52 protein-coding genes and 1 pseudogene (2 of these 53 cut by a window edge) are annotated in these 57,671 nt (G+C 52.8%); 30 read left to right on the top strand and 23 right to left on the bottom strand.

What is annotated here, in order from left to right:
- The 3 genes from ACFK9X_RS04620 to rpsT form a co-directional block, all read right to left on the bottom strand.
- A protein-coding gene (locus ACFK9X_RS04620) for a TIM-barrel domain-containing protein (RefSeq protein ID WP_151115693.1) crosses the window boundary here: on the bottom strand, positions 1–1,513 show its 5' portion. The gene continues 527 nt to the left of window position 1, outside the view; the window shows 1,513 of its 2,040 coding nt (coding positions 1–1,513); it begins with the start codon at positions 1,511–1,513; the stop codon falls past the left edge of the window.
- A gap of 39 nt (positions 1,514–1,552) precedes the next feature.
- Positions 1,553–2,926, bottom strand: a complete 1,374-nt coding sequence (locus ACFK9X_RS04625) for an MFS transporter (protein ID WP_151115696.1) — start codon at positions 2,924–2,926, stop codon at positions 1,553–1,555.
- Between the two features lie 455 nt (positions 2,927–3,381).
- A complete protein-coding gene (rpsT, locus tag ACFK9X_RS04630) occupies positions 3,382–3,645 on the bottom strand; it encodes a 30S ribosomal protein S20 (protein ID WP_001518655.1) in 264 nt (87 codons plus the stop codon).
- A gap of 105 nt (positions 3,646–3,750) precedes the next feature.
- Here rpsT and ACFK9X_RS04635 point away from each other — a divergent pair, with 105 nt between their 5' ends.
- The 8 genes from ACFK9X_RS04635 (at position 3,751) to rihC (ending at position 12,186) form a co-directional block, all read left to right on the top strand.
- Positions 3,751–3,966 carry a DUF2575 family protein gene (locus ACFK9X_RS04635; RefSeq protein ID WP_023209321.1) on the top strand — a complete coding sequence of 72 codons (216 nt, stop codon included), beginning with the start codon at positions 3,751–3,753 and terminating at the stop codon, positions 3,964–3,966.
- A 7-nt stretch (positions 3,967–3,973) separates the two neighbouring features.
- A complete protein-coding gene (gene ribF, locus ACFK9X_RS04640) occupies positions 3,974–4,912 on the top strand; it encodes a bifunctional riboflavin kinase/FAD synthetase (RefSeq protein ID WP_151115698.1) in 939 nt (312 codons plus the stop codon).
- 44 nt (positions 4,913–4,956) lie between these two features.
- A complete protein-coding gene (ileS, locus tag ACFK9X_RS04645; protein ID WP_151115700.1) occupies positions 4,957–7,791 on the top strand; it encodes an isoleucine--tRNA ligase in 2,835 nt (944 codons plus the stop codon).
- Positions 7,791–8,291, top strand: a complete 501-nt coding sequence (gene lspA, locus ACFK9X_RS04650) for a signal peptidase II (protein WP_000042736.1) — start codon at positions 7,791–7,793, stop codon at positions 8,289–8,291. The genes ileS and lspA overlap by 1 nt, the downstream gene beginning before the upstream one ends.
- 154 nt (positions 8,292–8,445) lie before the next feature.
- Positions 8,446–8,895, top strand: coding sequence for an FKBP-type peptidyl-prolyl cis-trans isomerase (gene fkpB / locus ACFK9X_RS04655; protein ID WP_061380420.1), 450 nt, complete (start codon positions 8,446–8,448; stop codon positions 8,893–8,895).
- A gap of 2 nt (positions 8,896–8,897) precedes the next feature.
- Positions 8,898–9,848, top strand: a complete 951-nt coding sequence (gene ispH, locus ACFK9X_RS04660; protein ID WP_001166422.1) for a 4-hydroxy-3-methylbut-2-enyl diphosphate reductase — start codon at positions 8,898–8,900, stop codon at positions 9,846–9,848.
- A 199-nt stretch (positions 9,849–10,047) separates the two neighbouring features.
- Positions 10,048–11,250, top strand: a complete 1,203-nt coding sequence (locus ACFK9X_RS04665; RefSeq protein WP_151115702.1) for an XAC2610-related protein — start codon at positions 10,048–10,050, stop codon at positions 11,248–11,250.
- A gap of 15 nt (positions 11,251–11,265) precedes the next feature.
- Positions 11,266–12,186: a ribonucleoside hydrolase RihC gene (gene rihC / locus ACFK9X_RS04670; RefSeq protein WP_151115704.1), complete on the top strand. Its 921-nt coding sequence runs from the start codon at positions 11,266–11,268 to the stop codon at positions 12,184–12,186.
- 21 nt (positions 12,187–12,207) lie between these two features.
- On the opposite strand, the gene ACFK9X_RS04675 is transcribed toward rihC, so the two are convergent.
- The 6 genes from ACFK9X_RS04675 to citS all read right to left on the bottom strand — a co-directional run bounded on the left by ACFK9X_RS04675 (position 12,208) and on the right by citS (position 19,497).
- Positions 12,208–12,894, bottom strand: a complete 687-nt coding sequence (locus ACFK9X_RS04675; protein ID WP_000377415.1) for a response regulator — start codon at positions 12,892–12,894, stop codon at positions 12,208–12,210.
- 1 nt (position 12,895) lies between these two features.
- Positions 12,896–14,515 (bottom strand): sensor histidine kinase, encoded by a 1,620-nt coding sequence (locus tag ACFK9X_RS04680; protein ID WP_151117897.1) that lies wholly within the window; start codon positions 14,513–14,515, stop codon positions 12,896–12,898.
- A gap of 134 nt (positions 14,516–14,649) precedes the next feature.
- Positions 14,650–15,951 (bottom strand): oxalacetate decarboxylase subunit beta, encoded by a 1,302-nt coding sequence (locus ACFK9X_RS04685; protein ID WP_000444885.1) that lies wholly within the window; start codon positions 15,949–15,951, stop codon positions 14,650–14,652.
- Between the two features lie 15 nt (positions 15,952–15,966).
- Positions 15,967–17,742 carry a sodium-extruding oxaloacetate decarboxylase subunit alpha gene (gene oadA / locus ACFK9X_RS04690; RefSeq protein ID WP_151115706.1) on the bottom strand — a complete coding sequence of 592 codons (1,776 nt, stop codon included), beginning with the start codon at positions 17,740–17,742 and terminating at the stop codon, positions 15,967–15,969.
- Positions 17,743–17,758: 16 nt separating this feature from the next.
- Positions 17,759–17,998 carry an oxaloacetate decarboxylase subunit gamma gene (locus ACFK9X_RS04695; protein WP_001001154.1) on the bottom strand — a complete coding sequence of 80 codons (240 nt, stop codon included), beginning with the start codon at positions 17,996–17,998 and terminating at the stop codon, positions 17,759–17,761.
- 158 nt (positions 17,999–18,156) lie between these two features.
- Entirely contained in the window at positions 18,157–19,497 is a 1,341-nt protein-coding gene (citS, locus tag ACFK9X_RS04700; RefSeq protein ID WP_000183602.1) for a citrate/sodium symporter CitS, read from the bottom strand.
- 244 nt (positions 19,498–19,741) lie between these two features.
- Between citS and citC the strand changes: the two genes are divergently transcribed.
- The 11 genes from citC to caiF all read left to right on the top strand — a co-directional run bounded on the left by citC (position 19,742) and on the right by caiF (position 32,579).
- The gene (citC, locus tag ACFK9X_RS04705) at positions 19,742–20,785 is read left to right on the top strand and encodes a [citrate (pro-3S)-lyase] ligase (RefSeq protein WP_072095630.1); all 1,044 of its coding nucleotides are present in this window, start codon (positions 19,742–19,744) and stop codon (positions 20,783–20,785) included.
- 29 nt (positions 20,786–20,814) lie between these two features.
- Positions 20,815–21,108, top strand: coding sequence for a citrate lyase acyl carrier protein (gene citD, locus ACFK9X_RS04710; RefSeq protein ID WP_000691461.1), 294 nt, complete (start codon positions 20,815–20,817; stop codon positions 21,106–21,108).
- Entirely contained in the window at positions 21,105–21,974 is an 870-nt protein-coding gene (citE, locus tag ACFK9X_RS04715) for a citrate (pro-3S)-lyase subunit beta (RefSeq protein ID WP_001247801.1), read from the top strand. Before citD ends, citE begins: the two co-directional genes overlap by 4 nt.
- Positions 21,975–21,984: 10 nt before the next feature.
- Complete coding sequence (citF, locus tag ACFK9X_RS04720; RefSeq protein WP_151115708.1) at positions 21,985–23,505, top strand: citrate lyase subunit alpha; 1,521 nt, start codon at positions 21,985–21,987, stop codon at positions 23,503–23,505.
- Complete coding sequence (gene citX, locus ACFK9X_RS04725; protein ID WP_000679050.1) at positions 23,505–24,056, top strand: citrate lyase holo-[acyl-carrier protein] synthase; 552 nt, start codon at positions 23,505–23,507, stop codon at positions 24,054–24,056. The genes citF and citX overlap by 1 nt, the downstream gene beginning before the upstream one ends.
- Positions 24,034–24,942 (top strand): triphosphoribosyl-dephospho-CoA synthase CitG, encoded by a 909-nt coding sequence (gene citG / locus ACFK9X_RS04730; RefSeq protein ID WP_151115710.1) that lies wholly within the window; start codon positions 24,034–24,036, stop codon positions 24,940–24,942. The genes citX and citG overlap by 23 nt, the downstream gene beginning before the upstream one ends.
- Before the next feature lie 179 nt (positions 24,943–25,121).
- Positions 25,122–25,943 carry a 4-hydroxy-tetrahydrodipicolinate reductase gene (gene dapB / locus ACFK9X_RS04735; protein ID WP_024157993.1) on the top strand — a complete coding sequence of 274 codons (822 nt, stop codon included), beginning with the start codon at positions 25,122–25,124 and terminating at the stop codon, positions 25,941–25,943.
- A gap of 223 nt (positions 25,944–26,166) precedes the next feature.
- Complete coding sequence (gene tnpA / locus ACFK9X_RS04740) at positions 26,167–26,625, top strand: IS200/IS605-like element IS200F family transposase (RefSeq protein ID WP_000502121.1); 459 nt, start codon at positions 26,167–26,169, stop codon at positions 26,623–26,625.
- A gap of 890 nt (positions 26,626–27,515) precedes the next feature.
- Positions 27,516–28,664 (top strand): glutamine-hydrolyzing carbamoyl-phosphate synthase small subunit, encoded by a 1,149-nt coding sequence (gene carA / locus ACFK9X_RS04745; protein ID WP_151115712.1) that lies wholly within the window; start codon positions 27,516–27,518, stop codon positions 28,662–28,664.
- 18 nt (positions 28,665–28,682) lie between these two features.
- Entirely contained in the window at positions 28,683–31,910 is a 3,228-nt protein-coding gene (carB, locus tag ACFK9X_RS04750) for a carbamoyl-phosphate synthase large subunit (RefSeq protein ID WP_151115714.1), read from the top strand.
- A 273-nt stretch (positions 31,911–32,183) separates the two neighbouring features.
- The gene (gene caiF / locus ACFK9X_RS04755; protein ID WP_000333324.1) at positions 32,184–32,579 is read left to right on the top strand and encodes a carnitine metabolism transcriptional regulator CaiF; all 396 of its coding nucleotides are present in this window, start codon (positions 32,184–32,186) and stop codon (positions 32,577–32,579) included.
- Positions 32,580–32,656: 77 nt separating this feature from the next.
- Here caiF and caiE read toward each other — a convergent pair whose 3' ends face one another.
- The 6 genes from caiE to caiT all read right to left on the bottom strand — a co-directional run bounded on the left by caiE (position 32,657) and on the right by caiT (position 39,840).
- Positions 32,657–33,253 (bottom strand): carnitine operon protein CaiE, encoded by a 597-nt coding sequence (caiE, locus tag ACFK9X_RS04760; protein ID WP_000122863.1) that lies wholly within the window; start codon positions 33,251–33,253, stop codon positions 32,657–32,659.
- Positions 33,254–33,361: 108 nt separating this feature from the next.
- Complete coding sequence (caiD, locus tag ACFK9X_RS04765; RefSeq protein WP_000004383.1) at positions 33,362–34,147, bottom strand: crotonobetainyl-CoA hydratase; 786 nt, start codon at positions 34,145–34,147, stop codon at positions 33,362–33,364.
- Positions 34,148–34,200: 53 nt separating this feature from the next.
- Positions 34,201–35,754, bottom strand: coding sequence for a crotonobetaine/carnitine-CoA ligase (gene caiC, locus ACFK9X_RS04770; RefSeq protein ID WP_151115717.1), 1,554 nt, complete (start codon positions 35,752–35,754; stop codon positions 34,201–34,203).
- A gap of 62 nt (positions 35,755–35,816) precedes the next feature.
- Entirely contained in the window at positions 35,817–37,034 is a 1,218-nt protein-coding gene (gene caiB, locus ACFK9X_RS04775) for an L-carnitine CoA-transferase (RefSeq protein WP_001016212.1), read from the bottom strand.
- 111 nt (positions 37,035–37,145) lie between these two features.
- Positions 37,146–38,288: a crotonobetainyl-CoA dehydrogenase gene (gene caiA / locus ACFK9X_RS04780; RefSeq protein ID WP_151115719.1), complete on the bottom strand. Its 1,143-nt coding sequence runs from the start codon at positions 38,286–38,288 to the stop codon at positions 37,146–37,148.
- Positions 38,289–38,322: 34 nt separating this feature from the next.
- Positions 38,323–39,840 carry an L-carnitine/gamma-butyrobetaine antiporter gene (caiT, locus tag ACFK9X_RS04785; RefSeq protein ID WP_151115721.1) on the bottom strand — a complete coding sequence of 506 codons (1,518 nt, stop codon included), beginning with the start codon at positions 39,838–39,840 and terminating at the stop codon, positions 38,323–38,325.
- 480 nt (positions 39,841–40,320) lie between these two features.
- On the opposite strand from caiT, the gene ACFK9X_RS04790 reads away from it, so the two are divergent.
- The 7 genes from ACFK9X_RS04790 (at position 40,321) to ACFK9X_RS04820 (ending at position 46,184) form a co-directional block, all read left to right on the top strand.
- On the top strand, positions 40,321–41,091 hold the full coding sequence (locus ACFK9X_RS04790) for an electron transfer flavoprotein FixA (protein WP_000692185.1): 771 nt from the start codon (positions 40,321–40,323) through the stop codon (positions 41,089–41,091).
- A gap of 15 nt (positions 41,092–41,106) precedes the next feature.
- Positions 41,107–42,048, top strand: coding sequence for an electron transfer flavoprotein subunit alpha/FixB family protein (locus ACFK9X_RS04795; protein ID WP_151115724.1), 942 nt, complete (start codon positions 41,107–41,109; stop codon positions 42,046–42,048).
- A 49-nt stretch (positions 42,049–42,097) separates the two neighbouring features.
- A complete protein-coding gene (locus ACFK9X_RS04800; RefSeq protein ID WP_151115726.1) occupies positions 42,098–43,384 on the top strand; it encodes an FAD-dependent oxidoreductase in 1,287 nt (428 codons plus the stop codon).
- On the top strand, positions 43,381–43,668 hold the full coding sequence (gene fixX, locus ACFK9X_RS04805; protein ID WP_151115729.1) for a ferredoxin-like protein FixX: 288 nt from the start codon (positions 43,381–43,383) through the stop codon (positions 43,666–43,668). Before ACFK9X_RS04800 ends, fixX begins: the two co-directional genes overlap by 4 nt.
- 146 nt (positions 43,669–43,814) lie before the next feature.
- Positions 43,815–45,155, top strand: a complete 1,341-nt coding sequence (locus ACFK9X_RS04810) for an MFS transporter (RefSeq protein ID WP_043985222.1) — start codon at positions 43,815–43,817, stop codon at positions 45,153–45,155.
- 88 nt (positions 45,156–45,243) lie between these two features.
- Positions 45,244–45,474 carry a YgdI/YgdR family lipoprotein gene (locus tag ACFK9X_RS04815; protein ID WP_001172089.1) on the top strand — a complete coding sequence of 77 codons (231 nt, stop codon included), beginning with the start codon at positions 45,244–45,246 and terminating at the stop codon, positions 45,472–45,474.
- Positions 45,475–45,767: 293 nt separating this feature from the next.
- Complete coding sequence (locus ACFK9X_RS04820; RefSeq protein ID WP_000802643.1) at positions 45,768–46,184, top strand: hypothetical protein; 417 nt, start codon at positions 45,768–45,770, stop codon at positions 46,182–46,184.
- 223 nt (positions 46,185–46,407) lie between these two features.
- Here ACFK9X_RS04820 and srfN read toward each other — a convergent pair whose 3' ends face one another.
- Positions 46,408–46,698: a DUF1471 family virulence protein SrfN gene (gene srfN, locus ACFK9X_RS04825; protein WP_000745961.1), complete on the bottom strand. Its 291-nt coding sequence runs from the start codon at positions 46,696–46,698 to the stop codon at positions 46,408–46,410.
- Positions 46,699–47,594: 896 nt separating this feature from the next.
- Here srfN and ACFK9X_RS04830 point away from each other — a divergent pair.
- Complete coding sequence (locus ACFK9X_RS04830) at positions 47,595–49,484, top strand: sulfatase-like hydrolase/transferase (RefSeq protein WP_151115731.1); 1,890 nt, start codon at positions 47,595–47,597, stop codon at positions 49,482–49,484.
- A gap of 351 nt (positions 49,485–49,835) precedes the next feature.
- Here the strand turns inward: ACFK9X_RS04830 and ACFK9X_RS04835 are convergent.
- Positions 49,836–49,916, bottom strand: a pseudogene (locus ACFK9X_RS04835) (hypothetical protein); the annotation flags it as partial.
- 123 nt (positions 49,917–50,039) lie between these two features.
- Between ACFK9X_RS04835 and kefF the strand changes: the two are divergent.
- The 3 genes from kefF (at position 50,040) to folA (ending at position 53,103) form a co-directional block, all read left to right on the top strand.
- Complete coding sequence (kefF, locus tag ACFK9X_RS04840; protein ID WP_000600709.1) at positions 50,040–50,570, top strand: glutathione-regulated potassium-efflux system oxidoreductase KefF; 531 nt, start codon at positions 50,040–50,042, stop codon at positions 50,568–50,570.
- The gene (kefC, locus tag ACFK9X_RS04845) at positions 50,563–52,425 is read left to right on the top strand and encodes a glutathione-regulated potassium-efflux system protein KefC (RefSeq protein WP_000377163.1); all 1,863 of its coding nucleotides are present in this window, start codon (positions 50,563–50,565) and stop codon (positions 52,423–52,425) included. The genes kefF and kefC overlap by 8 nt, the downstream gene beginning before the upstream one ends.
- Before the next feature lie 198 nt (positions 52,426–52,623).
- Entirely contained in the window at positions 52,624–53,103 is a 480-nt protein-coding gene (gene folA, locus ACFK9X_RS04850; RefSeq protein WP_000624379.1) for a type 3 dihydrofolate reductase, read from the top strand.
- Between the two features lie 158 nt (positions 53,104–53,261).
- Here folA and apaH read toward each other — a convergent pair whose 3' ends face one another.
- The 6 genes in view from apaH to lptD are tightly spaced (at most 53 nt apart) and all read right to left on the bottom strand, a layout consistent with a single transcriptional unit that may run on beyond the window.
- Complete coding sequence (gene apaH / locus ACFK9X_RS04855) at positions 53,262–54,110, bottom strand: bis(5'-nucleosyl)-tetraphosphatase (symmetrical) ApaH (protein WP_000257211.1); 849 nt, start codon at positions 54,108–54,110, stop codon at positions 53,262–53,264.
- Between the two features lie 10 nt (positions 54,111–54,120).
- On the bottom strand, positions 54,121–54,498 hold the full coding sequence (apaG, locus tag ACFK9X_RS04860) for a Co2+/Mg2+ efflux protein ApaG (protein WP_000610894.1): 378 nt from the start codon (positions 54,496–54,498) through the stop codon (positions 54,121–54,123).
- A gap of 2 nt (positions 54,499–54,500) precedes the next feature.
- On the bottom strand, positions 54,501–55,322 hold the full coding sequence (gene rsmA, locus ACFK9X_RS04865; protein WP_151115735.1) for a 16S rRNA (adenine(1518)-N(6)/adenine(1519)-N(6))-dimethyltransferase RsmA: 822 nt from the start codon (positions 55,320–55,322) through the stop codon (positions 54,501–54,503).
- Positions 55,319–56,308 (bottom strand): 4-hydroxythreonine-4-phosphate dehydrogenase PdxA, encoded by a 990-nt coding sequence (gene pdxA / locus ACFK9X_RS04870; RefSeq protein ID WP_023244099.1) that lies wholly within the window; start codon positions 56,306–56,308, stop codon positions 55,319–55,321. Before pdxA ends, rsmA begins: the two co-directional genes overlap by 4 nt.
- Entirely contained in the window at positions 56,308–57,594 is a 1,287-nt protein-coding gene (gene surA / locus ACFK9X_RS04875) for a peptidylprolyl isomerase SurA (RefSeq protein ID WP_000800482.1), read from the bottom strand. The genes pdxA and surA overlap by 1 nt, the downstream gene beginning before the upstream one ends.
- 53 nt (positions 57,595–57,647) lie before the next feature.
- Positions 57,648–57,671, bottom strand: partial view of an LPS assembly protein LptD gene (lptD, locus tag ACFK9X_RS04880; RefSeq protein ID WP_151115737.1) — the final stretch only. 2,337 nt of this gene lie beyond the right edge of the window; 24 of the gene's 2,361 nt are visible here — the last part of the coding sequence; its start codon lies beyond the right edge, outside the window; its stop codon occupies positions 57,648–57,650.

Here is a 57,671-nt window from a genome sequence, read left to right on the forward strand (position 1 = left end):
ATTCATGGAATTTCGGGTCGTGAATATTACCGCCATGGAAACTGCCGATATCCGTCGTCCACCACGGTATCCCTGCTATTCCCATATTGAGTCCGGCGGCAAACTGGTTGCGCAGCGATCTAAACGAGGAGTGAATATCCCCTGACCAGACCAGAGCGCCGTACTTCTGACTGCCGGCCCAGGCGCAGCGTAGCAGGTTGATAACTTGGTCTTCGCCATCGGCTTTCATGCCATCAAAAAAGGTTTTGGCGTACATGCGTGGGTAGATATTGCCCACTTCCAGTACCGGCCCGGCATGGTAGCGATAGTTGTCGTAGTCGTAAACGCTGAACTCAGGTTCGGCTTCATCTAACCAGAATAACTTCACGCCTTTATCGTAATAGTTGCATTTGGCTTTGCCCCAGACGTAGTCGCGCGCGCCCGGATGAGTCGCATCAAAGTAAGTGGTATTGCTGAGGAAATCCATATTGATCGGCAAGCCACGTTCCGTTTGTACCAGCCAGCCGTTTTCGCGCATCTCCCGATAGCTTTCGGTACGGTTATCCACCGTCGGCCAGACGGAGACCATCAGCTCAATTCCCAGCGATTTCAGCTCGGCAATCATGGCATCAGGATCGGGCCAGTCGCGCGCATCGAACATCCAGTCACCCTGATTCGGCCAGTGAAAGAAGTCGATAACGATCACTGAGATAGGCAGATTGCGGCGCTTATATTCGCGGGCGACCTCCAGCAGCTCTTCCTGCGTACGATAACGGAGTTTGCACTGCCAGAAGCCCATGGCGTAGTCCGGCATCATCGGCGGCGTGCCGGTAGCCAGCGCGTAAGCCCGGCTAATTTCTGCCGGGGTATCGCCAGCCGTGATCCAGTAGTCCAGCTGTTCGCTGACCTGCGCTTCCCATTCGGTAACGTTTTGGGCAAAGGTTACGCGTCCGACTGCCGGGTTGTTCCATAAAAATCCGTAGCCCAGACTGGAGAGCATAAACGGTACTGAGGCCTGGGAGTTACGTTGCGCCAGCTCAAGCACGCATCCTTTGAGATCCAGGTTGGCCTGTTGATACTGCCCCATGCCATAAATTTTTTCCCCTTCGGTGGCTTCGAAGCGGGCTTTCAGTGAATATTTCCCACCCTGAATAGGGCGGAACTCGCGTCCCTCAAGGTTGAGTGCGCTAACGTACTGGCCGTGAGATGATTCATCCTCGCCAATTTCGCCCCGCAGGCGCCAGAACTCCTGCAACAGGGGTTTGTGTGGATGGCGGTAAAAGGTAACTTGTCCTTTTTGATTGACGATAGCGATAATTTTGCCGTTGGTCAGCGTTGCCTGGTGGTGCTCATAATCAATGTGGCACTGACTTTCTGCGACTGGCTCAGTCAATGCCCAGTCTTCATTTCTCATTACCGGCAGATGACGGCCGCTGCGTACGCGCAGGCTGTTCTCGCCCCAGGGTTCAATCCATAAATAGCGATCGTTTTGCTGCCAGACCAGACGACGCGGGTCTTGTTGCATAAATGGCATGGTGGTGCCTCCCATATTCGAGGGTGAAGGTAAAGAACGTTATGAGTTGACGGTTTCCAGATCGTGGCGAATCTTCTCTTCCATCGCTTCGTATTTGCGAAAGAAAAGTAGTGGGATCGCTGCGAGCGCGAAGAGTAGGGCGGGTGCCCAGATAAAGGCCCAGATAATGCCCTCCAGACCCGCAGCACTCTGGGCATGGTTGGGGACATAGCCAAAACTGTTCATGATCCAGGCGGCGAAAGCGGTGCCGAGGCCACTACCCATCTTGATGCAGAAGGTGCTGCCGAAGGCGATAAGAATGCCGGTAGCCTTAATACCGGTCTTCCAGGCGCCGAAATCGACGGCGAAGCCCAGCATGGCAAACGGCATTGAGCAGGCGATACCGCTGCCGATATTGCCGAGTATCCAGGCGGCGATGAGGAAAGTAATGTTGTCCGCTGCCAGCCACATCATGACGCCGCCAAACGTGGCGACCAGCAGACCGCCTACCCATATCCAGGTTTTAGCCAGGTATTTGCTAAAGAAGGGGATAGCGATGATAAACAGGATCTGAATCGTCGCCAGGCTGTTAATCAGCGGTACCAGATCTTTACGGTCGAGGTTGTAGGTCAGATAATAGACAATGGTCGTGTTGCGCTGCTGTAGGGCAATCCAGAAGATCAGATTAGCCAGCACCATCAGGATCCACGGCCAGTTACCTTTCATCGCCGCGAAACTTTTTTTCATCGGCAACTTAGGTTCATGCTGTATTTTATCCGTATCCATTTCACGAATGTTTTTAAACGCAAAGAGCGTTAGCGCGCAGGATATAATGGCAAACGTAATTGCCGTATAAATAAAACCAGCGTGATCATCACCGTTACCTAAAAAAGCGATTAACGGCAAGGCGGTCGCGTTCATTAATAAAACCCCAATTTGCCCACCGGTCATTCGCCAGGAATTTAAAACCAGTCTTTCTTTGGGAGATAAGGTCATCAGGGGTAATATTGCACTGAGTGGTGTATTAAGTCCGGTAAATAGAATGCTGGCAATCATATAAGATATTGCTGCATAGATGGCTTTTCCTGTCATACTGATATCAGGAGACCAAAATGACAGTGCGCTGAATACCGCAAAAGGCAGCGGTAACCATAAAAACCAGGGACGACATTTACCGTAGCGTGAACGTGTTTTATCGATGATGATCCCCCATATGGGGGCGTCTATGCCATCGATAATACGCGCCAGCAGCAGGATAACGCCTGCTACGGCAAGGCTAATGCCCGCAACGTCTGTGTAGAAATATAAAATGTACGTTGAACCGAAGCAGTACAGCAGATTACCCGCCACATCCAAAGAGCCGTAGCTAATACGCTGTAGTAAAGACAATGATGCTGACCCGGAAGGCTGGGTATCCTCAATGACAGAACTCATAATGATAACTCCGATATTGGTACGATACGCCCAGAAAAACAACCTCTACTTTCTAAGCAAGTTTTGAATATTATTTTTATGTCGTTTCTGAATTTAACCTCAGATTAAAATGAGTAAGTAAGGTGTACATGAAAAGTAGTTAACCCGACGGCATCAATCAATTATTAAATCTTACATCAGGATTGCGTTTATTAGTTTTTGAATGAGCGATGTTTTTATTTGCTAAGGTGGTCACAGTTTTTTCAGTAATGAAATAAGAAAAGGAAAACAGTGAAAGAAAATAACTTTCAAGTATTACGTGACTAAGGGAGGGGGAGCTGAAAAAATAGGCTGGTCAGGAAGAGAGTGAACGAGTGAGGTCAGCGCCAGCGGTTGACGAGCAAAACGGCAGATAGCAGGCATAAAAAAACCCGCTTTACGCGGGTTTTTCTACAAAGCTGATAACAAGCAGGCGATTAAGCCAGTTTGTTGATCTGTGCAGTCAGGTTAGCTTTATGACGTGCAGCTTTGTTTTTGTGGATCAGACCCTTAGCAGCCTGACGGTCCACGATCGGTTGCATTTCGTTAAATGCTTTCAGTGCAGCAGCTTTGTCGCCAGCTTCGATAGCTGCGTATACTTTCTTGATGAAAGTACGCATCATAGAGCGACGGCTTGCGTTGTGCTTACGAGCCTTTTCAGACTGAACGGCGCGCTTCTTAGCTGATTTGATATTAGCCAAGGTCCAACTCCCAAATGTGTTCTATATGGACAATTCAAAGGCCGAGGAATATGCCCTTTTAGCCTTCTTTTGTCAATGGATTTGTGCAAATAAGCGCCGTTTAAATTGCAGCACTCGTTGCGTAGTGATGGCGCAGGATTCTACCAGCTTGCGTGCTGTGAATACAGCTTTTCCATGAGAAAAATTGCATTAAGCGGCGGGTTTTGGGGCGGAGTTTGCCGCATGGCGATGAAAAGCATCTTCTTTATGTTTCCTCAGGGCAATAGTCGGTTAACCTTGACCGCTGTACAAGGTATACTCTTGCGATTTTCACTGTTTTGAGTCAGACATGAAGCTGATACGCGGCATACATAATCTCAGTCAGGCCCCGCATGGGTGTGTGCTGACCATTGGTAATTTCGACGGCGTACATCGGGGGCATCGCGCTCTACTGCAGGGTTTGCAGGAAGAAGGACGCAGACGCGGTCTGCCGGTGGTGGCCATGATTTTCGAACCGCAGCCGCTGGAGCTGTTCGCGACGGATAAAGCGCCCGCTCGCCTGACGCGCCTGCGTGAAAAACTGCATTACCTTGCGCAGTGCGGCGTGGACTATGTGCTGTGCGTGAAATTCGATCGCCGCTTTGCCGCTTTGACGGCGCAAACGTTTATCAGCGAACTGCTGGTGGAGCGACTTGGCGTGCAATTTCTTGCCGTCGGCGATGATTTCCGCTTTGGTGCTAGCCGCGCGGGCGATTTCTTGTTATTACAGAAGGCGGGGGCGGAGTATGGTTTTGCGGTTTCCAGCACCCAAACCTTTTGTGAAGGCGGCGTGCGTATCAGTAGTACCGCAGTGAGACAGGCGCTGGCGGAAGATAACCTGGCGCTTGCCGAAAGTCTGCTGGGACATCCCTTTACTATTTCCGGGCGTGTCGTTCATGGCGACGAGCTGGGACGTACCATTGGCTTCCCGACGGCGAACTTACCGCTGCGCCGTCAGGTCTCCCCGGTCAAAGGGGTCTATGCGGTGGAAGTCACCGGGCTTGGCGATAAGCCGTTACCCGGCGTAGCGAACATTGGCACTCGTCCAACGGTGGCTGGCGTGCGTCAACAACTGGAAGTGCATCTGCTGGACGTTGTAATGGACCTCTACGGTCGCCATATAGATGTAATACTGCGTAAAAAGATACGTAATGAGCAGCGATTTGCGTCGCTTGATGAGCTAAAAGCGCAAATCGCACGCGATGAGTTAACGGCCCGCAAGTTTTTTGGGCTAGCCGGGCAGGTGTAACCCTGACGGTGTTTATCAAACCGAAATACGGAACCGAGAATCTGATGAGTGACTATAAATCGACCCTGAATTTGCCGGAAACAGGGTTCCCGATGCGCGGCGACCTCGCCAAGCGTGAACCGGGAATGCTGGCGCGTTGGACCGATGATGATCTGTACGGCATCATTCGTGCGGCCAAAAAAGGCAAAAAAACCTTCATTCTGCATGATGGCCCTCCATATGCGAATGGCAGCATTCATATTGGTCACTCAGTTAACAAGATTCTGAAAGACATTATCGTGAAGTCCAAAGGACTGTCGGGATTTGACTCTCCTTACGTGCCGGGCTGGGACTGTCACGGTCTGCCTATCGAGCTGAAAGTCGAGCAGGAGTTCGGTAAGCCGGGCGAGAAATTCACTGCCGCTGAATTCCGCGCCAAGTGCCGCGAATATGCTGCTACGCAGGTTGACGGCCAGCGTAAAGACTTCATTCGTCTGGGCGTGTTGGGCGACTGGTCGCATCCGTACCTGACCATGGACTTCAAAACCGAAGCCAACATCATCCGCGCGCTGGGCAGAATTATCAAAAACGGTCATCTGCACAAAGGCGCTAAGCCGGTGCACTGGTGCGTTGACTGCCGTTCCGCGCTGGCGGAAGCGGAAGTTGAATATTACGACAAAACGTCACCGTCTATCGACGTGGCGTTCCGCGCCGTCGATCAGGATGCGGTGAAAGCGAAGTTTGGTCTGCCGGGCGTGAGCGGCCCTGTGTCGCTGGTTATCTGGACCACCACGCCGTGGACTCTGCCGGCTAACCGCGCCATCTCCTTGGCGCCGGACTTTGATTATGCGCTGGTGCAGATTGACGGCCAGGCGGTGATTCTGGCGAAAGATCTGGTTGAAAGCGTCATGCAGCGTATTGGCGCGGCTGAATACACCATTCTCGGCACCGTTAAAGGCGCGGAGCTGGAACTGCTGCGCTTTACCCATCCGTTTATGGGCTTTGACGTGCCGGCGATCCTCGGCGATCACGTCACCCTGGACGCCGGTACCGGCGCGGTACATACCGCCCCTGGTCACGGCCCGGATGACTACGTGATCGGTCAAAAGTATGGCCTGGAAACCGCTAACCCGGTTGGCCCGGACGGCGCTTACCTGCCAGGCACATATCCAACGCTTGACGGTGTTAACGTCTTCAAAGCGAACGATATCGTTATTGAACTGCTGAAAGAAAAAGGCGCGCTACTGCATGTCGAAAAAATGCAGCACAGCTATCCGTGCTGTTGGCGTCACAAAACGCCGATCATTTTCCGCGCGACCCCGCAGTGGTTCGTCAGCATGGATAAAGAAGGGCTTCGTCAACAGTCGCTGAAAGAGATCAAAGGCGTTCAGTGGATCCCGGACTGGGGTCAGGCGCGTATTGAATCAATGGTCGCTAACCGTCCTGACTGGTGTATCTCACGTCAGCGTACCTGGGGCGTACCGATGTCGCTGTTCGTGCATAAAGAAACGCAGGAGCTGCTGCCGATTGAGCGTACTCTGGCGGCGATGGAAGAGGTGGCGAAACGCGTCGAAGTTGACGGTATCCAGGCGTGGTGGGATCTCGACCCGAAAGAGATCCTCGGCGAAGATGCCGATCAATACGAGAAAGTTCCGGATACGTTGGACGTTTGGTTTGATTCCGGTTCCACCAGTTACTCCGTGGTTGATGCGCGTCCGGAGTTCGCCGGTCACGCTGCCGATATGTATCTGGAAGGCTCTGACCAGCATCGCGGCTGGTTTATGTCCTCCCTGATGATTAGCGTGGCGATGAAAGGCAAAGCGCCATACCGCCAGGTACTGACTCACGGCTTCACTGTCGATGGTCAGGGGCGCAAGATGTCCAAGTCCATCGGTAACACCGTGTCGCCGCAGGATGTGATGAATAAACTGGGCGCGGATATCCTGCGTCTGTGGGTAGCGTCTACTGACTATACCGGCGAAATGGCGGTCTCTGACGAAATCCTGAAACGTGCTGCCGACAGCTATCGTCGTATCCGTAATACCGCGCGCTTCCTGCTGGCGAACCTCAATGGCTTCAATCCGGCCACCGATATGGTCAAACCGGAAGAGATGGTTGTGCTGGACAGGTGGGCGGTGGGCTGCGCGAAAACGGCGCAGCAAGAGATTCTGAAGGCATACGAAGCTTACGACTTCCATGAAGTGGTACAGCGCCTGATGCGCTTCTGCTCCGTTGAAATGGGTTCGTTCTACCTCGACATCATCAAAGACCGCCAGTACACCGCGAAGGCTGATAGCGTCGCGCGTCGTAGCTGCCAGACTGCGCTGTATCATATCGCAGAAGCGCTGGTTTGCTGGATGGCGCCGATCATGTCCTTCACGGCTGATGAAATCTGGGGCTACCTGCCGGGCGAGCGTGAAAAATATGTCTTCACCGGCGAATGGTACGACGGGTTGTTTGGCCTGGAAGAGAATGAAGAATTTAATGACGCATTCTGGGACGATGTCCGCTATATCAAGGACCAGGTCAACAAAGAGCTGGAAAATCAGAAAGCCAATGGCATCAAATCGAACCTGGAAGCAAAAGTGACGCTGAAATATGCTGACGATGCTAACGGTACGATCAAGAAGCTGAAACTGTTGGGCGAAGAGGTCAGATTTATCTTCATTACTTCCCAGTTCGTGATTTCTGAGCAAGCGGGGGGTATTGATGATGAAAATATTCAGTACAATGCTGGTAATACGACAGTTCAGGCAGTGGTAACGCGTGCCGAGGGTGATAAGTGTCCGCGCTGCTGGCACTACACTACTGATGTCGGCAAGGTGGCGGAACATGCAGATATCTGCGGACGCTGTGTCAGCAACATCGCCGGTAATGGCGAACAACGTAAATTTGCCTGATGAGTAAACCACTCTGTTCAACAGGACTACGCTGGCTATGGCTGGTAGTAGTCGTGCTGATTATCGATTTGGGCAGCAAATACCTGATCCTCCAGAATTTCGCTCTGGGGGATACGGTAGGGCTGTTCCCGTCGCTTAATCTGCATTATGCGCGTAACTACGGCGCGGCTTTTAGCTTCCTGGCGGATAGCGGCGGCTGGCAGCGCTGGTTCTTTGCCGGGATTGCGATAGGGATCTGCGTAATTCTTTTGGTGATGATGTATCGCTCGAAAGCGACGCAGAAGCTGAATAACATCGCTTATGCGTTAATCATCGGCGGCGCGCTGGGTAACCTGTTCGACCGCCTGTGGCACGGCTTTGTTGTCGATATGATCGATTTTTACGTCGGCGACTGGCATTTCGCGACGTTCAACCTTGCCGATAGCGCGATCTGTATCGGCGCGGCGCTGATTGTACTGGAAGGCTTTTTGCCGAAGCCGACAGCGAAAGAACAGGCATAAGCGTAAATACCGGATGGCGCTTATCCGGTTTTGTAGGCCTGATAAGCGCAGCGCCATCAGGCAAACGTGGTGCCGGATGGCGGTGAAAACGCCTTATCCGGCCTACGGTTTTATAGTTCTTTGTGCCTCCGGGCAAAACACGTGAGCAATTTGCATGTCTAAATCCGTACAGAGCACCAGCGCGATCCTCGTTCACTTCACCCTGAAACTGGATGATGGCTCAACGGCGGAATCTACCCGCAATAACGGCAAGCCAGCCCTGTTCCGTCTTGGCGATACCTCGCTTTCCGAAGGTCTGGAGCAGCAGCTTCTGGGGTTGAAAGAAGGGGAAAAGAAAGCGTTTTCGCTGGAGCCTGACGCCGCGTTTGGCGTCCCCAGTCCGGACTTGATCCAGTATTTCTCGCGCCGTGAGTTTATGGCGGCGGGCGAACCGGAAGTCGGGGCGATTATGCTTTTTACCGCAATGGATGGCAGCGAAATGCCTGGCGTGATTCGCGAAATCAACGGCGACTCGATTACCGTTGATTTTAACCATCCGCTGGCCGGGCATACCGTTCACTTTGATATTGAAGTGCTGGAAATCGATCCGGCGCTGGAGGCATAAACATGCAGATCCTGTTGGCCAACCCACGCGGTTTTTGCGCCGGGGTAGACCGCGCTATCAGCATTGTTGAAAATGCGCTCGCCATTTACGGCGCGCCAATTTACGTTCGGCACGAAGTCGTGCATAACCGCTATGTAGTGGACAGCCTGCGCAAGCGCGGGGCGATCTTTATAGAGCAAATTAGCGAAGTGCCGGATGGCGCCATTCTGATTTTCTCCGCTCATGGGGTTTCCCAGGCGGTGCGTAACGAGGCGAAAAGCCGCGATCTTACCGTTTTTGACGCCACCTGCCCGCTGGTGACGAAAGTCCATATGGAAGTGGCGCGCGCCAGCCGTCGCGGTGAAGAATCTATTCTCATCGGCCACGCCGGGCACCCGGAAGTGGAAGGCACCATGGGTCAGTACAGCAACCCGGAAGGGGGGATGTACCTGGTGGAGTCGCCAGAGGACGTCTGGACGCTGAATGTCAAAAATGAAGGCAAGCTCTCCTTCATGACGCAAACCACGCTTTCCGTGGACGATACGTCCGATGTGATTGATGCGCTGCGTAAACGCTTTCCGAAAATCGTCGGCCCGCGCAAAGACGATATTTGCTATGCCACTACTAATCGTCAGGAAGCGGTGCGGGCGTTGGCGGAGCAGGCTGACGTGGTGCTGGTGGTCGGCTCGAAAAACTCTTCTAACTCTAACCGGCTGGCGGAACTGGCCCAACGGATGGGAAGAACCGCGTTTCTTATCGACGATGCGGCGGATATCCAGGAGGCGTGGGTGAAAGAAGCCGCCTGCGTCGGCGTCACTGCTGGCGCTTCCGCGCCGGATATTCTGGTGCAGAATGTTATTGCGCGTCTGCGCGAGTTTGGCGGCGGCGAAGCCGTCACGCTTGAGGGGCGCGAAGAAAATATTGTTTTCGAAGTGCCGAAAGAGCTGCGTGTGGATGTTCGTGAGGTCGAATAAGATTTCACAATTCAGAAATCTGCCTGATGACGCTACGTTGACCAGATCTTAAGAATTTCTTTTGATATTCAATGTGCGACAGGAAGAATAAGGCGTAGTCGTCATCCGGTGCTAATGCCCCACCTTTTTGCTATTCATCTGAAAAACCAGCACAATCGTTGCTGGTTTTTGGGTTGTAATGCCTACAGGGATAAGGGAAATGGGCAAAATAAAATATGGATTGGCAACGTTACTCGCCATCGGCTTTTGGATGGACGCGACAAGCGCCACGGTGCTGGAGCTACCCGCCTGGGAGCGAAACTATACCGGAACTATCGCGGGGAAACCGGTAAACGTTAATATCACGCGATTTGGTAACACGCTTTATGGGTATTACTGCTATGAACCTTGCAATCAGCACAAGGCAGTGATTGTTCTACGCGGCTCACTCCAGGATAAAGAGGTGCATCTTGAAGAACGCGTAAAGGCGCTTTCGGGTTACTGGAATGCGGAAATCTCCAGCAGTGAGATTAAAGGCGAATGGACGTCCGCAGATAAAAAACGACATTTTCCTGTTGCCCTTATCTACCTCAAACCTAAAAACTCCCCTGATATTGTGCTGGTCACGAACACGAATGATGCAGGGGGTTACGACCCTTCCAAAGAGATTGATTGCGGCAATACGCCGGCCATTTCGGCGATAAAATTATACCGTGATGGTAAACTCATACAGACCTTAGATACCGCCTCGGTGGGCACTTGTAGCCCGTTTATGCCTCAATGGGGGGATGTCAATTTTGATGGCTACCCGGATCTGTCGATTGTAACAGAGCTACTTGCAGGGCCGAATGCTCCAGTACAAACATGGCTCTATGACCCCGCCAAACAGCGTTATGTTGATGCGCCAGCGTCTTATCAGGAAATCACTTCACCAGAGATCGATGCTGAACATAAACAGATTGTCAGCTATTGGCGCGGCGGTTGCTGCAGTCATGGCGTCAATGTGTATCGCTGGAAAGGAAAAACGATTGAACTGATCGATCGCGGTGAAAGCTACTTTCAGCCTGTGATAAGTAAAGGCAAAATGTATAACTGCTACATGATACCTTCCTACGCTGATGGGCGTATTATTTATCCGCTAGTACGTAAAAATGGTCATTTGACGCCGCCTCTTAGCCTTGATGAGACGTGTCAATCTTTTTGGCTAACCGGTAATGTTCGTACCGTGATTCAGGCAGAAAAACCCGGCGCTGAGCCCGAATCGCTTGAGATTCAGTGGCAGGAAAACAAAGCATCGCCAGGGCGTTTTTGCCCATTAGTTCCGTTTGTCGAAGGTGATAAGCTAAGTCCGCGTCTGGTGACGGATGACGATGTGCCTGATGCCTGTATCAGTCGCGCTGAGTATGAAGATATAAAACAATAGGTCAGGAGAGCATTAATGACAGCATCCCTACACATTATTCTTGATACCGATCCGGGCATTGATGACGCGGCTGCGATTGCCGCTGCGCTGTTCGCCCCCCAGCTTGATCTGCAACTAATAACCACCGTCGCAGGTAATGTTTCCGTTGAAAAAACGACCCGTAATGCGTTGCAGCTTCTGCATTTCTGGAACAGCGATATCCCACTTGCCCAGGGGGCCGCGACGCCGCTGCTGCGTCCGTTACGCGATGCGGCATACGTCCACGGCGAATCCGGTATGGAAGGCTATGATTTTGTCGACCATCAGCGCCAACCGTTGGCGAAGCCTGCGTTTATCGCTATCCGGGATGTGCTGATGAACGCCCCGGAGCCCATGACATTAGTGGCGATTGGGCCATTGACCAATATTGCGTTGCTACTGATGCACTATCCGGAGTGTGCGTGTAACATTCGCCGTCTGGTGTTGATGGGCGGTTCCGCAGGGCGCGGCAATTTTACGCCTAATGCTGAATTTAACATTGCTGTCGATCCGGAGGCCGCGGCGCTGGTGTTCCGCAGCGGTCTGGAGATTGTGATGTGTGGGCTTGATGTCACGAATCAGGCAATGCTCTCGCCAGATTTTCTGAATAAACTGCCCGCGCTGAATCGCACCGGTAAGATGTTGCACAGCCTGTTCAACCATTATCGCAGCGGTAGTATGCGCACTGGCGTCCGGATGCACGATCTCTGCGCGATCGCCTGGCTGGTGCGTCCGGAGCTTTTTACCCTGCAATCCTGTTTTGTGGCCGTAGAAACGCAGGGGGAATATACCGCAGGCACGACGGTCGTTGATATTGAAGGGCGTCTGGGGCAGCCCGCCAACGCGCAGGTGGCGCTGGCGCTGGATATGGACGGTTTTCGTCAGTGGGTGGCTGAGGTGTTTGCCTATGCGCCGTAATTACATGTTGGCGCCATAATCTCATACTTTGCCGCGATAGAGTCTCTCCGGCCTGCCCACTTTCCCGTAGCTGATCTCCGCTTCGAGAAAGTTATTTTTCACGCCTTGTTCCAGATAGCGTCGGGCAGTGGTTTTACTGCTGCCCAGAATTTGCGCCAGAGTGTCTGCTGTATGTACTGCCTGCGGGTCGGCGAATATTTGTCGTACCCGGTTGAAGGTGTTTTCATCAATTCCCCGCAGTCCGCTATTCGGTTCTGCGGTTTGTTCTTTGGCCTGGATATTAAATAAGGCATCAACGTGCGTCTGGTTTGCCTGCTCACTGGAACGTAACGAACTGCGGTAACGGGTGAACCGCTCCAGGGTATGCTGCAGGCGCTGATAATGTACCGGCTTAATCAGATAATCGAATACGCCCATGCGTAAGGCATCGCTGATGGTATCCATATGATTGTCGGCGGTAATGAAAATAATTCGCCCCGTGTAGTTGGTGCTGATGGTATGACGAATTAAATCGATCCCTTTGCCATCGGGTAAAAAATTATCCAATAGAATTAACTGTGGTTGATAGAGGCGTATTTGCTTCTTCGCACTTTCCAGTTTGTCTGCGATGCCGACGATTGAAAACTGGGGAAAAAGCTTGATGGTGTCCACCAGGATTTCCGCTAGCATCGGTTCGTCTTCAACGATGAGTGTCGTAATGCTATCCATGTTATTCTTCTCTGGTAAAAGGGATATAGAGGGTAAAAATGGTGCCAAAAGGATTATTGCTATCGACGATAATGTCGCCATTGGCCTGCTTGACGTAGCTGTGCACCAACCATAATCCAATTCCGTGATCGCCGTTGTTGTGGGTGGTCACTCCACGCTCGAAAATATGCTGGCGGATATTTTCGTCAATACCACATCCCTGATCGGCAACTTCAATAATGACTTCATTACCTTCGCTATTGATCAGGCACTCAATCTGTCGCGAGCCTTCGCGATTGAGCAGGGTGGCGTTATAGGCGTTGTCCAATAAATTGCCAACAATCGAAATCCATTCATTATGCGAGAGCGATGACGGCAGGTGTTCAACAAAGCTTGAAGGATCGAAAATCAGCTCCAGCCCCAGCTCTTTTGCCCGATAATATTTACCGATTAATAGCCCCGCAAGGTGGTAGTCGCGGAAATTATGGGAAATAAAATCGAGTACTTTCTGGTGGCTTTCCGACTGCTGCTGAATCAGCGCCAGCGCATTATCGTAGCGCTTCAGGAACAGCAGTCCGGCAATGGTGGAAATAAGGTTGCGATGCTCATGCTGCACGGCGCGCAGGTTATTGGCGTATTGCCGCACCTGACTTAACTGCAGGCTGAGTGTATTGATATCGTCTTTGTTGCGAAAGCTAATAACCCAGCCCTGAGGCTGGTTGTCAATAATGACCGCCATGCGACTGGCGATGACTTTCATTTGGTTAAAGGTGACGATCTCATCTTTTTTGTTTTTTTGCGGCGCATCGTAAAAGAAGGCCTCCGGCAACACGACATGGTGGATTGCATAGCCAATGAGTTCAGACTCCGGTTGGCTCAGATTCAGTAAGCGGCGAGCCGTTTGGTTAATAGCGGTAATACGGTGATGGGAGTCAATGGCGATCAACCCTTCAAATACCGACTCAAACAACACGCTTTGCTGAATTAATAGTTGTGAAAGCTGCTGTGGCTCCATGTTAAGCATCTGCTTTTTAATATGCAGCGAGAAGCGGCGGGCACAGTACAACAGCACCAGCAGCAGTAACGCCATCGGGAACAGCAACGAGCTGATTTGTAAGTTAAGCCAGCTCTCCAGCTGTTCCAGAGTATAGCCGACGGAAACAATACCGATGACTTTACCGGTACTGTCCTGAATCGGGGATTTACCACGCAAGGAAGAGCCTAATGAACCTTTGCGCACCGATACGTAGCTTTTAGCATTATACAGCGCGTCGTCGCTATCGCCGCCCTCCATATATTTGCCGATCTCATCCGGGTTGACGTGATACAGTCGCTGACCTTTTTCGTTGCCAACGGTAATGTAAGTCGCGTCCGAAAACGAGCGCATTGGGTCAATCAACGCTTTGATGCGTGACAAATCATGCGCTTCTACGGCTTCAACTAATTCTGGCATAGCGGATATTTGCATTGCCTGAATAAGCGCACGTTGGCCCACCTGATAATGCAGGCGCTCTTTCGTGATATCGGTCAGATACCAGGTGATTGCCAGCATCACGATGGTGGATGTAAACAGGATCAGTAGAAATATCCGGTTTTGAAACGAGCGTCTGGCAAACCAGCGTGTAATTTCCCGTATAAACATATTGGTATTTAGATATTTAATTACGGTATTTTCTTGCATTCGGCATCACCGGAACCTGAACCAGTTCATACTTACTTTTCTTTCAGAAAAAATTTGGATGAAAATGGGATACGACATGCGTATCCCATCCACTATTACATCGCCAGCACGTACTTCAGCATCACGCCCGCCGCAATGGCCGAACCGATAACCCCCGCCACGTTCGGGCCCATCGCGTGCATCAGCAGGAAGTTCTGCGCGTCTGATTCCAGGCCCACCTTGTTCGATACGCGGGCCGCCATCGGCACCGCCGACACGCCGGCCGAACCGATAAGCGGGTTGATTTTGTTCTTACTGCACAGGTTCAGCAGCTTCGCCATCAGCACCCCGGCCGCCGTCCCGATACCGAACGCAATCACCCCCAGCAGCAGAATGCCCAGCGTCTGCGGCTGCAGGAACTTATCCGCGACCAGCTTCGCGCCCACCGACAGCCCGAGGAAAATGGTGACGATATTAATCAGCCCGTTCTGTACCGTGTCGCTCAGACGCTCCACCACGCCGCTTTCGCGCATCAGATTGCCAAAGCAGAACATCCCCAGCAGCGGCGCGGCGTCCGGCAGCAGCAGCGCCACCAGCAGTAACAGCACCACCGGGAAGAGGATTTTTTCCCGCTTACTCACCGTGCGCAGCTGCACCATGCGGATTTTCCGCTCTTTCTCGCTGGTCAGCGCGCGCATAATCGGTGGCTGGATTAACGGCACCAGCGCCATATACGAGTACGCCGCCACCGCGATGGCTCCCAGCAGCTCCGGGGCCAGCTTGCCCGACAGATAAATCGCCGTCGGGCCGTCCGCGCCGCCGATAATGCCGATGGCCGCCGCCTGCGGCAGGGTGAAGGAAATCAGGCCGAAGTAGTTCAGCGTCAGCGCCCCCAGCACGGTGGCGAAGATGCCGAACTGCGCCGCCGCGCCGAGCAGCAGGGTGCGCGGGTTGGCCAGCAGCGGGCCGAAGTCGGTCATCGCGCCCACGCCCATAAAGATGACCAGCGGCGCGACACCGGAGCCAATCGCCACTTTATAGAACAGCGCCAGCACCCCCGGCGTGTAGCCCATGTCCACCGCCAGGTTCTCCATCTGGCTCTGCACCGACGGCAGCGCCAGCGCTAATGCCTCTTTAATGGCGTGCACGTCCGGCGCGCAGTTCAGCTTCGCGGCAATCACCGCCAGCTGCCCGGCGTCGTGATGCGCCAGCAGGCTTTCCAGCGCGGTCAGCGCCATGCCCGCTTCCGGGATGTTGGAGAGCAGCCCGCCGAAGCCTATCGGCAGCAGCAACAACGGTTCGAACTTCTTCGCTATCGCCAGCCACAGCAGCAGCAGGCTGACCAGCAGCATGATGGCCTGGCCTGCGCCAAGGTGCATCAGCCCCATGCCCTGAAGCAGGGCGTTCAGACTTTCCATTTCCGCTCCTCGTCCTTACGCCAGCGTCATCAGGGTGTCGCCGACGGAGACCGCATCGCCGGACTTCACCGCGATACCGCGTACCGTCCCGGCCTGCGCGGCGCGAATTTCGGTTTCCATCTTCATGGCTTCCAGAATCAGCAGCACATCGCCTTCGGCCACCGTCTGGCCCTCGGTGGCAATCACCTTCCAGATGTTGCCCGCCAGCGGCGCGGTGACCGGGGTGCCGGCGCCTGCGGGAGCGGCAGCCTGAACCGGTGCGGAAGAGGCTGCCGGAACAGCCGCAGTAAGCTGGCTGATATCGCCGCCGTCGCTGACCTTCACCACAAAGGCTTTGCCTTCCACTTCCACGGTGTAGATACCGGAGGCGGCAGGCTTCTCTGCTTTTGCCACCGGCTGCGCGGCTTCCGCCTGCGGCACCGGCTCAAACGCCGCCGGGTTGTGGCGGTTCTCAAGGAATTTGAGGCCGATTTGCGGGAACAGCGCCACGGTGAGCACGTCGTCGATGGCGTTTCCCGCCAGAGTGATGCCCTTCTCCTGCGCCTGGCGCCTGACGTCCGCTTCCAGTTCAGCCAGTTCCGGTTTGAGTAAATCCGCCGGACGGCAGGTCACCGGAGCGCCCCCTTCCAGCACGCGGGCCTGTAACGCGGTGTTCACCGGCACCGGGGTGTGGCCGTATTCGCCTTTCAGAATGCCAGCGGTTTCTTTGGCGATGGTTTTGTAGCGCTCGCCGGTCAGGACGTTGAGCACCGCCTGGGTGCCGACAATCTGTGAGGTGGGGGTCACCAGCGGGATAAAGCCGAGGTCCTCGCGCACGCGGGGGATTTCCGCCAGCACCTGGTCGAGTTTGTCCGCCGCGTTCTGCTGCTTCAGCTGGCTTTCGAGGTTGGTGAGCATTCCGCCCGGTACCTGGGCCACCAGAATACGGCTGTCGTAGCCCTTCAGCTGGCCTTCAAAGGCGTGATACTTTTTGCGCACCTCGCGGAAGTACGCGGCGATATTTTCCAGCTTCAGGATATCCAGCCCGGTGTCGTGCTCAGTACCTGCCAACGTCGCCACCAGCGCTTCGGTGGCCGGGTGGCCGTAGGTGGCGCTCATGGACGAAATTGCCGTGTCGACGCCGTCGACGCCCGCCTCGATAGCCTTCAGCAGGGCCATCTCCGCCATCCCGGTGGTGGCGTGACAGTGCAGGTGCAGGCGCACGTCATAGCGTTTTTTGATTTCGCTGACCAGGTCATACGCCGCCACTGGCGTCAGGATACCGGACATATCCTTGATGGCAATCGAGTCAACGCCGGTTTCCAGCAGTTGCTCCGTTAAATCCAGCCAGGTCTGCAGGGTGTGCGCCGGGCTGGTGGTGTACGAGAGCGTGCCCTGGGCGTGCGCGCCGTGGCTGCGCACCGCCTGCAGTGCGGCTTTCATATTGCGCGGGTCGTTCATGGCATCGAAGACGCGGAACACGTCCATGCCGTTTTTCACCGCGCGTTCGACGAAGCGTTCCACCACGTCATCGGCGTAGTGGCGGTAGCCGAGCAGGTTCTGGCCGCGCAGCAGCATCTGCAGCGGGGTTTTGGGCATGGCTTTTTTGAGTTCGCGCAGGCGCAGCCACGGGTCTTCGCCGAGAAAGCGGATACAGGCGTCAAAGGTGGCGCCGCCCCAGCACTCCAGCGACCCGTAGCCCACGTCATCGAGCGCGGCGGCAATCGGCAGCATGTCATCAAGGCGCAGGCGGGTGGCGAACAGAGACTGGTGGGCGTCACGCAGGACGACGTCGGTAATGGCAATGGTCATGGATCCCTCCGGGAAATTAAACGTGGTGGCGGTGATGGTGAATGGCGGCGGCAATCACCGGCTTTAAGCGGGTGAAGTCGTCCACGACGGGAACGGCACGCGGTGCGGGCGCGGCGACGGGCTCCGGGAAGAAGCGAGTAATCACGGCAGACATGCCGCGAATGGCAAAGATGAGCAGGAACAGAAAGCTCAGTACGAACCCCATCCCTAAAAACATCAGGGTGAAACCTTCACCCAGTAGTACAGCTTCATTCATGAATCATTTTCCATAATGAGAGGCACGACGGTGGCCTTGACGACAACCTTCCTGGTGAATCCGGCTAAGGAGTAGAGTGGATTTCCCTTGGCCACCTCTGGCTTTGGCCTCTACTTTTCTCCAGGTCGTTTGCGGCAAAGACACCGCCGTGCGTTTTTTTACACCATCATGCTGAACACGATGCTAGCGATAACCAGCACAATACCGCCGCCCAGACGAGAGGAAATTTGTGCATATGAAATGAGGTTCATACGGTTACAGGCGGAGAGCACTTCCAGATCGCCGGAGCCGCCGCGGTTGGCCATACAAAGACCCGCAGTAATGGATGATTCAATCGGGTAGAAGCCAATCAACCAGCCCCCGATAGCTGCGCCAACGACAGCGCCGACCACAATGATTGCGGCGATAACGACGTTCGCGAACGTCAGGGCATCGATGATCTCTTGCAGATCGGTGTAGCAAACACCCACACCTACCATCAGCACCCACAGTAGCTGTTTGGAGAAGAAGTCAGAAAGACGTTTCGCCCCGGCTTTAATCTCCGGTGAGCAAAGACCTGATGCGTTCAGCGCAGCAACAATCAGAACCATCCAGGCGAAGTAGTGAATAGAGACGCCGCCGATGCTTGGCAGAATTTTCTTGGCAACGACATAGGCCAGCAGGAAGCAGGTGGTGGATAACACCATGCCAACCGCCGTTTCACGATGGGTAATCTGACCGGCCTTTTCATCATCTTCGGTTTTGAAGGAAGCCTTACGAACCAACTCACCTTCACCGCTAAGCCAGGTGTATTTTTTGCCTATCATATCGAGGAGGGCGGCGAAAATAATGGCGAAGATATTCGCAATGGTCAGAATAGCAATAGCCGTTGAGTAATACTCTTCGCGAGAACGTCCGGTAACCGAGTGATAAATTTCAGACAGAGGCACGGCGCCCGCGCCGTTACCACCGCCCATAATCGGCAGAACGTACAGCATCATGATACGGTCGACCGGGATACCGAAGCACAGACCAATGACGATACCGAAAAGGGACGCGCCGACAATCCCGGCGAGGATGGTTGGGATATAGCCCAGCAGTGATTTTAATAGCAGCTTACGGTTTACCGACAGGATCGCGCCTGTGATCAACACTGCGATAAACAGGTTAAGGAAGTTGCTTTTATCCATTACGTTGCTGATCGCATCAATTTCTTTCTGCGTAAATATGCCAGCATAGACAAAATAAGCTGCAACCAGAAATATCATAACCGGTGCGCCACCAATATATTTATTGAAGATCGGTAAACGTTTGCCGATTTCACCAAAAATGGCCCCCATCACAAACATAAGGGCAAAACCACCGACTAAGTCAGTCGGTATAGCATTATAAAAATGAGAAAGTAATAAAGTAATTAATGCAAAGGCATAAAGCGGTAGCGGCATACCAAAGATTTTGAATCTGAGTAAATCGCTAGCCCCCTTTTTCTCCGTCGCCGAAGCCTGGGTCATGTTGGTCATAAACATTTTCCTGTGTATTGATGGATAACAAGACCCGCGCATACTAATAAATTCAATGAACCGTGAGATGTGACTATCTTCACTGAATGGTTGTGTTTTTAATTAATTTAATTATTTTTATTAACTCTGGTTAATTAAGGAAATAAAAACCATAAAGCTTATAAAAGCAAGGGGGAAAGTGTGATGTCTATTCCAGACGAGTAATACAAACGCTGGCGAAATATGCGACGTTATTTGCTGACGGATGCAGAATAGAGTGAATCTAATATTTAAACGCATTTATTTGCAAAAGGATGTATTGCGTCGCGAGTCGGTCGCCATGTTTCTGGAGGGCGTGGGACTCGCCCTGGAAGATGATTGTGAAATCGCGGTATGCGCATATTGGCAGGGTGAGATAGTCGGGTGCGGTTCTCTGGCCGGGAACGTACTGAAATGCATCGCCGTTTCCCCGGTTTTACAAGGGGAAGGGCTCAGCCTCAAACTGCTGACTGAGCTGCTTACATTGGCCTACGAGTTAAACCGCAGCGAGCTTTTCCTGTTCACTAAGCCGCAAAATCGGTTGCTGTTTTCTGGCGCGGGGTTTTGGCCCATTGCGCAGGCAGGTGAGCTGGCGGTGTTAATGGAGAACAGCAGTGAACGGTTAGCGCGCTTTTGTCGCCAACTGGCGCTTTATCGTCAACCGGGAAAAACGATCGGCGCCATCGTCATGAACGCCAATCCGTTTACATTGGGCCACCGTTATCTGGTGGAGCAAGCGGCTGCGGCCTGTGACTGGTTGCATCTGTTTGTGGTCAAAGAAGATGCTTCATTTTTTTCCTATACCGACCGTTGGGCGCTGATCGAACAAGGAATCGCGGGTATTGACAACGTCACGTTGCATTCCGGCTCCGCTTATATGATCTCGCGTGCGACGTTTCCCGGCTATTTCCTCAAAGAAAAAGGGGTTGTGGACGACTGCCATTGCCAGATCGATCTGCAACTCTTCCGTGAACATCTGGCTCCAGCGCTGGGGATTACCCATCGTTTTGTCGGCAGTGAACCGTTTTGCCCTCTGACCTGTGCCTATAACCAGCGAATGCACGACATTTTGCACGATCCGAAGCGTAGCGGCCCGGTTATTGAGGTCGTCGAGCTGGCGCGGGTGGAGAAAAACGGCGCGGCTATTTCCGCCTCTCGCGTCAGAAAACTGTATAGCGAACGTAATTGGTCGGCAATAAGCGCGCTGGTGCCTGCTGGCACCCTGGCATATCTGCAGCGGCATGCCGCCAGACACACTGAAACCATATGACGTAACACCGTTAACAAGGAACATAACTAATGAAAATCATTAAAGATGCCCTGGCAGGCACGCTGGAATCCAGCGATGTGATGATCAGGATTGGTCCATCCAGCGAGCCAGGAATTCGGCTGGAGCTAGAGAGTCTGGTGAAGCAGCAGTTTGGCGCGGCGATTGAGCAGGTGGTTCGGGAAACGCTGGCGAAGCTGGGCGTTGAACGCGCGCTGGTTAGCGTCGATGACAAAGGCGCGCTGGAGTGTATTTTACGCGCCCGAGTGCAGGCGGCGGCGTTACGCGCTGCAGAACAAACGGAAATTCAATGGAGTGCGTTATGAGACCTCGTCGCAGTATGTTGTTTATCCCCGGCGCAAATGCGGCCATGTTGAGCACCTCGTTTGTCTATGATGCGGACGCGGTGATGTTCGACTTAGAAGACGCCGTAGCATTACGTGAGAAAGATACCGCCCGTCTTTTAGTCCATCACGCGCTTCAACATCCGTTCTATCAGGATGTTGAAAAAGTGGTGCGCATTAATCCACTGAACACGCCATTCGGTCTGGCCGATCTTGAGGCCGTCGTGCGTGGTGGCGCGGATATCGTGCGTCTGCCGAAAACCGACAGCAAAAACGATGTGCTGGAGCTGGAAGCGCAGGTTGAACGGATCGAACGTGAATGTGGACGTGAAGTCGGCAGTACCAGGCTGATGGCGGCGATCGAATCAGCGAAAGGCGTGGTCAATGCCGTCGACATCGCCACCTCCAGCCCGCGCATGGTGGCAATTGCGCTGGCGGCATTTGATTACGTGATGGATATGGGCACCAGCCGGGGCGATGGCACCGAGCTGTTCTACGCCCGCTGCGCAGTGCTGCATGCGGCGCGCGTTGCGGGTATTGCCGCCTATGATGTCGTTTGGTCGGATATCAATAATGAAGAAGGCTTCCTGAAGGAAGTGCAGTTGGCGAAAGGGCTTGGTTTTAACGGTAAGTCCTTAGTGAACCCACGTCAGATTGAGCTGTTACATCAGGCTTATTCTCCGACACGTAAAGAAGTTGAGCATGCGTATGAGGTGATTGCCGCCGCTGAAGAGGCTGAGTCTCGCGGTCTGGGCGTCGTTTCACTCAACGGCAAAATGATTGACGGCCCGATTATCGACCACGCGCGTAAAGTGGTGGCGCTGTCGGCTTCCGGTATTCGTGATTAAGGAAGGAACCATGAAAGAGACTGTAACCATGCTCAACCAGCAATATGTCGTACCGGAAGGATTACAGCCCTACCAGGGGGTAACAGCGAACAGCCCGTGGCTTGCCAGTGAAACGGAAAAGCGTCGGCGTAAAATTTGTGACTCGCTTGAAGAGGCTATCCGTCGTTCCGGGCTTAAAAATGGCATGACGATATCCTTCCACCATGCGTTTCGTGGTGGCGACAAAGTTGTCAATATGGTGATGGCGAAGCTGGCGGAAATGGGATTCCGCGATCTGACGCTTGCCTCCAGCTCATTAATTGATGCCCACTGGCCGCTTATCGAACACATTAAAAATGGCGTGGTGCGGCAGATTTACACCTCCGGGCTGCGCGGCAAGTTAGGGGAAGAGATCTCCGCTGGCCTGATGGAAAACCCGGTACAGATCCACTCTCACGGCGGCCGCGTAAAACTGATTCAGAGCGGTGAGCTGAATATTGATGTCGCTTTCCTCGGCGTGCCGTGCTGCGATGAATTTGGTAATGCTAACGGCTTTAGCGGCAAGTCACGCTGCGGCTCTTTGGGGTATGCGCAGGTTGATGCGCAGTACGCTAAATGTGTGGTGCTCCTGACTGAAGAGTGGGTCGAATTCCCCAATTATCCGGCCAGTATCGCGCAGGATCAGGTTGATTTGATCGTACAGGTGGACGAAGTAGGGGATCCGGAAAAAATCACCGCGGGTGCGATTCGTCTGTCCAGCAACCCGCGTGAACTGTTGATCGCCCGGCAGGCGGCCAATGTGATCGAACACTCAGGTTATTTTTGTGATGGTTTCTCGCTGCAAACCGGCACCGGTGGCGCTTCTCTGGCGGTCACCCGTTTCCTGGAAGACAAAATGCGTCGCCACAACATTACGGCGAGTTTTGGCCTGGGCGGGATCACCGGCACCATGGTGGATCTGCATGAGAAAGGGTTGATCAAAGCGCTGCTGGATACGCAATCATTCGATGGCGATGCAGCCCGTTCACTGGCGCAGAATCCACATCATATTGAAATCTCAACCAATCAATACGCGAACCCCGCCTCTAAAGGCGCAGCATGCGAACGCCTGAACGTGGTGATGCTGAGCGCGCTGGAAATTGACGTGAATTTCAACGTTAACGTGATGACCGGTTCAAACGGCGTACTGCGTGGCGCATCGGGCGGCCATAGCGATACGGCAGCAGGGGCCGATCTCACCATTATTACCGCACCGCTGGTCCGTGGCCGAATCCCATGCGTGGTGGAAAAAGTGCTGACTACCGTCACGCCTGGGGCAAGTGTTGATGTGCTGGTTACCGACCATGGTATTGCGGTGAACCCTGCGCGTCAGGATCTGCTTGATAACCTGCGTGCTGCGGGCGTGGCGCTGACGACCATCGAACAACTGCAACAGCGCGCTGAGCAACTGACCGGTAAACCGCAGCCGATTGAGTTTACCGATCGGGTGGTGGCTGTGGTGCGTTATCGCGACGTTTCAGTGATTGACGTGATTCGCCAGGTTAAAGGCTGATGAAGGGCACAGACCTGCTGTACCAGGGCCAGGCAGTTACGCTGGAGGAGATGCTACAAGCGCGCGATAAACGTGCCGCCAGGCAGCGTCAGGCGTTGAACTGCTATCGGCTACCGTTGATTTCCCTCACGCTGGTTGCACCGGGCGCCGTTAAAAACTCAGCGGTCTGGCGGCGTGTCGCCGATTACGCAATTGCCGAAATACTGGCGCTTTGCGAACAGAAGGAGTGGGTCAACGTCTGGGAAATGCAGGTAAATGAACGCAGCGGCCCGGAATGGATGGCAGCGGTCTGTGCGCCGGCAATGGCGTTGAAACAGCACATGTCGACACTAGAGATGAGCCATCCGTTAGGGCGGCTTTGGGACATCGACATTATTGATAGCGACGGTAAGTCGCTATCACGCCGTGAACTCGGGCATCCTGCCCGGCCATGTTTGATATGCCAGCAGGATGCTCATCTCTGTGCCCGGGGCAAGCATCACACCCTTGACCTTTTGTTGGATGAAATTGCACGAAGGATTGAATGCTATGAACGTGAGCGTTGTGACTGAACGGCGTACGCCAGCGTACTCATCGCTGGCGGCTGGCGAACTTAATGGGTTGGTTGCAAGAGCGCTGCTGACGGAAGCCAGGCTGACACCAAAACCCGGTCTGGTCGATATTCGTAATTCGGGAGCGCATAGGGATATGGATCTGGCGGCATTTGAACGTAGTACTACCGCCATTGCTCCGTGGATGGAAAAGTTTTTTATCATGGGCAACAACACGGCGGCGCTGGCGGCAGAAAATGTCCTGGTGATGCTGCGTCCGCTGGGGATGGCCTGTGAGAACGATATGCTACAGGAGACCAATGGTGTGAATACCCATCGCGGGGCGATTTTCGCTTTTGGCCTGCTGAGTGCAGCGATTGGCCGACTTCTCGCGCGGGGAGAACCGTTGGAGCAAAATCGTATCTGCGACCAGGTTGCCCGCCTGAGTCGGAATATTGTTGCCCACGAGCTCTCAGCAAAAAAAGCGGGAAAACTGACAAAGAGTGAAACCCATTTCCAGTGCTATGGCCTGTCGGGCGCGCGGGGAGAAGCGGAAAGCGGTTTTCGAACCGTCAGAACGCAGGCTTTGCCGGTGTTTAACCGGGTCGTGCAGGAGCATGACGATACCCATCTTGCCCTACTGCAAACATTGTTGCATCTGATGGCGTGGAATGATGATACCAATCTGGTGTCACGGGGAGGCCTGGAAGGGCTTTACTACGTGCAGCAGCAGGCACAAAAATTGTTGTGGCAAGGGGGCGTATTGGTTGAGGGGGGCATTGAAGCGATGCAGTCCCTCGATGATGAACTCATCCTGCGTAACTTAAGCCCTGGCGGTAGCGCGGATTTACTGGCAGTGACCTGGTTTTTAAGTCATTTTCCTGCCGGTTCCCTCTATCCTGAGTAAGTTTCTCTTCTTTCATTCTCTCCAGCAATGATTCATCCTGCGGGATGAATCATGTCTTTTACTGATATCGCTCCCTGTTTATCATTAATTTCTAATTATCGGCGATTTTAGATGGCGGCCTCCGGGCGCGCTGGTTACTCTGAAAACGGTTTACGCAATTTTTACAAAAGAGAATAGCTATGCATGAAGCACAAATCCGCGTCGCCATTGCCGGCGCCGGTGGCCGCATGGGACGGCAGTTAATCCAGGCCGCCATGGCGATGGAAGGTGTTCAGCTGGGTGCCGCGCTGGAGCGCGAAGGCTCTTCCTTGCTGGGCAGCGATGCTGGCGAACTGGCCGGGGCGGGAAAGTCCGGCGTGACCGTTCAAAGCAGCCTTGAGGCGGTAAAAGATGATTTTGACGTTTTCATCGATTTTACCCGTCCGGAAGGCACGTTGACGCATCTGGCGTTTTGCCGCCAGCATGGTAAAGGGATGGTGATTGGTACTACCGGCTTTGACGACGCCGGTAAACAGGCCATTCGCGAGGCGTCGCAAGAGATTGCGATCGTTTTCGCCGCAAACTTTAGCGTCGGCGTTAACGTCATGCTCAAGCTGCTGGAGAAAGCCGCGAAGGTAATGGGCGACTATAGCGATATTGAAATTATTGAAGCGCACCACCGCCATAAAGTGGATGCACCGTCGGGTACGGCTCTGGCAATGGGCGAGGCAATCGCCGGGGCGCTGGATAAAGATCTGAAGGACTGCGCGGTCTACTCGCGTGAAGGTTATACCGGCGAGCGCGTACCGGGAACGATTGGCTTTGCAACCGTACGCGCGGGCGACATCGTCGGCGAACATACCGCGATGTTTGCCGATATTGGCGAGCGCGTAGAGATTACGCATAAAGCTTCCAGCCGCATGACTTTTGCAAATGGCGCGTTGCGATCGGCATTATGGCTAAAAACGAAGAAAAATGGGCTATTTGACATGCGGGACGTGCTGGGGCTGGATGTATTATAGCGACTAAATACCTTCGTGATGTGGTTGTGGTAATCAAGATTAATTGATTACAAAGGGCAAGATATTATTGCCCTTTTGTTGTCTATGGAAAACCCCCAGCTAGGCTGGGGGTTCCGGAAAGCTTTCAGCTTTAAGCCAGTTATTAAAACCCCTTTTGATTTGTTAAAACATCTTGCGGTCTGGCAACTGCAAAAGTTCAACAAGAAATCAAAAGGGGGTCCCAATGGGGGACGAAAAGAGCTTAGCGCACACCCGATGGAACTGTAAATATCACATAGTTTTCGCGCCCAAATACCGAAGACAAGCGTTCTATGGAGAGAAGCGTAGGGCAGTAGGCAGCATATTAAGAAAATTGTGTGAATGGAAAAACGTACGAATCCTGGAAGCGGAATGTTGTGCAGATCATATTCACATGCTTCTGGAGATCCCGCCGAAGATGAGTGTGTCGAGCTTCATGGGATATCTGAAGGGTAAAAGTAGTCTGATGCTTTACGAGCAGTTTGGGGATCTAAAATTCAAATACAGGAACAGGGAGTTCTGGTGCAGAGGGTACTATGTCGATACGGTGGGTAAGAACACGGCGAAGATACGGGAATACATAAAGCACCAGCTTGAAGAGGATAAAATGGGTGAGCAATTATCGATCCCTTATCCGGGCAGCCCGTTTACGGGCCGTAAGTAACGAAGTTTGATGCAAATGTCAGATCGTATGCGCCTGTTAGGGCGCGGCTGGTAAGAGAGCCTTACAGGCGCATCTGAAAAACCTCCGGCTATGCCGGAGGATATTTATTTTTGCCCCCCGGTTATTTGGTCAGATAAATAACGCCTTTCACCATTCATGTTTCGACAGTTTCTTCTCCCACGACATGTTCTGCCGCAGTGGCTTACCGTATGCAAAAGGCACCTCGACCAGACTGATAAGACTGATATCCATTGGGGGGTTAGTGCTGTTCCACGGGATCGTTTTATCTATTTTGCTTCAATAAGTTAGCTTTTTTATGCTGTAGTGAGGCTGTTTGTGGTCCAATCGTATGCGCCTGTCTTAAAGAAAAAGAAGTTAGATATTAATATCTAAATTGGAGTTATCATTATATTGTCTTAACTTGCTGTTTTTTGTGATTTTATGATGCGTTTGATTTTATTTTTTCTTTTTATAACAAGTTGATTTTTAAGTTATTTTTGTTGTTAATTTGCTTAATTTTAAATTTTTATTAATTTAATAATATTAATGGCTATTAAATGAATTTTTATCGTTGTTTTTTGTTGTTTTAATGTGAAATTTGACCATTTGGTCCACTTTTTATCATGACAGCCAGTTTTTTGCGAACTCAAGGAAGCGCAAGCGTTTTCTATCGTCACTTAGTTGATCTTTTTGCCTATTAAACAGAATAACTTACTTATAATGTGCAAAATAACATAAAAAACACCCGCTTTAAGTTGACTTTTATCCGGCTTAACTTCAGAATGCCGCCGTTTGCCAGAAATCCACGGGTAAGCAAATTTGCATTGCTTCATACTGACTGAATGAATTAATATGCAAATAAAGTGAGTGAATATTCTCTGGAGGGTGTTTTGATTAAGTCAGCGCTATTGGTTCTGGAAGACGGAACCCAGTTTCACGGTCGGGCCATAGGGGCAACAGGTTCGGCGGTTGGGGAAGTCGTTTTCAATACTTCAATGACCGGTTATCAAGAAATCCTCACTGATCCTTCCTATTCCCGCCAAATCGTCACTCTTACTTATCCCCATATTGGTAATGTCGGCACCAATGAAGCCGATGAAGAATCTTCTCAGGTTCATGCGCAAGGTTTAGTGATTCGCGATCTGCCGTTGATTGCCAGCAACTTTCGTAACACAGAAGACCTCTCTTCTTACCTCAAACGCCATAACATCGTGGCGATTGCTGATATCGATACCCGCAAGCTGACCCGACTGCTGCGTGAGAAAGGCGCACAGAACGGCTGCATCATTGCAGGCGATAGCCCGGATGCGAAGCTGGCGCTGGAAAAAGCGAAAGCATTTCCTGGACTTAACGGTATGGATCTGGCGAAAGAAGTGACCACGGCGGAAACTTACCGCTGGACGCAGGGTAGCTGGACGCTGAAAGACGGTTTACCGGAAGCGAAATCTGAGGATGACCTGCCGTTCCATGTGGTGGCCTATGATTTCGGCGCGAAGCGCAACATCCTGCGTATGCTGGTGGATCGCGGCTGCCGCCTGACGGTGGTGCCAGCGCAAACCTCTGCTGAAGAGGTGCTGAAAATGAATCCGGACGGCATCTTCCTGTCAAACGGCCCTGGCGACCCGGCTCCGTGCGACTACGCGATTACTGCTATCCAGAAATTCCTCGAAACCGACATTCCGCTATTTGGCATCTGCCTCGGTCATCAGCTACTGGCGCTGGCGAGCGGTGCGAAGACCGTTAAGATGAAGTTCGGCCATCACGGCGGCAACCATCCGGTAAAAGATATGGACAGAAACGTGGTAATGATCACCGCGCAGAACCACGGCTTTGCGGTGGATGAAGACTCGCTGTCCGCCAACCTGCGCGTGACCCACAAGTCGCTGTTCGACGGCACCCTGCAAGGGATTCACCGTACCGACAAACCGGCGTTCAGCTTCCAGGGCCACCCGGAGGCGAGCCCCGGCCCGCACGATGCGGCGCCGCTGTTCGACCACTTTATCGAGCTTATTGAGCAATACCGTCAGTCCGCGAAATAATCAGGAGTAATAAGAGCCATGCCAAAACGTACAGATATAAAAAGCATCCTGATTCTGGGCGCGGGCCCGATTGTTATCGGTCAGGCGTGTGAGTTTGACTACTCCGGCGCTCAGGCGTGTAAAGCCCTGCGCGAAGAGGGCTATCGCGTCATTCTGGTGAACTCCAACCCGGCCACCATCATGACCGACCCGGAAATGGCCGATGCCACCTACATCGAGCCGATTCACTGGGAAGTGGTGCGCAAAATCATTGAAAAAGAGCGTCCGGATGCGGTGCTGCCGACCATGGGCGGCCAGACCGCGCTGAACTGCGCGCTGGAGCTGGAGCGGCAGGGCGTGCTGGAAGAGTTCGGCGTCACCATGATTGGCGCCACCGCCGACGCCATTGATAAAGCCGAAGACCGTCGTCGCTTCGATATCGCGATGAAGAAAATTGGTCTCGACACCGCGCGTTCCGGTATCGCACACACTATGGAAGAAGCGCTGGCGGTTGCCGCTGACGTGGGCTTCCCGTGCATCATCCGTCCTTCCTTTACCATGGGCGGCACCGGCGGCGGTATCGCTTACAACCGTGAAGAGTTCGAAGAAATCTGCGAACGCGGTCTGGATCTCTCGCCAACCAACGAACTGCTGATTGATGAATCGCTGATCGGCTGGAAAGAGTACGAGATGGAAGTGGTGCGTGATAAAAACGACAACTGCATCATCGTCTGCTCTATCGAAAACTTCGATGCCATGGGTATCCACACCGGTGACTCGATCACCGTGGCGCCCGCGCAGACTCTGACCGACAAAGAATACCAAATCATGCGTAACGCCTCGATGGCGGTTCTGCGTGAAATCGGCGTCGAAACCGGCGGTTCTAACGTCCAGTTCGCAGTGAACCCGAAAAACGGCCGTCTGATCGTTATCGAAATGAACCCGCGCGTATCCCGCTCCTCGGCGCTGGCGTCGAAAGCCACCGGTTTCCCGATTGCCAAAGTGGCCGCCAAACTGGCGGTAGGTTACACCCTTGACGAACTGATGAACGACATCACCGGCGGGCGCACTCCGGCCTCCTTCGAGCCGTCCATCGACTATGTGGTTACTAAAATTCCGCGCTTTAACTTTGAGAAATTCGCCGGTGCCAACGACCGTCTGACCACCCAGATGAAATCGGTCGGAGAAGTGATGGCGATTGGCCGCACGCAGCAGGAATCCCTGCAAAAAGCGCTGCGCGGCCTGGAAGTCGGCGCCACCGGTTTTGACCCGAAAGTGAGCCTCGACGACCCGGAAGCGCTGACCAAAATCCGCCGCGAGCTGAAAGACGCGGGCGCAGATCGTATCTGGTACATCGCCGATGCTTTCCGTGCGGGCTTGTCTGTGGATGGCGTCTTTAACCTGACCAACATCGACCGCTGGTTCCTGGTGCAAATTGAAGAGCTGGCGCGTCTGGAAGAGAAAGTGGCTGAAGTCGGGATTACTGGCCTCAACGCCGACTTCCTGCGTCAGCTCAAGCGTAAAGGGTTTGCCGATGCGCGTCTGGCAAAACTGGCTGGCGTACGCGAGGCGGAAATCCGTAAGCTGCGCGATCAGTATGACCTGCACCCGGTTTACAAACGCGTGGATACCTGCGCGGCGGAATTCGCCACCGATACCGCCTACATGTACTCCACTTATGAAGATGAGTGCGAAGCGAACCCGTCCGTTGACCGCGATAAAATCATGGTCCTCGGCGGCGGCCCGAACCGTATCGGCCAGGGTATCGAATTTGACTACTGCTGCGTACACGCCTCGCTGGCGCTGCGCGAAGACGGTTACGAGACCATCATGGTCAACTGTAACCCGGAAACCGTCTCCACCGACTACGACACTTCCGACCGTCTGTACTTCGAGCCGGTGACGCTGGAAGACGTGCTGGAAATCGTGCGCATCGAGAAGCCGAAAGGCGTTATCGTGCAGTACGGCGGCCAGACCCCGCTGAAGCTGGCGCGCGCGCTGGAAGCGGCAGGCGTGCCGGTTATCGGCACCAGCCCGGACGCCATCGACCGCGCGGAAGACCGTGAACGCTTCCAGCATGCGGTTGACCGTCTGAAGCTGAAGCAACCGGCCAACGCCACCGTCACCGCCATTGAACAGGCTGTCGAAAAAGCGAAAGAGATCGGCTACCCGCTGGTGGTACGTCCTTCTTACGTGCTGGGCGGTCGGGCGATGGAAATTGTCTATGACGAAGCCGACCTGCGTCGCTACTTCCAGACGGCGGTCAGCGTCTCTAACGATGCGCCGGTGCTGCTGGACCGCTTCCTTGATGACGCGGTTGAAGTGGACGTGGACGCTATCTGCGACGGCGAAATGGTGCTGATTGGCGGCATTATGGAGCACATTGAGCAGGCGGGCGTACACTCCGGCGACTCCGCCTGTTCCCTGCCGGCCTACACGCTGAGCCAGGAAATTCAGGACGTGATGCGCCAGCAGGTGCAGAAGCTGGCCTTCGAGTTGCAGGTGCGCGGCCTGATGAACGTGCAGTTTGCGGTCAAGGACAACGAAGTCTACCTGATTGAAGTCAACCCGCGTGCGGCGCGTACCGTACCGTTCGTCTCTAAAGCCACCGGCGTGCCTCTGGCGAAAGTGGCGGCGCGCGTGATGGCCGGCAAATCGCTGACCGAGCAGGGCGTGACCAAAGAAATTATCCCGCCGTACTACTCGGTGAAAGAAGTGGTGTTGCCGTTTAACAAATTCCCGGGCGTTGACCCGCTGTTAGGGCCAGAAATGCGCTCCACCGGGGAAGTGATGGGCGTCGGCCGTACCTTCGCGGAAGCGTTCGCTAAGGCGCAGCTGGGCAGTAACTCCACCATGAAGAAACAGGGCCGTGCGCTGCTCTCCGTCCGCGAAGGCGACAAAGAGCGCGTGGTGGATCTCGCCGCCAAGCTGCTGAAACAGGGCTTTGAGCTGGATGCCACCCACGGTACGGCGATTGTGCTGGGCGAAGCCGGTATCAACCCGCGTCTGGTGAACAAGGTGCATGAAGGTCGTCCGCACATTCAGGACCGTATCAAGAATGGCGAATACACCTACATCATCAACACCACCGCAGGTCGCCGCGCGATTGAAGACTCCAGGGTGATTCGCCGCAGCGCGCTGCAGTACAAGGTGCATTATGACACCACGCTGAACGGCGGTTTTGCCACGACGATGGCGCTCAATGCCGATGCCACCGAGAAGGTAACCTCGGTGCAGGAAATGCACGCGCAGATCAAAAAGTCGTAAACAAAGGGTTCGGCGGATATTGCTCTAACCGGACCTGTAATATAATGTTGAAAGGGTTTCTGTAAAGAAACCCTTTTTTTATCTTGCGTAAGGTCATTCCTGGAGAAGTCCGTTTCCGTAACCACATTTTCAATGTAATAAGCACGATATTGCTCACACTAATCAATATTTAAGTCGCATACTATCTTGCATATCCACAATTTTAATATGGCTTAGTTTTTATTAGTTTGGACAGGCCGTAGCCAGATTTTTAATTTGTGAAATGGTGTGCTTATGTGTGAAAAATATGTTGAAAGACCGCTTTATTTGTTAATTGCTGACTGGATGATGGCAGAGAACCGATGGATCACTGCCAGGGAGATTTCCCGTCAATTTGATATTGAACATTGCAAAGCAATTAATACGCTCTCCTATATTCTGTCAGAAGTGGGGGAAATTGTTTGTGAAGTGAAGATGATCCCTAACCAAATTGCAGGACGAGGCTGCCAGTGCCAGCGTCTGGTGAAAGTCGTGAGTATCGACTCTCAACTCTATCGCCGATTGAATCATAATTTGCAGGAAAGAAAAGTGAGCGTGGCGAAAGCGCCGCGGCTGTCTGCCGTTCCCCCCACAGAGCTAAACCGTGAGCAGAAATGGCAGATGATGCTCTCCAAGAGTATGCGTCGCTAATTGTCTGTTTAACCTGCTGGCGGGGTAAACGGTAATTGACGCGTAGGCCGGATAAGCGTGAGCGCATCCGGCATCAATTACTGTGCTGATTTTGGCTTCACGTCCGTCGTGCCTTTCAGGCGCGGTCGGTTTTCTTCGACCTGCGTTAACGGCTTCGTTTCAGATAACCCCGTTCGACAACGGATCGCAAGATCCTGATATTCTTTGGTATTGAGGCGTTTCCAGTGCAGCTCCTGGTCTGTAACCTGGCGTAGTACGCGCGCCGGTGAACCCACCAGCAGTTGCCTTGCCTCACCTTGAAATCCGGCTTTGACAAAACTCATGGCGGCGACAATGCTCTCTTCGCCAATCACTGCGCCGTCCATAATGACGCTGTTCATGCCGACCAGGGCGTCCCGTCCCACCACGCAGCCATGTAAAATAGCGCCGTGGCCGATATGGCCGTTCTCATGCACGATGGTATCGGTATCGCAGTAGCCATGCATAATGCAGCCATCCTGCAGATTAGAGCCGGCCTCCAGGATCAGGCGACCATAATCCCCACGCAATGACGCGAGTGGGCCAATATAAACACCGGCGCCCACGATGACATCGCCAATCAGCACGGCGCTGGGATGGACAAACGCGTCCGGATGCACCACCGGGATCAGTCCTTCAAAGGCGTAATAGCTCATAGTTGTACCTCGGTTTTTTGCCGGATGGCAGCGTAAACACCTTATCCGGCCTACGGTTGCGCATGTGCTGTAGGCCGGATGAGCGAAGCGCCATCCGGCATAGTCACATTAACGACCTTTCCACACCGGATCGCGTTTTTCGGCAAATGCCTGCGGTCCTTCGAGCGCATCTTCTGAATGCAGTACCGACGGATAATGCTTCAGTACGCCGCTGCGGATGTAGCGGTAGCCTTCTTCTACCGGCATTTCGCTGGTCGCGCGATAAATCTCTTTCAGCGCCGCGATAGCCAGCGGGGCGCTATTGACCAGTTGTTGCGCCAGTTCGCGCGCGCTATCCATCAGTTCGCTCTGGCTGACAACGCGGTTCACGACTCCCCAACGCAGCGCTTCTTCGGCGCTCATTCGTCTGCCGGTCATTACCATTTCGTTGACGATAGCCGGCGGCAACAGCTTAGGCAGGCGCAAAACGCCGCCGCTGTCAGGCACGATGCCTAGCTTTGCTTCCGGCAGCGCGAAGCTGGCGTTTTCGGCGCAGACAATAAAGTCCGCCGCCAGCGCCAGCTCAAAACCGCCGCCAAACGCGTAGCCGTTCACCGCGGCGATAACCGGCTTATCGAGGTCAAATATTTCGGTTAAACCGGCAAAGCCGCCGGGACCAAAATCGGCATCCGGCGCTTCACCTTCCGCTGCCGCTTTTAAGTCCCAGCCAGCAGAAAAGAATTTCTCCCCGCCGCCGGTAATGATTGCTACGCGTAATTCCGGATCGTCACGGAAATTAAGAAAAGCTTCACCCATTGCAAAGCTGGTTTTGGCATCAATGGCATTCGCTTTAGGTCGGTCGAGGGTAATTTCCAGGATCGGGCCGTTACGGGTCAGATGTAATGACTCACTCATAGTTCATCTCCAGATAAATAGTTTCCCGGCGGGAGGGATTCCTGCCGGAAGGTTTATTTCAGATTTTTTTTGATTATTTTTCCTGAACAGTTGCGCGGCAGGTCAGTTCTGATCTCCATAAAAGAGGGAACCTTGAATTTCGCCATATTGTTTTCGCAAAAGCTGAAAAACTCGGCTTCGCTTAATGTTTCACCTTCATTAAGGACGATAAATGCTTTAATGGCCTCATCACGGATCGCGTCTTTAGTACCGACCACCACAATGTCCTGAATTTTCGGATGCGCAGAAATAATATTTTCCAGCTCGACGCAGGAGACATTTTCCCCGCCACGTTTAATCATGTTGCAGCGTCTGTCGACAAAATAGAAATAGCCATCCTCATCCTGGTAACCCGAATCACCGGTATGTAACCAGCCCTCTGGTTCCAGCGCCCTGGCGGTTGCCTCCGGCTGCATGTAATACTCTTTGAAGATAGTCTTGCCGGGGATGCCTTTAATACAGATTTCGCCAATTTCTCCGGCGGGCAGCGGGCGATTTTGATCGTCGCGAATTTCAGCTTCATAGCTAAAACCCACGCGACCAATGGAAGGACAGCGCCGTTTGTCTCCGGGACGGTCGCCAATAATTCCGACAATGGTTTCAGTCATACCATAAGAGGTCAGCAGCCTGACGCCAAAGCGTTCGGTAAAGGCGTCTTTTTCCTGTGCGGATAGATTGAGATAGAACATCACTTCGCGCAGATGATGCTGCCTGTCCGTTGGTGCGGCGGGCTGGACCATCAGCGTGCGGATCATCATAGGAATGCACTCGGTCACCGTCGCCTGATATTTACGTACCTGATCCCAGAAGGCCCTGGCGCTGTACTTCTCCAGGAGCACAAAGGTGCTGCCAGCGGAAAAGGCTGGCATTGCGGCGGTACACTGGCAGTCGATATGAAAAGCGGGCATCACCGTCATGTACACGTCATCATCGCGCAGGGCGATTTGCCAGGCAGAGTAGTAGCCTGCAAAACGCAGGTTATAGTGGGTAATCACCACCCCTTTTGGACGCGAGGTGGTACCGGAGGTAAACAGAATTTCCGCCGTATCGTCAGTGGATAACACGGGCGTATAGCACAGCGTGGCCGATTGACGTGCTTGCAGTTGGGAAAAGTGGCTCACGCCATCGTCAGCCGGAAGCTGCTCGCCAATCAGACAGATATGATTAAGCGGAGTGCTATTGTCCTGGCGTATTTCACGGTACATAGGATAAAACTGGGCGCTGGTAACCAGCAGACTCACCTGGCTGTTTTGCAGGATCCAGGCGCTTTCTTCGCCCAGTAAGCGGGCATTAATCGGCACCATAATGGCACCGATTTTTGCCAGTCCAAACCAGCAAAAGATGAATTCCGGACAGTTATCCAGATGCAGCGCGACCCTATCACCCTTGCGGATCCCTAAGGAATAAAAAAGGTTCGCCGTGCGGTTAATCTCTTCATTGAGCGAAGCATAGCTAAACTGCCGAACGATTCCCTCACAGGATTCGAAAATTAACGCCGTTTTATCTCCGTACACCCCGGCCAGGTCGTCCCACATCTGACGTAAGTTTTGTCCGCCAACGATATCCATATTGCTTTATCCACTGAAATCAGGCGTGAGCGCTAACCGGAAAACCGATTAGCGCATCGCGTTTAATCCTCAACTTTGGCCAGGCCTTTGCCGACCAGTTCCTTAATATCTGCTTCGCTATAACCAATGTTTTTCAGAATGGCGGCGGTATCCATGCCGTGTGACGGCATGCCACGCCAGATTTTCCCTGGGTTGTTTTTAAATTTCGGCATGATGTTCGGCCCTTTACAGGTGCGACCGTCCATTGTTTGCCACTGAGTAATCGATTCGCGGGCAACGTACTGCGGATTACCTTCCAGTTCCGGAATGGTGAGCACCTTCGCACAGGCGATATTCAGCTCAGCAAAACGCGCCTGAACGTCGGCGATGGTGTGTGTTGCCAGCCAGGCGTCCAGTTTCTCTTCGACGAGCGGGCCGTAAGGGCATTCCACGCGATGGATGAGCTGCGTGCCTTCCGGAACTTCCGGCGTACCAAGAATATGGGCCAGGCCAATATCTTTAAAACACTCGTTGATTTGCGTGATGCCGACCAACTCCATGACGATGTAACCATCGGCGCATTTATACAGGCCGCAACCAGCGTAGTAGGGGTCTTTCCCTTTCGTCATACGTGGACAGATTTCGCCGCCGTTGAAGTAGTCCATCATGAAGTACTGACCCATGCGCAGCATCACTTCGTACATGGCGATATCGATGCTTTCACCTTTACCCGTTTCGCGTACTTTGTGCAGGGCCGCCAGCGCGGCTGTCGTCGCGGTCATCCCGGAGAAGTAATCGGCGGTATACGGGAAGGCTGGCATCGGTTGGTCAACGTCGCCGTTTTGGATCAGATAACCACTGAATGCCTGCGCGATGGTGTTATACGCCGGAAGATTGGTGTACTCCTCGGTACCATACTGGCCGAAGCCGGAAAGGTGGGCAATGACCAGTTTCGGGTTATGTTCCCACAGCACTTCATCAGTAATACCACGGCGGGCAAAGGCCGGGCCTTTACTGGCTTCAATGAAAATATCGGTGGTTTCCATCAGTTTCAGAAACGCTTCCCGACCTTCATCTTTGAAAATATTCAGCGACAGGGCGTGCAGGTTGCGGCGTGAGAGCTGCGGGTAGTTAGGCTGTACGCGAATGGTATCGGCCCATGCGACGTTTTCAATCCAGATAACCTCGGCGCCCCATTCGGCGAACATCTGTCCGGCGAATGGACCGGCGATTTCGATTCCTGAAAAAACAACGCGTACCCCAGCAAGAGGGCCAAAGGTTGGCATTGGTAAATGATTCATCATTTTTCTCCTGGCATTTTTTGCGGTATGTAGGCCGGATAAGCACAGCGCCATCCGGCATGATTGCCTGATGGCGACGCCCCGCGTCTTATCAGGCCTACAAGGGATCGATTAGCGGTATTGCTTAAGTACCGCACGACCCAACGTCAGGATCTGCATTTCATCAGAACCACCAGAAACACGGTCAACGCGCAGGTCACGCCAGAAACGCGTGATGCGGTGGTTGCCCGCGATACCAACACCTCCCAGTACCTGCATGGCGGTGTCTACCACTTCAAACGCGGCGTTGGCGCAGAAGTATTTGCACATTGCCGCGTTGCCGGAGGTAATGGTGCCGTTATCCGCTTTCCACGCGGCTTCCAGCAGCATATTTTTCATGGAGTTCAGTTTGATCGCCATATGCGCAAACTTCTCCTGAATCAGCTGGAAACGGCCAATAGCTTCACCAAACTGCACGCGCTGATTAGCGTAACGCGCAGCGTCTTCAAAAGCGCACATTGCGGTACCGCAGTTGGTCAGCGCGACGAGGAAGCGCTCATGGTCAAACTCTTCTTTCACGCGGTTGAAGCCGTTACCTTCCCGACCGAACATGTCTTTTTCGTCCAGTTCAACGTCGTCAAAGGTGATTTCACAGCAGCTATCCATGCGCAGACCGAGTTTCTCCAGTTTGTTGACCTTGATACCTGCTTTGCTCATGTCCACAAACCACTCGGTGTAAACCGGTTTATCCGGCGATGCACCGTCTCTCGCCATGACCACGATGTACGGGGTATAGGCGCTACTGGTGATAAAGCACTTACTGCCATTGAGATAAACCTTACCATTTTTGCGCGTATAAGTGGTTTTCAGACTACCAACATCCGATCCCGCTCCTGGTTCGGTGATAGCAGAGTTCCACATCTGCTTACCGGTGCCCCGGAAGGCCATGATTTTATCAATTTGCTCCTGAGTCCCTTCACGCAGGAAAGTGTTAAAACCTCCTGGCAATTGGTACAACACGTAAGTTGGCGCGCCAAGACGTCCCAGCTCCATCCAGACGGCGGCGACGGTAACAAAACCCGCTTCCAGACCGCCGTGTTCCTCCGGGATCAGCAGGCTATCAATACCCATATCCGCCAGCGCTTTTACAAAACGCTCAGGGTAGACGCTGTCACGATCGCACTCGGCAAAATAAGCTTCCCAGTTCTCACTGGCCATCAGTTCGCGAATACCGGCGACAAACAGCTCCTGTTCGTCATTTAAGTTGAAATCCATCTTTCAGCCTCTTGATCAATTGGGTTAATAAGAATTACTTGTCTTTCCAGTGCACTTTGGCGTCTTTAATAAAGGACAGCGTCACCATAATGTTGACGAAGAACAGCGGACATCCTCCGGCGATAATCGCGGTCTGAATCGGCTTCAACCCACCCAGCGCCAGCAGAACGATACCGATGATGCCGACCAGCACTGACCAGCCGATACGCACTAACAGAGGCGGCTCTTCACCATCGCGAACTTCACGACAGGTCGACATCGCCAGGGTGTAAGAGCAGGCGTTAATCAGCGTGACGGTGGCAATAAAGCAGAGGATAAAGAAACCCCACATGGTGGCGGTGCTGAGCGGCAAGGCGGCCCAGGTTTCGATAATGGCGCGCGCCACGCCGTGTTGCTCAATGAGTTGCGGAATGTTGAGGATGTTTTTATCCATCAGCAGCAGCGTGTTGCTGCCCAGCACTGTCCACAGGATCCAGGTAGACGCGGTCAGACCCATCACCATCCCGAAGCACAGTTCACGTACGGTACGACCACGGGAAATACGGGCCAGGAAGATACTCATCTGGATGGCGTATATAACCCACCACGCCCAGTAGAAAACGGTCCAGCCCTGTGGGAAGCCGCCTTTACCGATGGCGTCGGTATAGAACAGCATCCGTGGCAGATGCATTAACAGCATCCCGACGGAGTCGGTGAAGTAGTTCATGATGAAGCTGGCGCCGCTGACGATAAACACCCAGCCGAGCATCAGGAAGCTCAGGTAGCTACGCACATCGCTGGCGATTCTGACCCCTTTTTGCAGGCCGCAGGCCACGCAAATCGCGTTCAGAATGATCCAGCAGGTAATGATGATGGCGTCGAGTTGCAGCGTATGCGGAATACCGAACAGCCATTGCATACACTCGGTGACCAGCGGGGTAGCCAGACCGAGGCTGGTGCCCATCGCGAAGATCAGCGCCACCAGGTAGAAGTTATCGACGATGGTACCGAACAACCCTTTCGCATGCTTTTCACCGACGAGCGGTACCAGCGTGGAGCTGGGGCGGATGACATCCATCTTGCGTACAAAGAAGAAGTAGGCGAAGGCCACGGAAAGGAAGCCATAGGTTGCCCACGGCAGCGGCCCCCAGTGGAACAGGCTGTACGCCAGGCCTATCTCTTTCGCGCCCGTGGAATTTGGTTCCAGGCCGAACGGCGGGGTGGAGATATAGTAGTAGATCTCAATAGAGCCCCAGAACAGAACCGCAGCGGATGTACAGGAGGCGAACATCATGAAAATCCAGCTGGCGGTGCTAAACTCCGGTTTTTCGTCACCTAATCTCTTTTTGGCATAGGGGCCAAAAACCAGCCAGAACCAGCCGAAGAGCATAACGACCATATACCATTCAAATGCCCAACCCCAGACGTTGGTGACATAACTGAATACCGCATTAATAACGACGTTAGCGGCATCAAGATCTCTGACTGTTAGCCAGCAAAGTATCCCGACAATTATTAATGGCGGAAAAAAAACCTTCGGTTCAATTCCCGATTTTTTCTTTTCATTTTTCATAAGTGAATTCCAGTGTGAAAACGAAATTTATTTAGCGTGCCAGTCCATGAACGTTTGTTTATTTATTATTAATGATTTGTTGATAAGTTTTTAACCTCTGGGACGCCTCAATGAGTAACTCATGATGGGTATTCACTTCGGGTGATTCTGTTATCTTCGTCACACTTTTTTGCGTTGATTATTTTGTGTCTAAATTTTGATTTTTGTTTTATTTATCAATTATTTGATTGTGGTTTTTTAAGTTTTTTAAGTGTCTGGCGTTCAATATTGTTGAGCCAGCAAACAATATTGAAAATTTTCATATTTGGCATATTTCTTTCAATATTGGTGAGGTGCGTAACACTATTGAAAGTTACGAATATCAATGTGTGACATTTTCAATATTGGTGATTAAGGTTTTATTTCCGAATTAAAGAGCGTGATATCTGTATTTAACACCGCCGATATAAATACGTTTCCTTCATGATTTCTGGAGATGCAATGAAGATAATTACTTGCTACAAATGCGTACCTGATGAGCAGGATATTGCGATTAATAATGCTGACGGAACACTCGATTTCAGCAAAGCGGATAGCAAAATCAGCCAATATGATCTGAATGCAATTGAAGCTGCTTGCCAGTTAAAACAGCAGTTGGGAGACGCTCAGGTTGTCGCCATGAGCGTTGGCGGCAAAGCGCTGACTAATGCAAAAGGGCGCAAAGATGTCCTCTCTCGTGGCCCTGATGAACTGATTGTGGTCATTGACGATCAATTTGAGCAGGCGCTGCCGCAACACACCGCTACCGCGCTGGCCGCCGCGGCGCAAAAATCAGGTTTCGATCTGCTTATCTGCGGCGACGGTTCTTCCGATCTTTATGCTCAGCAGGTTGGTTTGCTGGTGGGCGAAGCGCTGAACATTCCGGCGATTAACGGCGTGAGTAAAATCCTCTCTCTTACCGACAGCACATTGACAGTAGAACGCGAACTGGAAGATGAAGTTGAAACGCTGAGCATCCCGCTCCCGGCGGTGATCGCGGTTTCCACCGACATTAACACCCCACAAATCCCTTCGATGAAAGCCATTCTTGGCGCGGCGAAAAAACCGGTTCAGGTCTGGTCGCCTGCGGATATCGGGCTGAACAGCGTACCCGCGTATTCCGCACAACAGGTTGCCGCACCGAAGCAGCGCGAGCGTCAGCGTGTGGTGATTGAAGGTGACGGTGAAGAACAAATCGCCGCGTTTGTCGAGAATCTGCGCAAAATCATTTAATTATCAGGGGATGTTATGAACAAATTTTCCAGTGTCTGGGTATTCAGCGATACCCCTTCTCGTCTGCCCGAACTGATGAGTGGCGCGCAGGCTGTAGGTGAAAAAGTTAACGCGTTCGTACTGAACGAAGCAGACAGCGCGACAGCATGTCATTTGGGCGCGGATCATGTCTGGCTGCTCAGCGGCAAACCAGAAGACCGCATGATCGAAGACTACGCTGCTGCGATGGCTGAGACTATTCGTCAGCATAGCGAGGGCGGCGCGGTGCTGCTGCCGAATACGCGTCGGGGCAAGCTGTTGGCGGCAAAACTGGGCTATCGCTTGTCGGCTGCGGTTTCCAATGACGCCAGCGAAGTCGCCCTGCAGGATGGAAAAGCGGCGGTTAAACATATGGTCTACGGCGGTCTGGCGATAGGGGCAGAGACCATCGCTTCGCCGTTTGCCGTGATCACGCTCAGCAGTGGAACGTTTGACGCCCAACAACCGGACACTTCTCGCAGCGGCGAGATGCACACCGTGCAGTGGCAGGCTCCGGCCATTGCCGTGACCCGCACCGCAACCCAGGCGCGTCAGAGCAACAGCGTTGACCTCGACAAAGCGCGTCTGGTGGTCAGCGTGGGACGCGGCATCGGCAGCAAAGAGAATATCTCGCTGGCCGAAGCGCTGTGCCAGACGATTGGCGCCGAGCTGGCCTGTTCTCGCCCGGTGGCGGAAAACGAGAAGTGGATGGAGCACGAGCGCTACGTCGGTATCTCCAACCTGATGCTCAAACCTGAACTGTATCTGGCAGTGGGGATCTCCGGGCAGATCCAACACATGGTCGGCGCCAACGGCGCGCAGACGATTTTCGCCATCAACAAAGATAAAAACGCGCCAATCTTCCAGTATGCGGATTTTGGCATCGTTGGCGATGCGCTGAAGATCCTGCCTGCGCTGACGGCTGCCTTAGCGCGATAAACCATTTCGGGCAGGATACGAAGGTATCCTGCCGCTGACAGGAGTACGTATGTCCGAAGATATCTTTGATGCCATCATCGTGGGTGCAGGTCTGGCCGGTTCGGTTGCGGCGCTGGTGCTTGCTCGCGAAGGTGCACAGGTGCTGGTTATCGAGCGTGGCAATTCTGCTGGCGCGAAGAATGTCACCGGTGGGCGTCTGTATGCGCATAGCCTGGAACGCATCATTCCCGGCTTTGCGGATCAGGCCCCCATTGAACGCATGATCACCCACGAAAAACTCGCCTTTATGACCGACAAAGGGGCGATGACGATGGATTATTGCAACGACGAGGACGCCGCATCATCGCAAGTTTCTTATTCCGTTTTGCGCAGTAAATTTGACGCCTGGCTGATGGAGCAGGCCGAAGAGGCGGGGGCGCAACTGATCACCGGTATTCGCGTCGATAACGTCGTTCAGCGTGATGGCAAAGTCGTGGGCGTGGAAGCCGATGGCGATATTCTGGAAGCCAAAGTCGTGATCCTCGCTGATGGGGTAAATTCTCTGCTGGCTGAAAAGCTGGGCATGGCCAAGCGTGTTGAGGCATCGCATGTTGCTGTCGGCGTGAAGGAACTGATCGAATTGCCGAAGTCGGTCATTGAAGATCGTTTCCAGTTACAGGACAACGAAGGTGCCGCCTGTCTGTTTGCCGGAGCGCCGACCGATGGTCTGATGGGCGGTGGCTTCCTGTATACGAATGAAACAACCCTTTCCCTGGGGCTGGTCTGCGGTCTTCATCATCTGAAAGACGCGAAAAAATCGGTCCCGCAAATGCTGGAAGATTTCAAACAGCATCCGGCAGTTGCGCCGCTGATCGCCGGTGGCAAGCTGGTGGAATATGCCGCGCACGTTGTACCCGAGGCGGGAATGAATATGCAGCCTGAACTGGTGGGCGATGGCGTACTGATTGCCGGGGATGCTGCCGGCATGTGTATGAACCTCGGCTTTACCATCCGGGGTATGGATCTCGCCATATCCGCAGGCGAAGCGGCGACGAAGACGGTGCTTTCGGCGATGAAGCGCGACGATTTTAGCAAGCAGTCGCTGGGTGAATACCGTCAGCATCTGGACGAAGGTCCGATGCGCGATATGCGCATGTATCAGAAACTACCGGCTTTTCTTGATAATCCCCGCATGTTTACCGCCTATCCCGAAATGGCGGTCAATATCGCGCGCGACCTGTTCACCGTGGATGGCTCCGCTCCGGTGCCGATGCGTAAAAAAATCCTGCGCCATGCGAAGAAAGTGGGCTTCATCAACCTGATGAAAGATGGCCTGAAAGGAGTGACCGTATTATGACATCTCCCGTCAATGTGGACGTCAAACTGGGCGTCAATAAGTTCAATGTGGATGACGACAGCCCGCACATCATTCTCAAAACCGATCCTGATAAACAGGCGCTGGAGGTGCTGATTAAGGCCTGTCCGGCGGGACTGTATAAAAAGCAGGACGACGGCAGTGTTCGTTTTGATTACGCCGGGTGCCTGGAGTGCGGAACGTGCCGGATCCTCGGCCTTGATACGGCGCTGGAAAAATGGGAATACCCGCGCGGGACGTTTGGCGTGGAGTTCCGCTACGGCTAATAAGTACGAAGTTGTGCCCCCGTTGGCCGGATAAGATGCGGTAGCGTCGCCATCCGGCAATCATGTGGCGCCAATGCCGGATGGCGGCGGAAACGCCTTATCCGGCCTACAGATGCGCTTTGCCCGTGTTGACACAGGACATCACCATGCAGCAGCCCAGGAACTTTGATGACATTAAATTCTCCTCCATTCATCGCAGAATTATGCTGTGGGGAAGCGGCGGCCCGTTCCTTGATGGCTATGTGCTGGTGATCATTGGCGTGGCGCTGGAACAACTGACGCCGCTATTGCACCTTGATGCTGAATGGATTGGCGCGCTCGGCGCGGCTACGCTTGCCGGACTGTTTATCGGCACCTCGTTGTTTGGCTATATTTGCGATAAAGTCGGGCGGCGTAAAATGTTCCTGCTTGATATTATCGCTATCGGCGTTATCTCCGTGGCGACCATGTTTGTTTCCACGCCGCTTGAATTACTGGTGATGCGCGTTTTAATTGGCATTGTTATCGGCGCGGATTACCCTATCGCCACTTCCATGATTACGGAGTTTTCCAACACCCGCCAGCGCGCGTTCTCCATCGGTTTTATCGCCGCGATGTGGTACGTCGGCGCGACCTGCGCCAACCTGGTGGGCTACTGGCTGTATGACATGGAAGGCGGCTGGCGTTGGATGCTTGGCAGCGCCTTTATCCCGTGCTTAATCATTTTGATTGGCCGCTTTGACCTGCCGGAATCGCCACGCTGGCTATTGCGAAAAGGACGGGTAAAAGAGTGTGAACAAATGATGATCAAACTGTTCGGCGAACCGGTCTGCTTTGACGATGAGCCGCCGCAGGAGACCCGCTTCCTGCAGTTGTTTAACCGCCGTCATTTTCCGTTTGTACTGTTCGTTGCGGCTATCTGGACCTGTCAGGTAATCCCGATGTTCGCTATATATACTTTTGGGCCGCAGATCGTCGGGTTACTCGGCTGGGAACAGGGGCGCAACGCGGCGCTCGGCAATGTGGTGATTAGCCTCTTTTTTATGTTGGGCTGTATACCGGCGATGTTCTGGCTAAACAGTATTGGCCGTCGCCCTCTGCTTATTGGCAGCTTCGCCATGATGACTATCGCGCTGGCGCTGCTGGGACTGGTGTCAAATCTGGGCATCATACTGGTCGTGGTGGCGTTTGCGGTATACGCCTTCTTTTCCGGCGGACCGGGCATACTGCAATGGCTTTATCCTAATGAACTCTTCCCTACGGATATTCGCGCTTCGGCCGTGGGGGTCATCATGTCATTAAGCCGTATCGGAACCATTGTCTCCACCTGGGCATTACCGATTTTTATTACTCGTTACGGTATTAATAACGTCATGCTGATTGGCGCGTTGATTTCGTTAGTCGGGCTTGGCGTATCGGTGATGTTTGCCCCGGAAACTCGCGGCTTGACGCTAACACAGACCGGAAACATGACTTTGCGCGGAACGCCATCGGATAACCCTCGTTAAGAGTGTTCTGCATTTCTCCCTGCTTTTCGCCAATAACGCTACAGTTAACAGTCACATGCTAAAACAACTGAAAAGCAGGGAGAACACCATGCAAAAACGTCTTATGACCGCACTGTTTACCGCAGCAACACTATTCACCGTCGCAGGATGCTCTTCTAACCAGGCGGTTGAAACCACGGATGGCAAAACTATTGTCACCGACGGGAAACCCGAGGTCGATAACGATACCGGTATGGTGTCTTACAAAAACGCCGCCACCGGGAAAACCGAACAGATTAACCGCGATCAGCTGAAAAATATGAGCGAGCTGGATAATTAATTCAATCTTTTCTGGTTAGCCGCGCAATAATATTTTCTCTTTATGCGCATCCATTTATTCCCATGCGAATAAACGGATGCCTGAACAGGCAGGGACGCCGGAAAACGTCGAAATACGTTAGACCATTCGCCCGTGTTCCCGCTTTCCCCACCGCGCTGTCCGCTTACATGAGGTTACACTCATCGACATTTCTCTGAACAGCGGCTCAACATTTCCCGGAAAAAAACATATCGCAGGGCATTTATCCTTATGATTAGGTATAAATGATGAGGTATAAGGAACAGGAGTCTGTAATGAAACCAATACCTTTTTATTTGCTCGCGCTATTTTCTGCCGCCTCCGGGGCTACGGAGATAAACGTCTGCAAAGACCTGATCGGAACATGGAAAACCACGGCAGATAACCCGCCTTATACCATGACAATATCGCCGCCAGTAGAAAGCTGCGGGGAAAAATGTGTGAAACTGAACGTGCAGTATGAACTTGACGTGACTCACCGCAACGCGCTTTATTGCCATGAAGGACAAGAGGGGGTAAAAGGGCAGGGACCCATGGTGATAGCATTTGAAGGGGCGTATGGTGGACACGCTATTGGAACCTATAACCGACAGCTGCAATTACTTTGGGCTGGCGTAATACCGAAAAATAAAAAGGGGAAATGGATAACGAAAATGGAAAATTACTGGTTCAGGCAGGTAAAAGCGCATTAAACATCATCTTAAAACAGCCCGCAAAACCGTCTTATTCACGAAGGGCTTACTGCCTGCGCGCATACATTCTACCGACTTGCCTGCCCCGGATGAACTGTTGATAAAAAAGAGGGCCAGCATCTGTTTCCAGACGGCCCTGAGTGGATTGTGACGTAACATGGCACCTTGCTGGCGCTCTCTTATTATTTCATGCCTGTGCCCTCGTTATGGCGCAATCAGAGCTTTATTTCGTCGCATCGTTATAAACTTCGGCAACGGCTTCAAAATTCGGACCATGCTCACGTGCAGCGATAATATGATAATATTTTCCGCCTTTCGCATCGGCTAATTCTGACAGTTTTTCGCGTAGATCAGAGGGTGAGGAAATCTGCCCGCCACTCTGGGACACATTTATGGTGCCGACCTTAACCAGTTTGAAGTGGCTGATTTCTTGCTTAGAGACCTGCTCTGCCGCAAGCGTGCTGAATGAAGCTACCGTTGCCAGTAATGCGGCGGCAATAATGCGTTTTTTCATGGTTCTGTTCCTGTTGCATTGATGATAAGGTTTGCGCAATATCAGTAATCCGTAACGAAATTATTTATACCCTTCATACTTCAGGTTGCTTATGGGTTGGCTACGGATTACTCGGCCCACCTATGGGCCTCGCCCTGACGGGCCGTCGCACGCGACGTTCAAATCTGCTCCCGGCAGATTTGTCGCTCACCTCAGTCACATAATTATCTATGCTCCTGGGGACTCACTCCCTTGCCGCCTTTAAGCAACTCGAATTATTTTGGGTAATAACCTCGGTTGATTATCTGAAAATAGCCTTATTTGGTGTGACCGTCTTATATCTTGTTATAGTCACCTATTTATGTTGTTGTTAATGTAAAATAATGCGCTGCCAGTTAAAAAGAAACTTAACCCTCTGTAAATAATAATTTTTATATTATTTCTTGTAATGACGTAATTTTTATTGAATCACACGGCAATACGCTAGTTTTATTCATAAGCAACATAACAGAATTGAGTTATGTTTTAATTTCACAGAGTGATATTACCGGTTGTATGTCTATGGTTACGCGGCCTGTTACTGATAGTGTTTCTTTCGGGGGGATTTTATTGTAGCGGCATAGGGTAATCACCGTAGCTGAAGGGAAAAGGCGCGAACACAGAGCTATAGAGTATGTTTAATAATGTATTTTTTTATGAAGTAATGTCTGCAGTTGTATCTCTAAAATAAAAAAATGAACTTTTCATCTAAATGATTTTTCAGTGAATTATGGTTATTTATTAATATATTTCTAATTTGAAATACAAATCAATTTATAACACATATTCTTACCCGGAAGGCATTGATACATATCCACGCTTCCTCGTACAGTAATAAATGAATATGTGATAAAGTTACTGACTACAGGTATAATAATATGAGTAATAAAAAAAATCTGTCCGCAGAAGAGACGGATCTTACGCGTAGGAAACTGTTAACCAGTGCCGGTATTCTTGCCGCAGGCGGTATGTTATCCGGCGCGGTAAAGGCTGATGAAAAATGCGCCGTCAAGGCGAAACCGGCGTGGGATAAACCGTTTACTGGCGAAATCCCGGAAAAATTGCCAGAAGGATATAATATTCTGTTAGTCGTGACCGACCAGGAGCGTTTTTTTCCTACGTTTCCTTTCCCGGTACCCGGCAGAGAGCGGCTCATGAAAACGGGGGTGACATTCTGTAATCATCAGAATACCAGTAATGTCTGTACGCCTTCCCGCTCCGTATTGTATACCGGCTTACATATGCCCCAGACAAAGATGTTTGATAATTTGGGATTACCCTGGATGCCTTATGACCTTGACCCCGCTCTTGGAACCACAGGTCATATGATGCGGGAACTGGGATACTATACGGCCTATAAAGGTAAGTGGCATCTTACAGAAAAACTGGAGAAGCCTTTGCCTGACGAAAAAGATGAGGATATTGATGTCGGGGATATTCCTGAACCAGAATTACATAAAATTATGGAAAAATATGGTTTTGCTGACTATCACGGCATCGGAGATATTATAGGCCATAGTAAAGGCGGCTATTTTTATGATTCAACCACCACGGCTCAGACTATAAATTGGTTAAGATGCAAGGGGCAGCCATTGAATGACCAACACAAGCCCTGGTTCCTGGCCGTTAACCTCGTTAATCCTCATGACGTCATGTTTATTGATACCGATAAAGATGGAGAAAAGGTACAGTGGCGTGGCGAGTTGGAGCAGGATGATAATACCCTGGCGCCCACGCAGCCGCCGGAAAACGAGCTTTATCAGGCAAGCTGGCCGAACTATCCGCTGCCGGCAAACAGGCATCAATCATTCAATGAGCAGGGAAGACCGCCGGCGCATCTTGAATACCAGACGGCGCGCGCTGCGCTGGAAGGGCAGTTTCCTGATGAAGATCGTCGTTGGCGTAAACTGCTTGACTACTATTTCAACTGTATCCGCGATTGTGATACTCACCTTGACCGGATATTAAATGAACTTGATGCCCTCAAGTTAACTGATAAAACGATTGTTGTATTTACTGCCGATCATGGCGAATTAGGCGGAAGCCATCAGATGCACGGTAAAGGCGCTTCCGTTTATAAAGAACAGATCCATGTACCGATGATTATTTCCCACCCGGCGTACCCCGGTAATAAGAAATGTCAGGCGTTGACCTGTCATCTTGATATCGCGCCGACATTAGTTGGGCTGACCGGTTTGCCGGAAGAAAAACAGCACCAGGCGTTAGGCAACCGCAAAGGCGTTAATTTTAGCGGATTGCTAAAAAATCCGGAGGGCGTTGCGGTTAATGCGGTGAGAAATGCCAGCTTATATTGCTATGGCATGATCTTGTATACCGATGCCCATTATCTCCACCGCGTTATCGCGCTACAAAGAGATAAACAAAAAACGGTGGCGCAAATCAAGCAGGAAATATCCCATTTGCATCCTGATTTTAGCCATCGTTCAGGGACGCGGATGATTAACGATGGCCGTTATAAGTTTGCGCGTTATTTCTCGCTAAGGGAGCATAATACGTCGGAAACCTGGGAGGATCTTATTAAGTACAACGATCTTGAACTTTACGATCTTAAAAATGATCCCGATGAGAACCATAACCTTGCTGCTGATAAACAGAAATATCAGGATCTCATTCTTACGATGAATGAAAAACTGAATAAAATTATCAAGGACGAAATTGGCGTGGATGACGGCAGTTTTATGCCGGATGCGGCCCATGAGCCGTGGGATCTTACTATTGAGCAATTTAACCGCATGGCGAAAGATTAAGTGCCTGACCCATTAGGCTATTTTATTCGCCATTTTGGGTCCGGGCAGTGCTCAAAATCCTCACGTACTACGTGTACGCTCCGGTCTCTGCGCGCTGGTCGGCCCCAAACTGGCTTCAACAATTACGCCTACTGGGCCAGGCTCTAAGTGTCTGACCCATTAGGTTAATTTATGCGTCGGCGATCTGGCATCCAGCGTGTCTGGAGGTTCAGATGCTGTTGGCGCTGCGCTTATTGGGCCTGTGTCATCATGTAATGGATTGATATTACAGTCATTACAGGCAAATTTAGCGCAGCGCCGCCCGACAAGAAGGCCTTAAACCGATTGGTCAGCGATTTAAGACTGCTATCATCACCGACCTTTCCACACCGGATCGCGCTTTTCCGCAAACGCCTGCGGCCCTTCGAGAGCGTCTTCTGGGGGCAGGATGGCGTCAACTCCTGGCTGGCGTTAATTCAATTTTTTCTGATTAGCCGCTCAATAATATTCACTATCAGCCTGGCGAATTTGTCACTACACTTTGTAATAAAAAACAGATCATCACAGGCTATAATCATGATCCTCATTATTTATGCGCATCCGTATCCGCATCATTCTCATGCGAATAAGCGGATGCTTGAACAGGCAGGGACGCTGGAAAACGTCGAAATACGTTCGCTTTATCACCTCTATCCCGATTTCAATATTGACGTTGCCGCCGAGCAGGAGGCGCTGTCGCGCGCGAGTCTTATCGTCTGGCAGCATCCGATGCAGTGGTACAGCGTCCCTCCTTTACTCAAATTATGGATGGATAAAGTCCTCACCCACGGCTGGGCTTACGGTCATGGCGGTACGGCATTGCATGGTAAACATCTGCTGTGGGCGGTAACGACCGGCGGTGGTGAAAACCACTTTGCTATCGGCTCCCATCCCGGATTTGACGTCCTTTCTCAGCCGCTACAGGCGACGGCGCTCTATTGTGGCCTCAAATGGCTGTCGCCGTTTGCCATGCACTGCACGTTCATTTGCGATGACGACACCTTACAGGCGCAGGCGCGTCAGTATAAACAGCGTTTACTGGCATGGCAGGAGGTGAATCATGGATAGCCATACTCTACTGCAGGCGCTGATCTATCTTGGTTCGGCGGCGCTGATTGTGCCGATTGCGGTACGTTTGGGCTTAGGATCGGTGCTGGGGTATCTGATTGCGGGTTGCATTATCGGTCCCTGGGGGCTACGGCTGGTGACGGACGCCGAATCTATTCTGCATTTTGCGGAAATCGGCGTCGTGCTGATGTTGTTTGTTATTGGGCTTGAGCTGGACCCGCAACGGTTATGGAAGCTGCGCGCCTCGGTATTTGGCGGCGGCGCGTTACAGATGGTGGTCTGCGGCGGACTGATTGGTCTGTTCTGCATGTTTCTTGGCCTGCGTTGGCAGGTGGCGGAACTGATTGGCATGACGCTGGCGCTTTCGTCCACGGCTATCGCCATGCAGGCAATGAATGAGCGTAACCTGACCGTTTCACAGGTAGGGCGTAGCGCATTTGCAGTGCTCTTGTTCCAGGATATCGCGGCGATCCCGCTGGTGGCGATGATCCCGCTGCTGGCCGCCAGCGGCGCATCCACCACGCTTGGCGCGTTTGCGCTATCGGCGTTGAAAGTCGCAGGCGCGTTGGCGCTGGTGGTGCTGCTGGGACGCTACGTTACGCGCCCGGCGCTGCGCTTTGTCGCGCGTTCTGGTTTGCGGGAAGTGTTCAGCGCCGTGGCGCTATTTCTGGTGTTTGGTTTCGGCCTGTTGCTGGAAGAGGTTGGGCTGTCAATGGCGATGGGCGCGTTTCTGGCGGGCGTTCTGCTGGCGAGTTCGGAATATCGTCATGCGCTGGAAAGCGATATTGAACCCTTTAAGGGGTTGCTGCTGGGGCTGTTCTTTATTGGCGTCGGCATGTCGATTGATTTCGGCACGCTGGTGGAGAATCCGCTGCGCATTCTGCTGTTGTTGGCCGGTTTTCTGGCAATCAAAATCGTCATGCTGTGGCTGGTCGCGAGGCCGCTGGGCGTACCGGCAAAACAGCGTCGCTGGTTTGCCGTCTTATTAGGCCAGGGAAGTGAGTTTGCGTTTGTGGTTTTTGGCGCGGCGCAAATGGCGGATGTACTTGAGCCGGAATGGGCAAAAGCGCTGACGCTGGCGGTCGCGCTGTCGATGGCGGCAACGCCGATTTTTCTGGTGCTGCTGACGCGCATGGAGAAGACCGCGACGGGGGAAGCGCGCGAGGCGGATGAAATCGACGAAGAGCAGCCGCGGGTTATTGTGGCCGGGTTTGGACGATTTGGGCAGATAGCCGGGCGTTTGCTGCTGTCGAGCGGGGTGAAGATGGTGGTGCTCGATCACGACCCCGATCATATCGAAACGCTGCGTAAATTCGGCATGAAGGTTTTTTATGGCGATGCGACGCGTATGGATTTACTGGAATCTGCCGGAGCGGCGAAGGCGGAGGTATTGATTAACGCCATTGACGATCCGCAAACCAATTTGCAACTGAGTGAACTGGTGAAGTCGCATTTCCCGCATCTGCAGATTATCGCCCGCGCCCGTGATGTCGATCATTACATTCGCCTGCGCCAGGCTGGTGTGGCGATGCCAGAACGTGAAACCTTCGAAGGCGCGCTCAAAAGCGGGCGACAGGCGCTGGAAGCGCTGGGGCTGGGGCGTTATGAAGCCCGCGAGCGCGCGGATCTGTTCCGTCATTTTAATACCCGGATGGTGGAAGAGATGGCGAAAGGGGAAAACGATCCGTTATCTCGCGCCGCCGCCTATAAACGTACCAGCGCGATGTTGAGCGAAATTATTACCGAGGACCGGGAGCATCTGTCGTTGATTCAGCGCCACGGCTGGCAGGGAACGGCTGAGGGCAAACATTCCGGGGAGGCCGCTGATGAACCCGAGGTCAAACCGTCAATCTAAAGTAAAAAATGTGATGTTCTGCAAACTTTACTGCTAATTGGCTGTTTTTGAACTACTGTAATGCTGGCGCTCCACATCAAATGAGTGGCGTCGCCAGCAGAACGAAAAATTTTCGTGCTCATCCTCTTTTCGTCAGTCGACGAAAGATTGCGCTTTACGTATAGTGGCGGCAATTTTTTTTGTATCAGGAAATAATTAATGATCAGTCTGATTGCGGCGTTAGCGGTGGATCGCGTCATCGGTATGGAAAACGCCATGCCGTGGAACCTGCCTGCCGATCTCGCCTGGTTTAAACGTAACACGTTAAATAAACCTGTCGTCATGGGACGTCACACCTGGGAGTCCATCGGACGCCCTTTACCGGGACGTAAAAATATTGTTATCAGCAGCCAGCCAGGCACCGACGATCGCGTGCAGTGGGTGAAGTCTGTCGATGAGGCGATTGCCGCTTGCGGCGATGCGCCGGAAATTATGGTCATTGGCGGCGGGCGCGTGTACGAGCAGTTCCTGCCAAAAGCGCAGAAGCTTTATCTGACGCATATTGATGCGGAAGTCGAAGGCGATACCCATTTTCCGGATTATGAACCGGATGACTGGGAATCGGTATTCAGTGAGTTTCACGATGCCGACGCGCAGAATTCTCACAGCTATTGTTTCGAGATTCTGGAACGTCGTTAACACTGTAGTGCCGGATGGCGGCGAAACGCCTTATCCGGCCTACTCTTGAGCCAGATGTAGCCGGATGTAGGCCTGATAAGCGTAGCGCCATCAGGCATAAACCAATCCTTGAGCCAGATGTAGGCCTGATAAGCGTAGTGCCATCAGGCATAAACTTATCAGGCGTTGACCGCTTCGCCTTCGCCCATATCCATCTGGCGGTTTGACGGCTGCACAAAATACTGTTTATCTTCCCAGCGTAAACAGGTCAACTCCCCGCCCCAGCAGCAGCCGGTATCCAGCGCGTAAATACCTTCCGGCGTCCCTTTCCCTTCCAGCGACGCCCAGTGCCCGAACGCAATACTGTAAGCCTCGCTCACCGGCCCCGGAATGGCGAACCACGGCTTCAGCGGCGCAGGGGCATTTTCCGGCGACGCTTTGCTGTACATATCCAGTTGACCGTTAGGAAAGCAGTAACGCATACGGGTAAAGGCATTAGTAATAAAGCGTAGCCGCGCCAGACCGCTTAACTCCGGCGACCAGTTATTCGGCATATCGCCATACATCGCGTCGAGGAAAAACGGGTACGAGTCACTCGACAGCACCGCTTCAACATCGCGGGCGCACTCTTTTGCCGTCTGCAAATCCCACTGCGGGGTAATACCCGCATGCGCCATGACCAGCTTTTTCTCTTCATCTACCTGCAACAGCGGCTGACGGCGTAACCAATTCAACAGCTCATCGGCGTCCGGCGCTTCAAGAAGCGGGGTCAGCCGGTCTTTAGGTTTGTTGCGGCTAATCCCGGCGAATACGGCCAACAGGTGTAAATCGTGATTCCCCAGCACCAAACGCACGCTATTGCCAAGCGATTTGACGTAGCGTAACACGTCCAGCGAACCGGGACCGCGGGCGACCAAATCGCCAGTCAGCCACAGAGTGTCTGTATCTGGCGTAAATTCCACTTGCTGTAATAAGGCGATCAGTTCGTCGTAGCAACCGTGAACGTCGCCGATGAGATAAGTTGCCATTGTTATAATTTTAGTGAATGAGTGTAGGGACGGCGAGTCGAAACACGGGGATGTCGATGGTAAAGGCGTCGCCATTTTCATCGATCATTTCGTAATGACCCTGCATGGTGCCCAGCGGCGTTTCAATTACCGCGCCGCTGGTGTACTGGTACTCTTCGCCAGGCGCAATGCGCGGCTGGACGCCAACCACACCTTCGCCCTGGACTTCGGTTTCACGGCCATGACCATTGGTAATCAGCCAGTAGCGGCCCAATAGCTGCACTGGCGCCCGGCCCAGATTGCGGATGGTTACGGTATAGGCAAAAACGTAACGTTCATCGTCAGGTGAGGATTGCGCCTCAATGTAGACGCTTTGCACCTGAATACACACTCTGGGCGAATTGATCATGTTTAACTCTCCTTCAAAGGCGCGTTTTCCGACAGATAGTTGGCCATCTGGCAGTACTGCGCGACAGAGATATTTTCCGCGCGCATTGCCGGGTCAATACCCATTTCCGTCAACGTCTCAACGCTAAAAAGGTTGCCGAGACTATTACGGATCGTTTTACGGCGCTGGTTAAAGGCCTCGGTGGTAATACGGCTCAACACGCGAATATCTTTAACCGGGTAAGGCATTGTTGCGTGTGGAACCAGACGCACCACGGCGGAGTCCACTTTGGGCGGCGGCGTGAAGGCGGATGGCGGCACTTCAAGCACCGGGATCACCTGACAGTAATATTGCGCCATCACGCTTAAACGACCATACGCTTTGCTGTTCGGCCCTGCAACCAGACGATTTACCACTTCTTTTTGCAACATAAAGTGCATGTCGGCAATGGCATCAGTATAGCTAAAGAGATGGAACATCAGCGGGGTGGAGATATTATAGGGCAGATTGCCGAACACACGCAGCGGTTGGCCCAACTGCGCAGACAGTTCGCCAAAGTTCATGGTCATGGCGTCCTGCTGATAAATAGTCAGCTTCGGCCCTAAAAACGGATGGGTTTGCAAATGCGCCGCCAGATCGCGGTCAAGTTCAATGACCGTGAGCTTATCCAGTCGTTCGCCGACCGGCTCCGTCAGCGCCGCCAGACCGGGGCCGATTTCAACCATCGCCTGGCCTTTTTGCGGATTAATAGCAGAAACAATACTGTCGATCACAAACCGATCGTTGAGAAAGTTTTGCCCGAAGCGTTTACGGGCTAAATGGCCCTGATGGACTCGATTATTCATTGGGTATTAACAATCATTTTGATGGCGAGATTAAGCGCCGTAATAAAACTGCCGACATCCGCTTTTCCACGACCTGCCAGTTCAAGCGCGGTGCCGTGGTCAACGGAGGTTCGAATAAAAGGTAGGCCGAGCGTAATATTCACTCCCCGACCAAATCCCTGGTATTTTAGCACGGGCAGGCCCTGATCGTGGTACATTGCCAGCACCGCGTCGGCATTATCGAGATATTTGGGCTGAAACAGCGTATCAGCAGGTAGCGGCCCGTTGAGTTTCATCCCCTGCGCCCGCAGCTCGTCGAGCACCGGAATGATGGTGTCTATCTCTTCCGTGCCCATATGACCGCCTTCGCCCGCGTGCGGATTCAGGCCACAGACAAGAATGCGCGGTTCGGCAATACCAAATTTGGTCCGCAAATCGTGATGCAAAATAGCAATCACTTCGTGCAAAAGCGCAGGGGTGATGGCGTCTGCAATCGCCCGTAGCGGCAGATGCGTGGTCGCCAGCGCCACGCGAAGTTCTTCGGTTGCCAGCATCATCACGACTTTTTTCGCCTGCGAACGCTCTTCGAAAAACTCGGTATGACCGGTAAACGAAATGCCTGCGTCGTTAATAACGCCTTTGTGCACGGGGCCTGTGATCAGCGCGGCAAATTCACCGTTCAGACAGCCATCACACGCTCGCGCCAGCGTCTCGACCACATAGGGGCCATTTTCTACCGTCAACTGACCGGGGATGGCAGGCGCGCGCAGCGAGACCGGCAATAGAGTCAACGTTCCCGCGGGCTGCGGCGCAGCGGGGACATCAGGCGAGTAAGGGAGAAGCGAGAGGGGCAGGCCGAGCATGGCGGCCCGCTCCGTCAGGAGCGCGCCGTCCGCACAGACGACCAGTTCAATCGGCCACGCGCGTTGCGCCAGTTGGACAACAAGATCGGGGCCAATCCCGGCGGGTTCGCCGGGAGTGATAACAACGCGTTGCGCACTGCTCATTAGTTACTCAAAATCTTAACGTAAGCGCTGGCGCGCTGTTCTTGCATCCAGGTCGCCGCTTCTTCTGAGAATTTACGGTTCATCAGCATACGATAAGCGCGATCTTTCTGCGCCGCATCGGTTTTGTCTACCTTACGCGTATCCAGCAATTCGATCAGATGCCAGCCGAAAGAGGAGTGTACCGGCGCGCTTATTTGGCCTTTATGCAGCTTCGTTAGCGCGTCGCGGAACGCCGGGTCGAAAATATCTGGCGTAGCCCAACCCAAATCACCGCCCTGGTTAGCGGAGCCCGGGTCCTGAGAGTACTCTTTCGCCGCAGCGGCAAAGGTGGTTTTACCACTCTTAATGTCAGCCGCGATTTCTTCCAGCTTCAGGCGCGCCTGCTGATCGTTCATGATCGGCGACGGCTTAAGCAGAATGTGACGAGCGTGAACTTCGGTCACGGAGATACTCTGGCTCTGACCGCGCAGGTCATTTACTTTCAGAATGTGGAAGCCGACGCCGGAGCGAATCGGGCCGACAATGTCGCCTTTCTTCGCGGTGCTCAGCGCCTGGGCGAAAATCCCCGGCAGCTCCTGGATACGGCCCCAGCCCATCTGACCGCCTTTTAACGCCTGCTGGTCGGCAGAGTAGGTAATCGCCAGTTTGCCGAAATCTGCGCCGTTACGCGCTTCTTCAACAATGCTTTCCGCCTGGCGCTGTGCGTCGTTAACCTGCTCGGAGGTTGGGTTTTCCGGCAGAGCAATCAGGATATGGCTCAGGTTCAGCTCAGTGCTGGCGTCGTTTTGGGTGCCAATCTGTTTTGCCAGCGCGTCAACTTCTTGCGGCAAAACGGTGATACGGCGACGAACCTCGTTGTTGCGCACTTCAGAGATAATCATCTCTTTACGAATCTGGTTACGGTAGGTTGAATAGTTCAGCCCATCGTAAGCCAGACGGCTGCGCATCTGATCCATCGTCATATTGTTTTGTTTGGCGATGTTGGCGATGGCCTGATCCAACTGCTCATCCGTGATCTTCACCCCCATCTTCTGACCCATCTGCAGGATAATTTGATCCATAATCAAACGTTCCAGGATCTGGTGACGCAGCGTGGCGTCGTCCGGAAGCTGCTGACCTGCCTGACCCGCGTTGAGTTTGACTGATTGCATTAAGCCATCAACGTCGCTTTCCAGCACGACGCCATTATTGACGACGGCTGCGACTTTATCGACTACCTGGGGGGCAGCGAAACTGGTATTCGCGATCATGGCGATACCGAGAAGCAGCGTTTTCCAGTTCTTCATACTTTTTCCATTTCAATTAACCGCAATGCGGATTACGTTGTAAATCAATCAGATTACATAGAGCTTTGGTACGGCAG

The organism is Salmonella sp. WC3 (genome assembly GCF_042932255.1).
GTDB classification, from domain to species: domain Bacteria; phylum Pseudomonadota; class Gammaproteobacteria; order Enterobacterales; family Enterobacteriaceae; genus Salmonella; species Salmonella enterica.

What these genes read in the sequence shown, in the direction of transcription:
- ispH (WP_001166422.1), top strand. Translation starts at nt 8,898, where the DNA reads ATGCAGATCCTGTTGGCCAACCCACGCGGTTTTTGCGCCGGGGTAGAC.
- srfN (WP_000745961.1), bottom strand. Translation starts at nt 46,698, where the DNA reads ATGAAAAAACGCATTATTGCCGCCGCATTACTGGCAACGGTAGCTTCA.
- ACFK9X_RS04815 (WP_001172089.1), top strand. Translation starts at nt 45,244, where the DNA reads ATGCAAAAACGTCTTATGACCGCACTGTTTACCGCAGCAACACTATTC.
- caiD (WP_000004383.1), bottom strand. Translation starts at nt 34,147, where the DNA reads ATGAGTGAGTCATTACATCTGACCCGTAACGGCCCGATCCTGGAAATT.
- lspA (WP_000042736.1), top strand. Translation starts at nt 7,791, where the DNA reads ATGAGTAAACCACTCTGTTCAACAGGACTACGCTGGCTATGGCTGGTA.
- caiF (WP_000333324.1), top strand. Translation starts at nt 32,184, where the DNA reads ATGTGTGAAAAATATGTTGAAAGACCGCTTTATTTGTTAATTGCTGAC.
- surA (WP_000800482.1), bottom strand. Translation starts at nt 57,594, where the DNA reads ATGAAGAACTGGAAAACGCTGCTTCTCGGTATCGCCATGATCGCGAAT.
- fkpB (WP_061380420.1), top strand. Translation starts at nt 8,446, where the DNA reads ATGTCTAAATCCGTACAGAGCACCAGCGCGATCCTCGTTCACTTCACC.
- ileS (WP_151115700.1), top strand. Translation starts at nt 4,957, where the DNA reads ATGAGTGACTATAAATCGACCCTGAATTTGCCGGAAACAGGGTTCCCG.
- dapB (WP_024157993.1), top strand. Translation starts at nt 25,122, where the DNA reads ATGCATGAAGCACAAATCCGCGTCGCCATTGCCGGCGCCGGTGGCCGC.
- pdxA (WP_023244099.1), bottom strand. Translation starts at nt 56,308, where the DNA reads ATGAGCAGTGCGCAACGCGTTGTTATCACTCCCGGCGAACCCGCCGGG.
- ACFK9X_RS04810 (WP_043985222.1), top strand. Translation starts at nt 43,815, where the DNA reads ATGCAGCAGCCCAGGAACTTTGATGACATTAAATTCTCCTCCATTCAT.
- carB (WP_151115714.1), top strand. Translation starts at nt 28,683, where the DNA reads ATGCCAAAACGTACAGATATAAAAAGCATCCTGATTCTGGGCGCGGGC.
- citX (WP_000679050.1), top strand. Translation starts at nt 23,505, where the DNA reads ATGAAGGGCACAGACCTGCTGTACCAGGGCCAGGCAGTTACGCTGGAG.
- citG (WP_151115710.1), top strand. Translation starts at nt 24,034, where the DNA reads ATGAACGTGAGCGTTGTGACTGAACGGCGTACGCCAGCGTACTCATCG.
- caiB (WP_001016212.1), bottom strand. Translation starts at nt 37,034, where the DNA reads ATGAATCATTTACCAATGCCAACCTTTGGCCCTCTTGCTGGGGTACGC.
- folA (WP_000624379.1), top strand. Translation starts at nt 52,624, where the DNA reads ATGATCAGTCTGATTGCGGCGTTAGCGGTGGATCGCGTCATCGGTATG.
- ACFK9X_RS04680 (WP_151117897.1), bottom strand. Translation starts at nt 14,515, where the DNA reads ATGTTTATACGGGAAATTACACGCTGGTTTGCCAGACGCTCGTTTCAA.
- kefF (WP_000600709.1), top strand. Translation starts at nt 50,040, where the DNA reads ATGATCCTCATTATTTATGCGCATCCGTATCCGCATCATTCTCATGCG.
- citS (WP_000183602.1), bottom strand. Translation starts at nt 19,497, where the DNA reads ATGACCAACATGACCCAGGCTTCGGCGACGGAGAAAAAGGGGGCTAGC.
- ACFK9X_RS04625 (WP_151115696.1), bottom strand. Translation starts at nt 2,926, where the DNA reads ATGAGTTCTGTCATTGAGGATACCCAGCCTTCCGGGTCAGCATCATTG.
- caiC (WP_151115717.1), bottom strand. Translation starts at nt 35,754, where the DNA reads ATGGATATCGTTGGCGGACAAAACTTACGTCAGATGTGGGACGACCTG.
- apaH (WP_000257211.1), bottom strand. Translation starts at nt 54,110, where the DNA reads ATGGCAACTTATCTCATCGGCGACGTTCACGGTTGCTACGACGAACTG.
- ACFK9X_RS04820 (WP_000802643.1), top strand. Translation starts at nt 45,768, where the DNA reads ATGAAACCAATACCTTTTTATTTGCTCGCGCTATTTTCTGCCGCCTCC.
- rihC (WP_151115704.1), top strand. Translation starts at nt 11,266, where the DNA reads ATGACAGCATCCCTACACATTATTCTTGATACCGATCCGGGCATTGAT.
- oadA (WP_151115706.1), bottom strand. Translation starts at nt 17,742, where the DNA reads ATGACCATTGCCATTACCGACGTCGTCCTGCGTGACGCCCACCAGTCT.
- ACFK9X_RS04795 (WP_151115724.1), top strand. Translation starts at nt 41,107, where the DNA reads ATGAACAAATTTTCCAGTGTCTGGGTATTCAGCGATACCCCTTCTCGT.
- citF (WP_151115708.1), top strand. Translation starts at nt 21,985, where the DNA reads ATGAAAGAGACTGTAACCATGCTCAACCAGCAATATGTCGTACCGGAA.
- citE (WP_001247801.1), top strand. Translation starts at nt 21,105, where the DNA reads ATGAGACCTCGTCGCAGTATGTTGTTTATCCCCGGCGCAAATGCGGCC.
- ACFK9X_RS04685 (WP_000444885.1), bottom strand. Translation starts at nt 15,951, where the DNA reads ATGGAAAGTCTGAACGCCCTGCTTCAGGGCATGGGGCTGATGCACCTT.
- ACFK9X_RS04790 (WP_000692185.1), top strand. Translation starts at nt 40,321, where the DNA reads ATGAAGATAATTACTTGCTACAAATGCGTACCTGATGAGCAGGATATT.
- citC (WP_072095630.1), top strand. Translation starts at nt 19,742, where the DNA reads ATGCAGAATAGAGTGAATCTAATATTTAAACGCATTTATTTGCAAAAG.
- ACFK9X_RS04665 (WP_151115702.1), top strand. Translation starts at nt 10,048, where the DNA reads ATGGGCAAAATAAAATATGGATTGGCAACGTTACTCGCCATCGGCTTT.
- caiA (WP_151115719.1), bottom strand. Translation starts at nt 38,288, where the DNA reads ATGGATTTCAACTTAAATGACGAACAGGAGCTGTTTGTCGCCGGTATT.
- caiE (WP_000122863.1), bottom strand. Translation starts at nt 33,253, where the DNA reads ATGAGCTATTACGCCTTTGAAGGACTGATCCCGGTGGTGCATCCGGAC.
- citD (WP_000691461.1), top strand. Translation starts at nt 20,815, where the DNA reads ATGAAAATCATTAAAGATGCCCTGGCAGGCACGCTGGAATCCAGCGAT.
- rsmA (WP_151115735.1), bottom strand. Translation starts at nt 55,322, where the DNA reads ATGAATAATCGAGTCCATCAGGGCCATTTAGCCCGTAAACGCTTCGGG.
- ACFK9X_RS04695 (WP_001001154.1), bottom strand. Translation starts at nt 17,998, where the DNA reads ATGAATGAAGCTGTACTACTGGGTGAAGGTTTCACCCTGATGTTTTTA.
- apaG (WP_000610894.1), bottom strand. Translation starts at nt 54,498, where the DNA reads ATGATCAATTCGCCCAGAGTGTGTATTCAGGTGCAAAGCGTCTACATT.
- kefC (WP_000377163.1), top strand. Translation starts at nt 50,563, where the DNA reads ATGGATAGCCATACTCTACTGCAGGCGCTGATCTATCTTGGTTCGGCG.
- fixX (WP_151115729.1), top strand. Translation starts at nt 43,381, where the DNA reads ATGACATCTCCCGTCAATGTGGACGTCAAACTGGGCGTCAATAAGTTC.
- ACFK9X_RS04675 (WP_000377415.1), bottom strand. Translation starts at nt 12,894, where the DNA reads ATGGATAGCATTACGACACTCATCGTTGAAGACGAACCGATGCTAGCG.
- tnpA (WP_000502121.1), top strand. Translation starts at nt 26,167, where the DNA reads ATGGGGGACGAAAAGAGCTTAGCGCACACCCGATGGAACTGTAAATAT.
- caiT (WP_151115721.1), bottom strand. Translation starts at nt 39,840, where the DNA reads ATGAAAAATGAAAAGAAAAAATCGGGAATTGAACCGAAGGTTTTTTTT.
- ACFK9X_RS04830 (WP_151115731.1), top strand. Translation starts at nt 47,595, where the DNA reads ATGAGTAATAAAAAAAATCTGTCCGCAGAAGAGACGGATCTTACGCGT.
- ACFK9X_RS04800 (WP_151115726.1), top strand. Translation starts at nt 42,098, where the DNA reads ATGTCCGAAGATATCTTTGATGCCATCATCGTGGGTGCAGGTCTGGCC.
- ribF (WP_151115698.1), top strand. Translation starts at nt 3,974, where the DNA reads ATGAAGCTGATACGCGGCATACATAATCTCAGTCAGGCCCCGCATGGG.